A 57,671-nucleotide genomic window follows, 5' to 3' on the forward strand; every position below is an offset into this window, starting at 1 on the left:
CCATTTCGGCCAGCCCGTAGCGGTTGTTCCCGAAGGTGCGCTCCGAGCGGCCTTGCTCGCGCAAATCGACGCTCCACACCTCGATGCCGCGCGAGGCGAGGTACTCCTCGAGCGAAAGCCCCTTCGGGTGAAAGCTGAAGATGAACGAGTTCATCCCGTAGCCGGGGACGATGAGGGCCGGCCGGCCCTTGGTTCCGTTTTGGGCCGCGGGCGCGATGCGCTTGAGGGAGAGGCGCCAGCCGGCGCCGTTGTCCACGCTGTAGAGTTCAGTCATCGAGTCATCCGAGAACGGCAAACTTGAGATAGCGCCCTTCGGGCCATGCCGGTAGGGTTGGATGGTCCGGCGGCGCGCCGTGATGCTCGAGAAGGCGCAGCTCGGTGCGGTTCGTGGCCGCATCGTCGAGGGTCGTGAGGAAGCTCTCCGTGTCCACGTGGCTCGAGCAGGACGCCGCGCAGAAGATGCCGCCGGGGGCGAGCACGTCCGCGCAGGCCCGATGCAGCGAGCGGTAGGCGGCAAGGGCGCGGGGCAGCGATTTCTCGTTGGAGGCGAAGCTCGGAGGATCGCTGATGACGAGATCCCAGACCGTGCCCCGGCGCTTCGCGTCGGCGAGAAAGGCGAACGCGTCGGCGGTGACGAAAGCATGCGCGCCCGGTTCGACACCGGCCAAGCGAAAGCTCGCCTGGGCGGCCGCATGCGCGCCCGCGGCGATGTCCACGCTGGTCACGTGCTTGGCACCTCCCAGCGCGGCAAACAGGGAGAAGCCTCCCGCGTACGAAAAAAGATTGAGCACGCGCCGCCCCGGTGCAAGCAGGCCCGCGCGCCAGCGGTTCTCGCGCTGGTCGAGAAAGGCGCCCGTCTTCTGGCCTTGGAGCACGTCCACCATGAAGCCAACGCCATGCTCGCGCACGGCAACGCGCTCCTTCGGATCGGGCCCGCGCAACGTCGTCGCCTTGGTCGCGGACGGCTTGCCCTCGCGCGCCTTTTTCCCCTCGCGCAAGAGCAGTGTCACGATGCCCAGCTTTTGAAGCTCGGGCCACGCAGCCTGCACGAACTCCTCCACGCGCGCCGCCGCGCCCTCGCCGTCGACGCGCAGCACGGCCACGTTGTCGTAGCGGTCGAGCACGAAGCCCGGAAGGCGATCGCCCTCGCCATGCAAAAGGCGGTACGCGTTGGTCTGCCCATCAGCAAAAAGGCGCGCGCGCACGGCGAACGCCGAGGCGATCCGCCGCGCGAACAGCGCGCGATCGATGGGCATCTTCGCCCCGTCCGCGCCGGTGAAGAGCCTTGCGGCGATGGGCGATGCGGGATCGGCGAGGCCTCGACCGAGCACGCTGCCATCCGGCGCCATCACCAGCACATCTTGGCCAGCTTCGACGCCATCGAGCCCGCGTTGCACGGTTCGTTGCCATACCCACGGGTGCCCGCGGCGGAGTTTTTCAACCGCTGCGGCTCCGACCTCGAGGCGGCGGGCATTCGACGCGCCGGCGTCGTCGGTCTTCGACTCGAGTTTTCTCATCCGTGTGTAACGTCTTACCTCAATCATGAACTTCATGAAATCGGCGCATCCGCTGCATCTCGCGGAGGTCCTCGCCGCGCTCTCGCTCGCCACGGATCTCGCGAACGATCAGCCGTTCGAAACGAGCTTGCGCGCCTGCCTTCTCGCAACGGAGCTGGCCCGTGCGGCGGGCGCGAGCACAGAGACCATCGCCGACGTGTACTACGCGGGGTTGCTCCGTTTCGTCGGGTGCACGGCCTTTTCCTCGGAGTGGGCCGGGGCCCTGGGCGGCGACGACAATGTGCTTCACCGCACCTTCGCGCCCATCGATGCACGGCGCCCGGGCGAGCTTTTGCCCGCGGCCATCGGTCTCGGCAAAGGCCGCGGGCTCAAAGAGCGCGTGCGCGCCGTGGCGAACTTCGTGACCGAAGGGCCGTCCATCCTGACGGCGTTCGCGGCCAGCAATTGCGAGGCGGCCTTGCGCTTTGCCGCGCGCCTCGACATGGGGGCGGGGGTCATCGCCACCCTGGGGCAGATTTACGCACGGTGGGACGGGCGCGGCTTTCCAGCGAACCTCGCCGAGGAAAGCATTGCGCTGCCGGCGCGCATCCTCCAAGTCGCGCGTGTGGCGGAGATTCACGCGCGGGTCAGCGGCCTTGCCCACGCGCAGTCGGTGCTGAAGACGCGCGCCGGCGGGCAGCTCGATCCGCACTTGGTGAAGGTGTTCGCGAGCGAGGCCGAGTTGCTCTTGGCCCCGCTCGAGGGGCCGTCGGTGTGGGACGCGGTGCTGGCGCGGGCACCCTCGACGAATCCGTCGCGTGCGGGTATCGCGGAGGTGGCGCGCGCGTTTGCGGACTTCGCCGATTTGAAGTCGGTGTATTCGGTGGGGCATTCGACGTCGGTGGCCGAGCTGGCGGAGCGCGCGGCGAAGCTTCTCGGTCTGGACGAAAGCGCGCGCGCGAACGTGCGGCATGCGGCGCTGCTCCACGATCTGGGAAGCGTGAGCGTGCCCGCGGGCATCTGGGAGAAAAAGGGCGCGCTCACCACCGCCGAATGGGAGCGCGTCCGCTTGCATCCGTATTACACGGAGCGGGTGCTCGCGCGCTCGCCGCTGCTTTCCGAGGTCGCGATTTTGGCCGGTGCGCACCATGAGCGGTGCGACGGCTCGGGGTACTCGCGCGGCACGCCCGCGGCATTGATTCCGCCGGACGCGATGGTCATCGCCGCCGCGGATTGCTACTGCGCCTTTCTCGAGGCTCGCCCGCACCGCCCTGCGCTGGGCGCTGCGGAGGCCGTGCGTGCCATGCGCGCGGAGGTGTCGCAGCGCAGGTTCGAGGCGGAAATCGTCGAGGCCATCCTCGAGGCAGCAGGGCACGAGCGGCAACGCCGTCGCCAGACATGGCCCCGTGGTTTGAGCGATCGCGAAGTGGACGTGCTTCGCCGCGTGGCACGTGGATGTTCGAACAAGGAGATTGCCGAGCAGCTCTCCATCTCGCCGCGCACGGTGCAGCATCACGTGGCGCACATTTACGAGAAAATCGGTGTGTCCACGCGCGCGGGGGCCACGCTGTTCGCAAGCGAGAACGATCTTCTGGGCTGGGTAAACGACGCACCATAGGCACGATGGCCTATCGGGCGTTTGCGGCGAGCCGACGTGCATCGCGGCGCGTAAGAAACGGTCATAGTGAAGACCCACGCCTCCGACGTGGGGGCGGCGCGCGCGCACCAGGCGTCGTCCCTTGCGAGTTTCGTGTACCTTTCGACGTCGCAGCGCCAACTCGTGCGCGCCAAAGCGAAGCAGTGGATCGCTTGGCGGCGCGCGCACCCGACGCTGCACACCGCGGTGGGAATCGGCCTTCTGGCCTTTCTCTTCGCCTTCGATGCGTATGCCCTGTTGGAGTTGCCGCGGCAGCTCCCGTTCGACTTGGCGACGCGCTCCGGAATCGTGTTCGCGGCGCTCACGACCGGGTTTCTCCACGGTTTTCTCGTGTGCAGCATCGTCACGTACAGCGTGCACGAAGGCGCCGCGCACGATCTCATCGTGGTGGGGAATGGCCCGGTCACGCGCGTGTTGCGCTTTGTCGCCAACAACGCGTGCCGCTTCTTTCTGGCCGACCCGGAATATTACGCAGGCAGCCATTTCCAGCACCATCGCTGGCTCGGCACCGAGCAAGACGGCTCGTTCACCAACCACGTGCGCTTGCGAAGGTTGCTGCTGGCCATCGTGCCCATGGCGCCGGTGTTCAGCCACTCGGACTTCTTCCCGTGGCGCCCGCAGGAGCACACGCGAAGCCGGAAAATCTCGGCCGTGCTCACCAAGCTGCACCTCGCGGTGTTCTTCGCCGCGATGGCGTGGCGCTTCGGCGTGCTCTACGCCCTCGTCTCGCTCCTGCTCGTGGGGACGTGGATCAGTTTCGTCCTCGACCGGGTGCGTGAAAGCACCGAGCACCTGGGCATGCCGCTGGAGCGCGTCCACGGTACGCGTGACTTCGGCCTGGGGCTCTGGGGGCTTCTGCTCGGCGGTGGACCGTGGGGACAGCCTTGCCACTTTTCGCACCACCTCGAGCCGGCACTGCCTTGGTACCACCAGCTCGCGTTGCACTTTTATCTGCACCGCATTTTGACGCCCGAGCAAAAGCGGCAGTTCTTCTTGCGGCCCGTCGTTGGATTTCCGGCGTTGCTCGTCCGGCTCGCACGCGGGGGGATGCGATGACGAATTACGATGCCATCGTGATCGGCTCCGGCATCGGTGGGCTGGGCACGGCCGCCTTGCTGGCGCGGCATGGGAAGAAGGTGCTCGTTCTCGAGCGGCATTACGTGGCGGGCGGGCTCACGCACACGTTCCGCCGGCGCCAATTCGAGTGGGACGTGGGGGTCCACTACCTGGGGCAGGTGCACGATCCGGAGCACCCCCTGCGGCGTGCCTTCGACTACGTGACGGGCGGCAAGCTCGAATGGGCACAGATGGGTGCGGTCTACGACTGCATGATCTTCGACGATGCGCGCTTCGACTTTCGCACCGGTGCGGAAACGCTCAAAAGCGATCTCGCGGAGGCGTTCCCTGGCGAGGCTCGCGCCATTGCTTCGTATTTCGAGGCCGTTCGCCGGGCGGCGCGTTCCGCCGAGCGATTCTTTCTCCAGCGCATCGTGCCGCGGTGGCTCGGGTGGCTCTTGCATCCGGTGCTCGGGCTGCCATTTCAGCGTTACGCCGGCCGGACCACGCTTTCCATGCTGCGCTCGTGGACCCAGAACGAGCGGCTCATTGGCGTCTTGACCGGGCAGTGGGGCAATTACGGCCTTCCGCCTGAGCGAAGCAGCTTCGGCATGCACGCGCTCGTGGCCGACTATTACCTGGAGGGTGCGAGCTACCCGGTGGGAGGTGCCTCGCGGCTCGCGTCGACCATCGTGCCGATCATCGAGGCTTCGCAGGGCGAGGTGCGCACGTCGACGCCCGTCGCGAACATCTTGGTGCGCGACGGAAGGGCCATCGGCGTTCGCACCGAGGATGGGGAGGAGATCCTCGCGCCATGCATCGTCAGCAACGCCGGCGTGGAGACGACGTTGCGGAAGCTCCTTCCCGCCACGCCTCCCACCCATGCCGGCGAGGCGTTCCCCGCGCATTCGACGGGACACATCGCGCTCTACCTCGGGCTCTCCGGCACGGCGTCGGAGCTGGGGCTCGGCGCGAGCAACCTCTGGGTTCACGCCGGCTACGACCACGATGCGACGGCCCGCGCCTTTCAGCGCGATCCGCAGGCGCCCTTTCCGCTGGTGTACATCAATTCGCCATCGGCCAAAGATCCCGATTGGGAGCGCCGGCACCCGGGAATTTCCACGCTGGTGGCCATCGTTCCGGCGAGCTTCGCACCGTTCGCGCGCTGGATCGGAACGCGATGGGCCAAGCGCGGGCGCGAGTACGAAGACTACAAAGCGTGGCTGGCCGAGCGCCTGCTCGCCATCGTCTGCCGCGAGCTGCCCGGGGTGAAGGGGCGCATTCGGCATCAAGAGCTTTCGACCCCGCTCTCGACGATGCACTTCACCGGCCAGGCGGCCATGTACGGTTTCGAGCATTCGCCAGAGCGGTTTCGCGCGCGCTGGCTGCGGCCGGCGTCCCCGACGCCTGGCCTCTTTTTCGTGGGTCAGGACGTGGTGACGGTCGGCGTGGGCGCATCGCTCATGTCCGGGGTCCTCGCGAGCTCCGTGATCCTCCGGCGCAACGTGCTGGGCGACGTTCTTCGAGGAGAGACGACATGAATCTGTATGGGCGTTTGCTGTGGACCCTCGGCCGCGCGGCGACCAAGCCGCGCATCGCACCGCTCGATACGAGCGTGACCACGTGGCGGGTCCTTCCCGGCGATTTGGATCCGTTCGGGCACATGACCAATAGCCGTTACCTCGCCATGATGGATTTGGCGCGCATCGATCATGTCATTCGCGTGGGCCTTCTGCGCCCCGCAATCGAGAATCGCTGGATGGTGCCCGTGGGCTCGGCGTGCGTCGATTTCAAAGCGCCGTTGCGGCCCTTCGAGGCGTACGAAATTCGCACCCGCGTTCTCTCGTGGGATGAGCGCTGGTTCTATTTGCAGCAGGACTTCCACCGCGCATCGGGCGCCCTCGTGGGCTCCGGTTGCGTGAAGGTGACCTTCCGCGGCGCGGATGGCACCGTGCCGCCGGACGATGTGGTGCGCGCGGCGTTGGGATCGGTGCTGCCGCGCCCGCGGCTCGCGCAGGAAGCGGCGGCGCGGTTTGGCATCGAGCGGCGCGAGCCCATCGCCATCGTGGGCATCGGCTGTCGTCTGCCCGGCGGCGCGCACGATCCCGAGGCGCTCTTCCGTTTGCTCATGGATGGGCGCGAGTGCATCGTGGACATTCCCGCAGACCGCTGGGATCCGCGCATCTACCACGATCCGAGCGGCAAGAGCCCGGGCCGCGCGTACGTGCACAAGGCGGGGCTGCTCGAGACCGACTTGCACGCGTTCGACGCGGCGTTTTTCGGCATCACACCGCGCGAGGCGGTGAGCATGGATCCGCAACAGCGCCTGCTGCTCGAGACCTCGTGGGAGGCCTTCGAGGATGCCGGCGTGGTGCCGAGCTCCGTGGCCGGTAGCCGGACGGGCGTGTTCGTAGGTGGCTTTACGACGGACAATTTGCTGGTCTATTCGAACCCCGACAACCGCGAGCTCGTGTCCACGCACTCGGCCACGGCTAGCACCTTGACCATGTTGTCGAACCGGCTCTCGTACTTCTACGACGTGCGCGGTCCCAGCGTGTCAATCGACACCGCGTGCTCGTCGTCGTTGGTGGCCCTGCACTACGCCTGCCAGAGTCTCTGGTCGAAGGAAAGCGATCGGGCGCTGGTCGCCGGCGTGAACGCGATCTCGGTGCCCGAGACGCACCTGACCATGGCCAAAGGGAAGTTCCTCTCGCCGACGGGGCGTTGCCATGCCTTCGACGCGCGGGCCGACGGCTACGTGCGCGGCGAGGGCGCGGCCGTGCTCCTGCTCGAACCGCTCTCGGTGGCCGAGCGGGAGGGGCATCGGATTTATGCCGTCATCCGCGGGACCGCGACGAACCAGGATGGGCGCACGGCAGGCATCTCGCTGCCCAGTGCCGAGGCGCAGATGGCCGTGATGCGCGAGGCTTACGCCAGCGCGGGGGTCGATCCGCGCTCGGTGGTCTACGTGGAGGCCCACGGAACCGGCACACCGGCGGGCGATCCCATCGAGGCACGCGCCATCGGCACCGTCGTGGGGGCTTCGCGCGGCGATTCGGAGGCGTGCCTTTTGGGTTCGGTGAAGACGAACCTGGGGCACCTCGAGGCGGCGGCCGGCGTAACCGGTGTGCTGAAAACCGCGTTGTGCCTGCAGCAAGGCATGGTGCCGCACCATCCGCACCTGGGGGAGGTCAACCCGGAGATCCCGCTTGGAGATCTCGGGCTGCGCATCCCCCGGGCACCGGAGCCGCTGCCTGCGCGCCATGCTCCGCGCGTGGCCGGGGTGAACTCGTTCGGATATGGCGGAAGCAATGCACATGCGGTGCTGGAGGAGGCGCCTGCGCCCGCGCCCATCGCGGGGGCTGCACCTCGTTGTCGACCGCATCTATTGGCGATCAGCGCGAAGTCGAAAGAGTCGCTCGCCGAGCTCGCGGGGCGCTATGCCGAGCGGCTCGAGCGGGCGCAAAACGACGCGGAGGTCACCGCGATTTGCCGGAGCGCCGCCCTTCACCGCGAGCACCATCGGCATCGCTGGGCGCAAAGCGGCAACTCGGGCGCCGAGCTCGTGGCGTCGCTGCGTGCGGCATCGTTCGAAGGGGCTCCGGAGGCCGGCGGGCTTCTCTTCGTGTACACCGGCATGGGCCCGCAATGGTGGGGCATGGGGCGCGAGCTTTTCGCCGCCGAGCCGGCGTTCCGTCGGGCCGTGGAAGAGTGCGACGAGGCCTTTCGCGATGCCTCGGGCTGGTCGATTTGGGAAGAAATGGCGCGCGACGAGCCGACGTCGCGCATGCACCGGACCGAGGTGGCGCAGCCCGCGAATGCCGTGTTGCAGATCGCGCTCACACGGCTTTGGGCGGAGTGGGGCATCGTGCCCGACGCAGTGCTCGGGCATAGCGTGGGCGAGGTGGGGGCGGCCTACGCGTGCGGTGCGCTCGGTGTGCGCGAGGCCATGCGGGTCGCGTACCATCGGAGCCGTCTTCAACAGAGGCTCGCGGGGCGGGGAGGGATGCTCGCGGTGGGCCTGAGCGAGGAAGCGGTGGCTCCGTGGCTGGGGCGCGCGGCCATCGCGGCCGTGAACAGCGAGGAATCGGTCACCCTTGCCGGCGATCACCTGGAGCTCGGGCGCATTGCGCGCGCGCTCGAGGCGGCGGGGCATTTCCAGCGCGCCTTGCGCGTGGACGTGCCGTACCACAGCCCGCTCATGGACGAGATCGAGGCGCCGCTTTCGAGCGCGCTCGAGTCGCTCGCGCCGAAGGCCCCGGCCATACCGCTGTATTCCACGGTCACCGGCGAGCGGCTCGAGGGGGAGCCGCTCGATGGCCGCTACTGGTGGCGCAACGTTCGGCAGGCGGTTCGCTTTGCGGCCGCCTTCGAGCAGGCCGTGCGCGCAGGGCATACGACGTTCGTCGAGGTGGGGCCGCACCCCGTGCTGGCCGCCTCGATGCGCGATGTCCTGAGAAGCCGCCGCGCAGACGGCGAGGTGGTGGCCTCGCTCGTGCGCAAGGCGCCCGAGCTCGAGACGATGGCCCGTGCGCTCGCCCGCGTCCATTTTTCGGGCCACACGCCATCGTTCCGTGCCTATTTCGGCCCGGGTTCGTACGTGCCGGTTCCCACGTATGCATGGAACCGCAAGGTCTTCTGGCACGAGGGCGAGCGCACGCGCGGCAAGCGGCAGGTCGGCGTGCGTCACCCGCTGCTCACGCATCACCGGGAGCCCGCCACCTGGACTGCGGAGCTGAATCTTGGCGCGACGCCGTACCTTCTCGACCATGTGGTCGCGGATTCCGCCGTTTTTCCAGCGGCCGCTTACATCGAGATGATGCTCGCCGCGCGCGGGATGCAGCAGGGCGAGGCGGCTTGCTCGATCGAGCAGCTCGAGTTTCCCACGGCCGCAGCGCTTCGCGAGGACGAGGTGATACGGCTCGCGCTGCGCCTCTCGACCGAGACCGCGAGCTTCGCCATCCACGCCGAGGACGAAGCCCTCCGCTGCCGCGGCAAACTGTTTTCCCCGGGGCGAACTGCCCCTGCGCTCGACGTGCAAGCGCTTTCGGCGCGGCTGCCGGAGGCCGTATCCGCGTCGGATCTGTATGCCTCGCTGGCGCGTCGCGGTCTGCGCTATGGGCCTGCCTTTCGCGGTGTCGAACGCGTGCAGCGTGCCGAGAACGAATTGCTCGCGTGGCTTTCGCTCCCCGAGGGCCTCGACGAACGCGGTTACCACCTGCACCCCGTGCTGCTCGATGCCGCGCTTCACAGCGTCCTTGCCCTCGCCAACGACGATGGAGCCCACGACATCGTGCCCGTGGCCATCGATCGCGTGCACTTCTTCGCGACCCCGGGGCGCCGTTTGCTGGCCCATGGCCGACTTGGCGCCCGGCGACGCGGTCAACTTCGCGCCGACGTCACCTTGGTGCGCGAGGACGGATCGGTGGTCGCCGAGATCTCCGGCCTCACCTGCCGCATCCTGCCCAGGGCCCGGGCGGCGCACCTCGCCTCGCTTCATTATGCGCGAACCTGGGAACGCATGGCGCCGGCCTCGGAGCCGGGGCTGCGCGAGCCCTCGTTGTGGATCGTCCTCGATGATGGCGCCCCGGAGCTGCCTCGCCCCGAGCTCCTCGCAGCATCGTCCGAGATCCGCGTGCTCGATCTCCGCGCATGCGCCAGCCTTTCCCACGACGATCCTGTCACACACGGCGTCGATCGCGCGGCAGCGTTGGTGCAGACGCTTCGCGGCATCCCACGCGATCGAGTGGCGCGCTACTACGTGGCCACCCGGGGCGCCGAGGCGGTCGTGGCGAGCGACGGTCCGCCGGATGTCTCCTTGGCGCCGCTGCTTGGCCTCGCCCGCACCGCGATGACCGAGCGCCCGGATCTGCACCTCACCCTGGTCGATCTCGAATCCGTCCCCAGCGATCCCCTCGCGTTGACCGCGTGGCTGCGCACCTTCGGCGAGGAGCAAGAGATCGCTCTTCGCGAAGGCGAGACCTACGCGGCCCGGGTGCAGCGTTGCCCAGCGCCGGTGGCGCCTCCGCCCGAGCGCCACGCTCCGGCCGAGGGCAGTGGCTATGCGATTGCCCTCGGTGAGCCAGGTCGCATCGATTCCCTCGGCTTCGTCGCCCACGGGCGGCGCGCGCCGGGGCCCGGCGAGGTGGAAATCGAGGTGGAGGTCTCCGCGCTCGGCTTCAAAGACGTCATGAAGGCGCTCGACCTCCTTTCCGATCGCATCAAGGAGAACACCTATTTCGGCGACGCCATGGGCATGGAGGGCTCCGGGCGCATCGTGCGCGTTGGACCGGGCATCGAGGATCTCGCACCCGGCGATCGCGTCTACGGGGTCGCGCCGCACTTCCTCGACTCGCATGTGGTCCTCGCGGAAAACCGCGTCGTGAAGCTCCCCGATACCGTCGGCTTCGAGGAAGGCTCGAGCCTCATGCCGCTCATGACGGTCTACCACGGCCTCGTCGACATCGCGCGCATCCGTCCCGGCGAGCGCGTGCTCGTTCACAGCGCCACGGGCGGAGTCGGTCTTTCGGCCATCGAGGTCGCGCGCTTCTTCGGGGCGGAGGTCATCGCCACGGCGGGCACGCCCGAGAAGCGCCAATACCTGCGCGAGCGCGGCATCGTCCACGTCAGCCCTTCGCGTGACATGGGCTTTGCCGACGACGTGCGTGCCATCACCGGCGGGCGCGGTGTCGATGTCGTGCTCAACTTCACGCCCGGCGAGACCATGGTGAAGAGCCTCGCGTGCCTGGCGCCGTTCGGGCGATTCATCGAGCTCGGCAAAATGAGCTTCGACCAAGACGCCGCCCTGCAGCTGCGCCCCTTCAACGAGAATCTTTTGTACGCCGCCGTCGACTTCGACCGCATCTTCGAGGCGAAGCCCGAGATGGTTCGTGTCCTCGCGCGCACCGTGCTCGATCACATCGCCAAGGGCGATTTTCGCTCGCCCCCGTGCACGTCGTTTCCCGCGAGCCGGGTGCACGACGCGTTTCACACGATGGCGCGGTCCAAGCACATCGGCCGGATCTGCGTCCGCCCGAAGGATCCCGAGCTGCGCGTCGCGCCGGCCCCGCGAAGTAGCCGCTTCTCCGAGGGCGCGAGCTACCTCGTGACCGGTGGGCTCGGCGGCTTCGGTCTCGAGGTGGCACGCTGGCTGATCGCGCAGGGGGCGCGTCATCTTGCGTTGGTCGGGCGGCGCGGCGAGGATACGCCGGGTGCCCAGCAGGCGCTGACCGAGCTTCGTGCGCGCGGGGCCGAGGTTCGCGTGTTCGCGGCCGATGCGGGCTCCCGCTCGCAGGTGCAGGACGTCGTCGATGCCGTGCGCCGATCCATGCCGCCGCTTCGAGGTGTCGTCCACGCGGCGGCGGTGTTGGAGGATCGCCCGCTCGAGGAGCTGAATCGCGATGCGCTCGAGCGCGTGCTCTCCGCAAAGGCGCGCGGTGCGTGGAATCTCCACCTCGCCACCGAGCATGCCGCGCTGGACTTCTTCGCGCTGTTCTCGTCCGTGGCGGCCCTCGTTGGAAATGCGCACCAAGGCAACTACGTGGCCGCGAATACCTTTCTCGACCAGCTCGCGATTTACCGGCGAAAGGTCGGCCTCGCCGCCACGAGCATCCAATGGGGGGCGCTCGCCGAGGCGGGCATGGTGGCGCGCCATGGCGCCACCGCGAAGCACCTGGAGAGCCTGGGCATTCGCGGCCTCACGACCGACGACGCGCTGGAGGCGCTGGGCAACCTTCTCGACGCCTCACCCGAACCGGTGGGCGTGGTCGACGTGGATTGGACCAAGCTCCTCGAGCAGGTGGACCCGCGGGCCGGGGCTCGAAGGTTCACGGCACTGGCCGCGCCCAAGAATGCGAATGGCCATGCGAACGGTCGCGCCGGCGCGCTCTTCGCGTCCATGGGCGGCCTGGACGAGGAGGCGGCGCTTTCGCACATGACGTCGCTCGTGGTGGGCAGCGTCGCCGGCGTGATGCGCCTGCCTCCGGCGGAGCTCGACCCTTGCGTACCGCTTCGCGATCTCGGGATGGACTCCACGCTTGCGTTGGAGATCGTCACCGAGCTCGAAAAGTCGACGGGGATGAAGCTGCCGACGCTGACCGTCGCAGGCGGTCCGCCCGCATCACAGATTGCGTCGGCGCTGCTCGCCCGAGGGCGCGCAGTGATATAGTCGGTTCATGCGAACGACGATCGTCTGGGCGTGGGGGGCGGCGGTTGCAGTCGTGATGTTGTCGAGCGGGTGCAAGAAAAGCGAATCCGAGAGCAAGCCTGCGCCCAGCGCATCGGCCGCGGCTAGCGCAACGGGGGCTGCGCCTTCGGCCGCCCCGGAGCCGGCGGCATCCGCATCCGCGGCGCCGGCGAAATCGGGCAACATGGCCCATTGCCCGAGCAGCGTGGCCGGCGCCAAAACGGATATCCAAGATGGCAAAGACTCCGTCACCATCAAGGTGACCGCCACGGATCCTGCCGCGGTGAGCGACATCCGGGCCCGCGCCAAGGTTCTCACGGAGCAGGCAAGCAAGGCTGCCCAAGAGGTGAAGCACACCGGAGGCGGGGAGGGTGGTGGCGCCTTCGGCCGCTGTCCGGTGGTGATGCGCAACACCGCGGTTACGGCTGCGGACATCGAGAATGGCAGCGCCATCACGGTAAAGCCGAGCGACGCCAAAGAGCTCGACTGGTTGCGCCGCGAATCGCGCGACCGCCTTGCCGAATTGGCCAAACCGGGCGCGGAATCGGCCGGCCAAGGCAAAATGGCCCATTGCCCAAGCGCCATCCAAGGCACGAAGACCACGGTCAAAGACACCAAGGACGGCGTCGATGTCACCGTGGTTGCCGCCAAGCCGAAAGACGCAGATACCGAAAAAGAGATCCGCGAGCGCGCCAAAGCCTTGGTCGAAGCCGCCAAGCAAGATCCCGCCACCGTGCACCACACGGGCTCGGGCACGGGTGGCGGCGGCTTCGGTCGCTGCCCCGTCGTCCTGAAGGACACGACCGTCACCGCCAAAGACGCCCCCGGCGGGAGCATTTTCAGCGTGAAAGCCTCGAGCCCGGCTGGCGTCGCCGAACTCCGCAAAGAAGCCAAGTCCCGCTCCGCCAACTTCACCCACTGATTGAGATTCACAGGGAGGCGGGGAGGCGGGGAGGACTTACGGCACGGACAGCGCGGAACTCTTTTTTGGGGTTTCCAGTGGGCTCATTGAGCCGATTGAAACAAAAAAACTCCCCGCCTCCCCGCCTCCCTGTGAATTCTCTCACTCGTCCGTGGGGCGAGTGCCGTCGTAGTCCCAGCGGATGCCTAGGATGAATTGACGGAAGCCCCCTGCGAAGATGCCCTCGGGGCGGCGGGCGATGATGTGCACGTCGTCGAGCGCGTTTTTTACCAGAAAGCGCACCGATAGGCCCGTGGCGACGTGCTTGTAGCGCACCGCGAAGTCGACGCGATGGGCTCCGGGAATGCGCCCCGTGCGGCCCGTGATGTCCTCCGGCACCGTGTTCGCGGGATCGGTGTACATGCCATCGACGTAGTTGTATGCCGCCTCGGCCATCACCCCGGCGTAACCCACGTCCAGGTTCGCCGAGAACGTATGCAATGGCGCATAGGGAAGGTAATTCCCGTCGTACGCCCCGCCCACGAAGGTCGCACGCGCAAGCGTGTACCTTGCACCCAAGTCCAGCTCGATGGGAAGCTTCATCGTCTTCCCCATCGCCAGCGAACCGACCGCCTCGACCCCGAGGTGACGCGTGGTTCCTCCGTTGATCAACTCGGTGACGCCGCCCTCGCTCGACGAAATCAACTGATTCTGAAAATTCGACAAGAACCCCGTTACCTCGAATCTATTTCGAGATTTATCGGCAAAGCGCGCGCCCGCTTCGTAATTGATGCTGCGCTCCGAATCGAGTTGCAAGTCTTCCCCCTTGGGGCTGATCGAACTCGTGACCCGCGGTGGCGCGAAGCCCACGTGCAGGCCCCCAAAGGCGTGCGCCTGCCGGGAGCCGTAAATCATCCCAATCCCGGGCACCACCGCCGTCGTGCGGCTGTCGCCCTGCACGTCGCGATCGGTGCTCTGACGCGTGGTCCTTCGCGTGAACGCGGCATGTTCGACCCGAATCCCCGGCGTGACCAAAAGATCGTCGCGAAAGGCCAGCCGATCTTGCAGGTACGCGGCCAGCGCCCCCGTCGAGTGAAACTCCTCCAGCATCAGCGCCCCGGCCTCCGAGGTGGGAAACTCGCCCGCGCGCTGCTGGTAATGCGCCCGCTCGAACAGCAGGCGCGCGCCCACATCGAACGTGTGCGCCACGGGCCCGGTGCGAACGCGGTGCTCGAGCCTCGGCTCGACGCCGGCCACATCGTAGCTCCGATCCAAAATCGTATTCGTCCGTTTGAAATAAATGGCGCCGCCCGGCACCGTCACATCGCCCACGATATGGTCGTAGGCCACCCCGGCCTGCGGCGAGCGCGCATAATCCTGCCGCCGCCAAAGGCGCGACGTGGTGTACGCGTACACCAATGTTTTCAACTTCGTATCTTTGGAGAACCGCTGCTCGTGGGTCAAAGATACATCGTAACGACGTAAACCGAGATGGTCATACGGCGCCAATGTCGTGCGCCGCGGATCCATCTGGAACATCGCCCGGGTGAGCCCCACATCGTCCGAGTCGGCGCGATCGTCGTGCAAACCGATTTTCAAAGTGGCCTGTCCATTCGGCGATGTTTGAAATATCACCTTGCCGAAGACGTCTACCGACTTGAAGGCTTGGGCGCGCAACCCATCTCCCTCTTTATAGAAGCCCTGGACGATGTACCGGGTCGGGCCCATGGAGTCGCCCCAGCTCAGCATGCCGCGGCGATAACCGAAGCTGCCGCCCTCGGCGTCCACCACCGCGTGCGGCTTGTCGGGCGGCATCGCCGTGAGAAAGTTGATGACCCCGCCCACGGTCTGCGGCCCGAAGAGGATGCTGCCACTGCCTTTGACCACCTCCATCCCGCGCATGCGCTCGATGGGTGGCGAATAATAGAGATCGGGCTCTGCATACGGATTGATGGCGACGGGAATCCCATCTTCGAGAATCAATACGCGCCGGCTCCGCCCGGGATCCAGACCGCGCAACCCGATGTCGAGGCGCAGTCCGCCGCCGTAGTCCTGCCGTGCGGTCAGACCAGGAACACGCTGCAGCATCTCCGCCACGTCGTACGGCTGCGCGCGATCGAGGTCGGTCTGCGTCACCAAATGACCGGAGCCAGGGATCTTTTGCAGCGAATCGGCTTTGTCGCCAATGACCCGCACCTCCGGCACATCGTCCTTCTTCGGTTGGGCGCTTTGTGCCAGGGCGGCTGTCGGTACGAGCAGCGCGCACCCAAAATAAAACGCGCGTCTCACGGTACCTTGCAGACATGCATGTTGTTGCACCCAGGTGAGGGGACGGGGCAGTCCCCATCGCTTTTGCACGACTTGCTGCAATGAGGCCCTTTGGCGTTGAAAGGAAAGCAGAGGCCCGTTTCGCATTGTTCGTTCACGTCGCACGGTTGCAGAAATGGCAACTTGGCGCCTGCTTCGTGTCCGGCGTCGGTTTCTAGGCCCCCATCTCCCACGCCGCCGTCGAGCTCGAGTCCGGGAATGGCGCCACTGCAATCGCAGGCGCCATAATCATTCTCGGTATCGAGGCACGCCGCCAAACCGCTTCGGTCCTTGCCGCAGGCGCATGCGCGGTATTCGCCTCGGTAGCAGGTGCGCTCATCGTGGCTCGTGCACGAGGCGCACGCGAACCACGAGAACCACGAGACAAGCGCTCCCGCCGCCCACGCCATCGCATCGATCCGTCGCATATCTCGTATTGTTACTTCAAAAAGCGCGCCTCATCATCTGGACGCCTTCTTGCTTCGAGCGCGGCCATGAAAAAACGAATTCTCTCTGCGCTGATCATGGCCGTTTGTCTCCTGGCCTGCAGCAGCACCGACGATGGAGCCTCCACCTCCGCGCCCGTCAACGCGGGTGGCGACGCGTTTGGACAATCGTGCACGCAAGCAGGGGATCCGGGCGATTGCCCCGCCACCTATGTTTGCCATGACTTCCCAAGGAAGGGCGGTTTGCGCTGCACGCGCAACTGCACCACGGCCACCCAAGAAACCGATTGTCCGCAAACCAAGAAATGCGGCGGCAACAATCTGTGCTCGGTGCCCTGAGCCATCGCCGACTCACTGGATCTCCCAGGCTCCATCCGTGTGAATTACGGATGCGTTCACCTGGGGGCTCGAGGAACCAGGATCTGGATCTTGTTACATCGATGTTCCACGGATTCGCGCGACGGCTGGCTCCTGGGGAGGTCGCGCAAGATTACACACAGCGACGAATGCCTACGAATTTGCGTGACACACGCCGTGTAACAACCGTGGTACATCCCGTGCAAACGCCACGAATCATGGATCGGAATACCGTGATCTGGGCTTGTGCAGCGAGTGCTTTGGCACTCGCAGGCTGCGGCAAGCGATCGAGCTTCACGGTGACCAAACCGAAGCCGATCGCCGTCGCAGCGGGCGCCGATGCGCCAACGGCCGAAACGCCGCCGGCCACGCAGCATGGCTCGCGCAAAATGCAAAACGTCGATATTCCCGTTTGGGTCGACGGAAAGCAAATGGCCGTCCTTCGTTACGGCGAATTGCCCTCTACGGTGAAACCTCACACATCGCCCGAGCACCCCAAAGGTGGGGCGCGGTTTTACCGATTGGACGAATACCTCAAAGAGATTGGCATTCCCGTCGAGCGCATTCGATCCGTTCACGTATTGGGCAATCAGAACCGCGTGGCCAGCATCGAGGGCGACGAACTGCGAGCGGACAAGGGCCGCTTCATTTTCGACTTTCTCGGCGAAACCACGGGCAATGCCAAAACGCGTTGGGCGACCACCGGGCTCAAAAACCTGAGCGTCGTTCATGAAATTCGCTCCGTCTCCGTTTACGTCGACAAGCCGAGCCCCGCGATCGACCCGCGGTACAGTTGCCATTTGAGCGCGGGGGTGAAACTCGATGGCGCCGACCGCAGGCCGGCCGACGAAGTGTGCGCCGCAGATGATCCGTATTCGACCGGCGAGCGCGCCAAGGGAACGCGCGTATACATCGATGGCCGCCTCGCGGGGTACGTCAAACGACGGCAGATCCCCGAGTCGATGGTCGTCGGCAACAACGAGGCGGGCGAACATACATTTTCCCTGACGAAATTCATGACGTCGCTCGGTGCGGACGTCGCTTCGGCACGGGCCATCGAGCTCGTGTCGGGCGACGACGTCATCGCCCGCACCGGCGGCGCCGCTTGGATGAAACACGAGAAAGAGCTCGTCTTTACCTTGCCGAAACACCAACACGGGCGCGTGAGCGTTCACGTTCCCGCCGAGGTGCAGGCCAAAGCCGTCGAGGGAGATGACCCCGTTACGGCGCACGATACGACGGTAACTGCGGTGCATATTCACAAGAACACGCCTGCAAGTGCGCACGAGTTATTGCCCATTGTCGATGAATCCCCGGAGCCACAAGACGGCACCGTGGCGGCGCGCGAATCGCGTCGAGACGATCGCGAAAACTGACGCGGCCCGCCCGGACGGCGGGTCGCGAATACAAAATACCGGAATCCCGCATTGGGGTGCAGATCGATCTGCGAGGAGGCTGAAATGTCGTTCAAGAGCTCACGGGTTGGTGCAGGCGTCGTATTCGCATTGGCGGCAGGTGCCGCAGGAACCGCAGCAGCCGATCAACCGGCTCCCGCCGTTCTTTTGCGACCGGCCACGATGCTCATCAAAGAATCGCCGAATGGCCCGGCGAACAAGCCGGTCGGAAAGCAGACCGGCGCCGGCGTCATGGACACGAGCGCCGCGGCCGACGCCAATGGCAACATTTTCATGACCTGGACCAACTCCGTGAACAGCGACGGCCGGCCCGGCGTGCAAGGCTCGTTCGCCCTGGCCCAGCTCACCGAAAGCGGCCTTCAGGTGACCAAGCAGCCGACCGACCTGCCCGCACTGAATGGCGAGCGCACGTACATGCGGCCGGTCGCCGCCCTGGGCGAGAACTTCATGATCAGCATTTTCGCCTCCGAGGACAACGGCGTGGTGCCGACGAACCCGCAGGCGGTGGCCTGGGTGTTCGACCGCAAAGGCAACATGCTGAACATCACCAACAAAGGCCGCGTCATCCCCGGCGACAAAGGCGGCGAAAAGCCGGCCAACCTCATTCAGCTCTCCGGCAAGAACGACGCGCAGCAGTATGGCCCGCACAGCGTTTGCCCGCTCGGCAAGAACGCCGACGGTGGCGAGTCCTTCCTGGTGGGCGTGCAGCGCCAGAACCAGAATGCGTATGCGATGCGCGTCGACGTCAAGATGCAGGAGGACGGCGCCGCCAAGGTCACGGTGCCCGTCTTCAAGCGCATCGTGGAGGACGCGCAGCATTGCCGCCCGCAAGTGGAATGCGAGCCGCCCGGCGCCACGGTGGGCCGCCGCACGCGCGTCATCACCTCGGTCGAGGCCAATAGCCAACCCGCGGACATCGGAGTGCGTGCCGTGCTCTTCGATCCGGACAAGGGAGAGGCCGTGGCCAGCACGCTCATTGCCAAGTCGGATCGGCGGGCCAACCGCTACGCCGTGCAACCGTCGGTGGCGTTCATCAGCGATGACGTGGTGGCCATCCAGTGGCAGCAAAGCGCCAATGCACGAAAGAACCGGGTGAAGGGCAACGGCCACACCGGCGGCGAGAACCTGTCGATGCTGACGACCTTGAAGGTGCCGGCGGCCGGCGGCGAGTTCCAGAAGCTCGATGAAAAGGAGCGCGTTGCACCGTACCAGCGTCACGCACACGCCTTCGGATCGCTCTACGGTGGCGGGGCGGGGCAGCCCGCGGTGGCGGTGATGGCCGGCTCGTCGACCGGCACGGGCAAGGGCCTGATGCAGACGATTCCCATCGACCCGGCGACCGGGAAAATCGGGGCCATCGACCCCGCGAAGTTGTCCGAGGTCTCCATCATGTCCGACGTGGCGAACCTTCCTGCCCGCGGCAAGCGCAACCCGCAGGATCAGGGCGCGGGCTTCATCAACGGCATTGGCGGATTGAAAAATCCGGGCTTCGGAAAGCCCAATGGCTTCATGCCGGAGGTTGCCACCTTCACCGTGGCCGCCGTTCCCGGTTTGAAGGACATGACCGCGTCCAATCGCGATAGCTTGTTCCTTTCGCTGGTGCCGACGACCTGGTCGCCCACGTTGAAGGTGGTCTCCGGGCCCGTCACCCTGACCAAGGACATTCAGAATGGGCCTTCGCCCACGGTGGCGGTTCCGCCCTCGAGCGTGGACAACCCCGGTACGCCCGAGCCGGATCCCTTCGGCAATGGCACCGACGAAAACGGCGGCGACTTGAACGCCGGTGCGGGCGGTTGCTCGGTGGGTGCCACCACGACGATGCCCGCGGGATTCGGAGCGCTCGCCCTCGGCATGGTGGGTGCGCTGTTGGTCATCCGCCGCCGGAAGGAGTCGTGAGATGACCACGAAACACTTGGTTTGGATTTCGGCGTTGGCGGCCGCCGTACTCGCCGCCGCATGCTCGCAAGGTCCGCAGGGCAGCCTCGAGATCCCCAGCGGCGATGGCGACGGAAACGGCAATGGAAACGGCAACGGCGGCGGAAATGGCGCCGGCGCCGGGGGTGGTAATGGCGGCGGCGGTGGAGGAGGTGGAGGCGGCATCCCGAACCAGCCGCCCCCGCCCCCGAGCGGACCGGGAAGCATCGAGTCGCTCGGCCACAAGGCCTTCAACGCCAACGTGTACCCGAAGATTGGCCGTTGCGTGGAGTGCCACGCGAACGGCACCGCGGGTGCGCCGAAGTTCCTGACCACGGACGCGAACACCTCGTACCAGGGGCTCGATGCGCGCGGACTCATCGTGCCCAATAGCCTCTTTCTCACCAAGGGGTCGCACGCCTCCGGAGCGGCCCCCGCGCTCGATGCGACCCAGGCCCAGGCCATCCAAGAGTGGCTCACCCAAGAGGCCACGGATCGCGGCGGTCAGCAGGCGCCGGAGAACATCCTCGAGAAAATGGGCGGCTGCCTGGACGAGTCGAAGTTCAACGCCATCGGCTTTCAAAACCTGGTCACCACCCGGCGGCGGGGCGAGAACGCGAACAACTGCACCGGTTGCGATCAGGCCAAATGCCGCACCTGCCACACGGGCGGGGACGGCGGCTTCTACATGGCGGCGGGCAGCAACCTGGACAAATCGACGTTCCAGGAGACCAAGTCGGTGAAGTACATCGTCAAGTACCTCGGCTTGAACGGGACCGAGCCCGTGGCGTCGAACGCGATCCAAGCCAAGGCGGATGCCACGGCCAAGGACAAGCCGTACTCGCACCCGCTGTTCACGCTCAAGCCGGAGATGAAGACGGCGCTCGATGCGTTCGTGAACGACGCCATCGCGAAGTACAAGGCGGGCAGCTGCGGGCAGGCAACCCCAGGCCCCGCGGACGCAGGCGCGGACGCGCGGTGAAGCCATGAGCAACACACCGGCGATCGTACTGCTGGCATGCGCATGCCTGGGGCTGTCGGCCCTGGGCTGCGGAAAGAAAGACGACGGTTCGGGCGCGCCCGTGCGCCCGGACATCTCGGCGAAGGATCCGCTGGCCAAGGTGCCCGAGGATGGGACACCGGGCGCGACGCTGATCAACCAATTGGGCTGCGGCAATTGCCACAATGAAGGCGATAGCCCGCTGGCCGGGCGGATGGCCGTGTTGGGCAACCTGGGCTATCCGCCCGACATCGAGCTTTTCGCGCCGAACCTCACGCCCGATCCCGACACGGGGCTGGGCAATTGGACCGATGGTCAACTTCGATTGGCCATCCGCAATGGCATCCGTTGGGACAGCTCGAATCTGTGCCCGCAGATGGATCACTACGACTATTTGACCGACGAGCAGCTCGACGCCATCATCGCGTACCTGAGAAAGCTTCCGCCCGTCAAAAAGACGGTACCGGGTAGCGTATGTCCGCCGCTCAAGCGCAAGACGGGGTGAATAGCTCGGCCCGACGATTGCGCAGGCAGCGGAACGAAAACTGCTCCATCATGATGTCGTCCGTATGGAACCGGCCGACTCGAGCAAGGCGTCGCGCGTGATTGATCCAAGGCTGCGCGTTCTGTACCTCGTCGCGATCGCCGTGGGGGCCTTCGCGGTGAAGGGCCTCGCGTGGCTGGTGGCTCTTGCAGGGTCACAGGCCGCGCTGTGGCTCGTCGTCGGCCTGCCGCCTCAAAGGCTCGTGCGGCAGGTGACGAAGCTCTGGGGTTTTGCGTTGTTCATTCTCGTGTCGTACGCGCTCACGTCGGACGATCCCGCGACCGACGCGTGGAAGCATGTGCCGGTGCTGGGGCATTCGCTTGCGGTCAACGTGGGCGGTGTTCTCGTCGGCGCCGCGATGCTTCTGCGCGTCGTGAGCGTGATCCTCGCCTCGCAGGTGGCGCGCGCCGGGGATGGGCGTGCGATTGCCGCGGGGTTGGGCAAGCTCGGGGTGAAAAAGACGATTGCCGCGTCCATCGATGCGGTGCTTGCGCTGCTGGGGCAGGGCGGGGGCGGCGGCGGAGGTGGTGGGGGAGGCGGAGGACGGGGTAGGGGCACGGGCACGGGCACGGGCACGGGCACGGGGTGGCGCGGCTTCTTGGACACCGTGCGGAGTATTGGGCGCGGCGAGGTAGGGCCGATTGCCCATCGCATCGAGCGGCAGATCCGGCGCGTCGAGGAGCACGCACCCGGGCAGCGCGATGTCGCCGTGATCGCGGGCATGGCGCTCACCATGTTGGGGGTGAAGGCGCTGAAAATTCTGCCCAGCATTCCCTTTGCGCCCGGCCATAAGTTGGTCATCCTCACGCCGCTCTACATCGCAGCCACCGTGCTCTCGACATCGCGCTTCGGTGCGACGATGACGGGCCTCACCATGGGAACCGTCGCCTTCCTCTTGGGCGACGGACGCTATGGCATCTTCGAGATCGTCAAGCACGTCACCCCGGGCATCCTTTGCGATCTGCTCGTGCCCTGGGTGATGCGCATGGCGTCTCCCGGTCGCTTCGTATGGTCCGCCTTGGGCGGGGTCATTGGTGCGGGTCGATTTGCGACCATCTTTTGCGTCACCCTCGCCGTGCAGGCACCGGCGGTGGCTTATGCGATGCTTGTACCCGGATTCGCCATCCACACCGGATTCGGCATTCTCTCGGGTTACGTGAGCTACCACCTCGTGAACGCCCTGGAGGGCTTCTCATGAAAGCGTTGAAAAACCTGGTGACCGGCGACGGCCGCACCCATATCGCGTCCAAATTGATGCGCGAATCGCTCGTCGATCGCCGCACCGTCGCCACCACGGCCTCCGAGCAAGAATTCCGAATCTTGCCCGACGTCACCTTGGTCGGACTGGGCGGTCACTCCATCTTCGATCGCGGCAAGGAGGCCCTCGTCCCGCTCGCGAACGAGCTCGCCGCCATCCGCCAGCATCACAAACTCGTCCTCGGTGTGGGCGGTGGCACCCGCGTGCGGCATACGGTGGCCATCGCGCTCGACCTCGGCCTGCCCACCGGAGGTATCGCGCAGTTGGTGGGCGCCATGGAGGAGGCCAACGCCGTCTTCCTGAATGCGCTTCTCGCCAAACATGGCTCCATCGTCATGCAGCGCGAACACTTTTGGGAGCTACCCCTCTACCTCGAGGGCGGCATGCTCCCCATCGTCATCTCCATCCCGCCGTACCACTTTTGGGAGCCCCCGCCGGAGAACGGCCCGCTCCCGGCGCATGGCTCGGACTTCGGCCTCTTCATCCACGCCGAGGTGCTGGGCATGGAGCGCATCATCTTCGTCAAAGACGAAGATGGCCTCTACGACGCCGACCCCAAGTCGCACGAGAACGCCCGCTTCATCCGCCACATCAAATTGGACGAGCTCCTGGCGAACATGCCCCAGGAGCTCATTTTGGATCGCCAGCTCTTCGAAGCGTGGCGCACCGCACGACACGTGCGCAAAGTGCAAATCGTCAATGGCCTCCGGCGCGGGGAGCTCACGCGCGCACTCGCCGGCGAACCTTGTGGAACGGTGATCGAAAAATGAGCCTCGAACGACGCACCATCGACTCGCCGCTCGCGAACTCCCCCCTCACGCAAACCGAGGCGCCGTCGCTCTCGTACGATCCGGTGGCGCTCATGCCGGACGTCAAGGTCCTCAAGGTCGGTGGTCAATCCATCATGGACCGGGGACGAACGGCGCTCTTTCCCATCCTGGATGAACTCGCCGCGGCCAAAGATCGCCACAAGCTTCTCCTCTGCTGCGGCGGCGGCACGCGGGCGCGCCACATCTACGCCGTGGCCTCCGATCTCGAGCTGCCCACGGGCCTTCTTGCCGCGCTCGGTGGCTACGTTCCGCGCCAGAATGCGCGCATGTTGCAAATGCTCCTCGCGCGGCATGGTGGCATCTTCATCCTGCACGATGACTTCGAGAAGCTGCCCCTCTACTTTCGACTCGGTTGCATCCCCATCATGACGGGCATGCCCCCCTTCGGCTATTGGGAAAAGCCCACCGAGAACGGCCGCATTCCCCAACACCGCACCGACGCCGGCGTCTTCCTTTCCGCCGAAGTACTCGGCGTCAAGCGCGCCATCTTCATCAAAGACGAAGACGGCCTCTTCACGGATGACCCCAAAAAGAACCCCAACGCCGCCCGTATCCCAAGTATCGGCGCCCGCGAGCTGATCAAGCGCGATCTCGCGGATCTGGTCCTCGAGCGCGTGGTCATCGAATATTTGACCCGCGCCCGGTTTTGCCACGAACTCCAAATCATCAACGGCCTCGAACCGGGTATGGTGACCCGCGCCCTCGAGGGAGAAAATGTCGGCACGATCATTTACAAAGATTGATGCGCCACTCTTGTTGGCCGTGATGGGCGGCGCACTCGTTGGCGTCGGTTGCCAAGGCAAACAAGATGCGTCCAAGCAGCAATCGACGGCCTCCGCGTCTGCATCTGCATCGTCTGCCGCCCAGGCAAGCGAGGAGGAGCACCATGGAAACGAACGCCCGCTGAAGGTCGCCGCCGCATCGGACCTGGCCAAGGCCTTCGAGGAGGTCGGCAGGGCCTATGAGGCGAAGAGCGGCAAGAAGGTCGTGTTCTCGTTTGGATCGTCGGGCCTTTTGGCCAAGCAAATTGCCGAAGGGGCGCCCTTCGACGTGTTCGCGGCGGCCAACCAGGCCTTCGCCGACGAAGCGGTGAGGAGCGGCGCGTGCTTCCAGGAAGGGCAGGCGATCTACGCGCGCGGTCGCATCGTGGTCTGGACGAAGAAGGGGACGGTGGCCCCGCCGAAGACCCTGGCGGAGCTCAAGGAGCGCCGCTTCACCAAGATTGCCATCGCGAACCCCGAGCATGCCCCCTACGGCCGCGCCGCCAAAGAGGCACTTGCGTCGATTGGCGCTTGGGAGGCCGTCTCCAAAAAGGTGGTCTACGGCGAGAACATCCAGCAGACCTTCCAGTTTGCCCAAAGCGGCAATGCCGATGTCGCCATCGTCGCGCTCTCCCTCGCGATGGGCGCCGAGGGAGGCGCGTACGTGCCCATCGATCCCGGGCTGCATGCACCACTCGATCAAAAGCTGGTCGTCTGCAAAGGCGGCTCGCGCGAGGAGGGGCGGCCGCGCAAGCACGCCAGCGGCTTCGCCGACTACGTTGGCTCGGAGGAGGGGCGCGCCATCATGAAGCGCTACGGTTTCCTCCTCCCCGGAGAATCGCCCGCACCATGATAGCGCATGGTAGATAGCCGGTAAGTGAGCCCGCTCGCACTGTCGCTGCTCGTAGCCACCGCGTCGACGCTTCTGGCGGCGGTGGTGGGCCTCGCGATGGCGACGCTCCTCGCGACGAAGCGCTTCCCAGGCCGCGCCCTGCTCGACGTGCTCGTCACCGTCCCCATGGTCATGCCGCCCACGGTGCTCGGGTATTACCTGCTCGTGCTCCTCGGTCGCCGCGGTCCCATCGGACAAGCCTTCGAGGCCCTCACCGGTTCGACCATCGTCTTCACCCGGACCGGTGCCGTCGTCGCCGCCGCCGTGGGCGCGCTCCCCATCGTCATCAAGTCCGGGCGCGCCGCCCTCGAAGACGTCGACCCGCGCCTCGTCTTCGCCGCCCGCACCCTCGGTGCTTCCTCGTGGCGCGCCTTCCTGACGGTGCGCCTGCCGCTGGCGGCGCGGGGCATCGTCGCCGCGCTCATGCTCGCCTTCGCGCGCGCCCTGGGCGATTTCGGCGTCACCTTGATGGTCGCGGGCAACATCCCCGGCGAAACGCAAACCGCCTCCCTCGCGATCTTCGACGCCATCTTGGCCCAGCGCGACGAGGACGCGCTTTCCTTGGTCATCGTCCTCACCTTGGTGGCCACTGCGGTCCTCTACAGCGTCAACAAGCTCACAGAACGGCGGCGCACATGAGCGGCACCCTTTCCGTCGCCCTCGAGGTTCGGCATGGCGCGTTTCGCCTCGACGTGGCCTTCGAGGCCCCGCCGGGGATCACCATCCTGTTCGGCCCCTCGGGCTCCGGCAAAAGCACCACGCTGGCCGCCATCGCCGGGCTGCTCCGCCCCGAGCGCGGCCGCGTGGCCCTGGGGGACGACGTCTGGTTCGACGCGGGCGCACGAATCAATCGACCGGTACATCTGCGTCGGGTCGCCTTCGTCTTCCAGTCGCTGGCCTTGTTCCCCCACATGAGCGCGGTGGGAAACGTCGCCTACGGCATGGACCAGGCCCTGTCGCGCGACACAAGGCGCCGCAAGGCCTTGCAGCTCCTCGACCGCTTTCGGGTGGCGCATCTCGCCGACCGGCGGCCGGCCACGTATTCGGGCGGGGAGGCCCAGCGCGTGGCCCTGGCAAGGGCATTTGCCATGGAACCGCGCACTGTGCTCCTCGACGAGCCCTTCTCCGCGATGGATCGCGAACTCAGGCAGTCCCTCTGTGCCGATCTCCGTGTTTCGGCCACCGAGCTCGGGGTACCATTCCTGCACGTGACCCATCATGGTCAAGAAGCACGGCTCCTGGGCGATCGGGTGCTTTGCATTCAGGGCGGAAGCCTGGTGGCCCACGGCCGCCCGGACGAACTCTTGCGGGGTCGAGATGAGCCTTCCGTTGACACAGGCGGACCTGGAAGCTAGACCACGCGCTTCTCGCGGGATTAACCCTAGGCGAAACCAAAGCAGCTAGCGGGGCTCGGTCATGTTCAAGAAGGTCTGTCTCTTCTCTGGGGGTGCGAATCCGGAGCTCGCTACGTCCATCGCGAGCTACTTGGAGACGCCACTGTCGAAGGTTCGCATTACGCGGTTCAGCGACAACGAGTCGTTCGTCGAGCTGAACGAGAACGTTCGCGGGGTCGACGCCTTCGTCATCCAGCCAACGTCGAGCCCCGTCAACGACAACGTGATGGAGCTCCTGATCATGTGCGACGCCCTCCGTCGCGCCTCGGCCGGGTCCATCACCGCGGTCATCCCGTATTACGGCTACGGGCGGCAGGACCGCAAAGTCGCACCGCGCACGCCCATCACGTCCAAGCTCGTTGCGGACTTGATTCAGGTCTCGGGCGTCACCCGCGTCGTCTCGGTCGACCTGCACGCCGGGCAAATTCAAGGCTTCTTCAACATTCCCTTCGACCACCTGTACGCGATGCCGGTGATGCTCGAGGATTACTTGAAGAAGACGTTCGACTCCTCCGCCGTCTTCGTCTCGCCCGATTCGGGCGGCGTCGAGCGCGCGCGCGCTTACTCCAAGCGCCTCAACGCCAGCCTCGCCATCGTCGACAAGCGCCGCGAGCGCGCCAACGTCAGCGAGGTGATGAACCTCATCGGCGACGTAAAGGGCAAGGAGTGCATCATCATCGACGACATGATCGACACGGCGGGCACCCTTTGCGGCGCCGCCCGCGCCTTGGTCGATCACGGCGCCACGCGCGTGGTGGCCTGCGCCACGCACGGCGTCTTCTCCGGCCCGGCCATCAAGCGCATCAGCGAATCGCCCCTCGGCGAGGTCATCGTGACCGACTCCATCCCATTGTCGGACGAGGCCAAGGCCTGCAACAAGATTCGCCAGGTCAGCATTGCCCGGCTTCTGGGCGAGGCCATCAAACGAATCCACAGCTCCGATTCGGTCAGCTCGCTGTTTGCGTGACTGTCTGAACCGAACTACCTGAACAAATTGTCGGGGGCTTCACGTTTTAACTGTAAGCCCTCCGCACCTTCTGCTAAAGGCACCGCCTCTTAGCTGCATCCACACGAGTCATTCCGGGAGATACGTACGATCATGAGCGCGGCCACCACCTCCGATTCTTCCACCTCGGCGATCGCCCAGCTTTCCGTTTCGGCACGCCTCGTAGCGGGCAAGGGAGAGGCGAAGCGCCTGCGCCGCAGCGGCCAAGTTCCGGCCGTGGCCTACGGCAAGACGCTGGCCGCGACGCCGATTGCGGTCGCCCCGAAAGAGGTCATCAACATCCTCAAGAGCGAGCACGGGAAGAACACCGTCATTCGCGTTCAGGTTGCGGGCAGCGAGCGCCTCGTGATGATCCGTGACTACTCGTACCATCCGGTGCGCCGTGATCTGGAGCACGTGGACTTCGTCGAGGTGAAGCTCGACGAGGAGATCGACGTGGACATCCCGCTCTTCACCACCGGCAAAGCCGAAGGCGTCGTCAAGGGCGGCATCCTTCGCCAGGTTTACCGCACGCTTCCCGTGCGCTGCCGGCCGGACCGCATCCCCCTCAAGATCGAGGTCGACGTCACCTCGCTCGAGCTCAACGGCCACATCTCGACGCAGCAGTTGCAGCTCGCCGAGGGCGTGAGCGTTCGTCTCCCGGCCGAGCAGACCCTCGTGTCGGTCGTCGCGCCGGAGAAGGATCGCTCCGCCGAAGAAGCTGCCGCGGCCGCCCCGGGCGCCGCTGGTGCAGCCCCGGCCGCCGCCGCGGGTGGCAAGGCCGCTCCGGCCGCCAAGGACGCGAAGGCCGCTGCTCCCGCCAAAGACGCGAAGAAGAAGTAAGCCCTTTTTACCAGCAGATTCGATGTGATCCTCGTCGTCGGCCTCGGGAATCCGGGGAAAAAATACGCGGAAACGCGTCACAACATCGGCTTCATGGTGGCCGACGAGATCCATCGGCAGGGCAGCTTCCCCGAATGGCGGGAGAAGTTCTCCGGCGTTTTCACCAAGGGCACGCACAACGCGTTGCTCAAGCCGCAGACCTTCATGAACCTGTCGGGCGACAGCGTTCAGCCCTGCGCGGCCTTCCTCAAGGCGGAGCCCGCCGAAATCATCGTCATCCACGACGAGCTGGATCTGCCCTGGGGCGATGTTCGCCTCAAATTCGGTGGCGGCCACGCCGGCCACAACGGCTTGCGCAGCATCATCGGCCGCCTGGGCACCCCAGACTTCGTCCGCGTGCGCGTCGGCATCGGCCGCCCCCCACCTGACTTCCGCGGCGACGTGGCCGACTACGTATTGACCGGCTTCGACCCCGTCGAACGCGCCGAGCTCCCCAACGTCGTCGAAACCGCGCTAAAAGCCGCGCACTCGGTCGTCATGAACGGCATGACCGCCGCCATGAACACCGTAAATACCCGCGGCAAGCGCGCCTAACCTGCCTGAGGATTGAACATGAAGGCGGGAAGGCGGGAAGGTTTTTTGTTTTTCAATCGGCCCATTGAGCCGACTGGAAACCAAAGAAAGCCTTCTGTGCTGCTGCGCGCCGGCAGTCCTTCCCGCCTTCCCGCCTTCATGTGAATTCTCTCTTCTTCTAGAGCTTACCGAGCTTCCATTGGCGCCCTCTGTATGCTACAGAGCCGCCTCCCACGGATTTTCCGTGGTTTCCCTTGCTCCCCTCGGGGGGCCTAACGTCCACAAGGAGAGGTCGATGGCACTTGCCACCACCACCCAAGCGCTGAAAACGAAGGAGTACGAGACCATCTACATCCTTCGCGGCGACGTCGATCCCGACACCGCCGAAAAAGTCCAAAACCGCGTCGCCGAAGTCGTCTCGCGCGAAGCCGGCAAGCTCACCAAGGTCGAGGCCTGGGGCCGCCGCCGTCTCGCCTATCCCGTCGCCAAGTTCAAGAAGGGCGTCTACGTTTACGTCAAGTACGTGGGCCGCGGCGGACTCGTGAACGAGCTCGAGCGCAATTTGAAGCTGCAGGACGCGGTTCTCAAGTTCCAGACGGTGCTCTTGAAGGACGACGTCGACGAAGGCACGCTGACGATCGATCCGGAAGAAGTGAAGCTGGCTCGCCTCGAGCTGCCCGTCGAAGAAGAAGAGAAGGAATCGCGCGAGCGCGCCCTCGGCCTCGTCGACCTTCCCGATGCTCGCCACAGCCGCGACGATCGCGATGGCGATCGTGAGGACGATTTCGCCGATGAGGAAGCCGCTCCCGAGAGCTCGGCGACCCCGAAGGCGGAAGGCAACAGCGGCGGAGAGGAGGCCTGAGCCATGGCTATGCTGGATGACGACAAAGACTTTGGACGCACACCGGATCTGAACCAGGATGCCCCCGGCCGCCGCCGCACGGGCAAGAAGCGCGTTTGCAAGTTCTGCGCGGAGAAGGTCACGGTCATCGACTACAAAGACCCGCAGGCGCTCCGTTACTTCATCTCCGACCGCGGCAAGGTCGTTCCCCGCCGCATCAGCGGAAACTGCGCTCTCCACCAGCGCAAGGTCACCCAGGCGATCAAACGCGCGCGCAACATCGCGCTCTTGCCCTTCACCGTCACGGCCTGACGGGAAGGATGCAAGAACCAGGGAGAGAGCTACCATGCCCGCCACGATTCAAGTCATTCTTCAGCAGGACGTCCCGAACGTCGGAGCCTCCGGTGAACTCGTCAAGGTTCGCCCCGGCTTCGCACGCAACTACCTTCTTCCGCGCCAGCTCGCCGTCCCCGCGACGGTGGCCCAGGTCCATCGCGTCGAGCACGAAAAGGCCGTCGCCCTGGCCAAGGCCGAAAAGCTGAAGAAGGAGAGCCGCGAGCTCGCAGAGAAGCTCAACGCGCTCGACATCAAGATCGCCCGCGCCGTCGGCGAGGACGACAAGCTCTTTGGCTCCGTCACGGCGAAGGAAATCCACGCCGCCGTCGAGGCCCAGGGCATCAAGTTCGATCGCAAGAAGCTCGTTCTCGGTGAGCCCCTCAAGGCCCTCGGCCAGGTGCAGATCCCGGTCAAGCTTCTCACCGACGTCGTTGCCACCCTCAAGGTGGAAGTCGTCAAGAAGTGACCATGGCGTGATGTCGTTGCGGCGCAGTCAAGGCCGCGCCCGGACATCACTTGTGGTAAGCATTCGAGACCTCGGTTGCGCAGACGGCGCAGCCGGGGTTTCGTGCTTTTTCGGGAGGAAAATCTGTGGAAAAAGCGTGGAAAACGCGGGGAAAGCCGGAGATCCAGGAGCCGCCGCAGATCGACGGGCGCGTTCCTCCGCACGATCTCGACGCCGAGGCGGCCGTTCTATCGGCGATCATGATCGACAGCATGGCGCTCGACCGCGTCCTCGAGTTCCTCAAGCCCGAGCATTACTACTCCGAGGCGCACCGCCGCATTTACGAAGCGTGCATCGAGTTGCGCCAGGCGGGCCAGCCCGTCGACATCGTGCAAGTGGGCACTTACCTGAAGAACCGTGAGCGCATCCAGCAGATCGGCGGGATGGCCTACCTCACGGAGATCCTCAACTGCGCACCGGCCGTGGCCAACATTGCCGCCTACGGCAAGACGATCCACGAGAAGTGGCGCGTGCGCCAGCTGATTGCCACCTGCCAGCGCGTGGCGGCGCAGGGCTACATCGACTACGGCGAGGCGCAGCAGTTCATCGATGGCGCCGAGCAAGCGGTGTACGAGCTGAGTCGTACCTCCGAGTCGAGCAGCGTCGAAAAGCTGATCAGCGTCATGAAGAAGTCGTTCAAGCAATTGACCGACGCCATGCAACGCGGCGACCGCATCACCGGTGTCGCCACCGGCTTCGACCGCTACGACCGCCTCACCGCCGGCCTCCACCCGGGCGACCTCTCCATCGTCGCCGCGCGTCCCGGCATGGGAAAAACGAGCTTCGTCCTCAACGTGGCCGTCAACGTGGCGAGCCCCAAGGGCAGGGAACTCGAGAACGATCCGAACCAGCGCTGGGAGCAAGAAGGGGCAGGGGTGGTCGTCTTCTCCTTGGAAATGCCCCGCGAGCAGCTGGCCAATCGTATGGTGTGCTCCGAGGGCAAGGTCGACGTCAGCAAGGTTCGCTCGGGCTTCCTCGGCCAACAGGACTGGAACCGCCTGACGCAGGCCGCTGCCTTCCTCGGCAGCTTGCCCATCTGGATCGACGACTCGTCGACGTTGAGCATCCTCGAGCTTCGCGCCAAGGTGCGCCGCCTCCAAGCCGAATACGATCGCGAGCCCGAGGACGGCCGCGGGGGCCGCAAGATCGGCCTCGTCATCATCGACTACTTGCAGCTGATGAAGGGCCGCGACGGCGTCAGCTCGCGCGAGCAAGAGATCAGCGAAATCTCCCGCGGACTCAAAGGCCTCGCCAAAGAGCTCAAGGTCCCGGTCATCGCGCTCTCGCAGCTCAATCGTGCCGTCGAAACGCGAAGTGAGAAATCGAAGCGCCCGCAGATCAGCGACCTTCGCGAATCGGGTGCGATTGAACAGGACGCCGACAACATCATCTTCATTTACCGCGACGACTACTACAACAAGGAAGGCTCGACCGAGCCCAACATCGCGGAGTTGATCCTCGCCAAACAGCGTAACGGCCCGACCGGGACCGCGAAGGTGCGGTTCGACAAGGAATACACGCGCTTCGACAACCTGCCCGACGGCGAATACGAGGACGAGCCGGGCTGATACTGCCCGCTACCTTCGGAGATTCGACTTTTGCGTAACTTTCCTGGTAAAAACGACGCCTCCTCATGAAGTCGCCTCTCGAGTCCATCGTCGATACGCGCCGTGTGATCATCTCGGTGGGGGCGGGCGGGGTCGGTAAGACCACGACCTCCGCGGCGCTGGGGGTCGCGGCAGCCCAGCGTGGAAAGCGCGTGCTGTGCCTCACCATCGACCCGGCGCATCGCCTGGCCGAGAGCCTTGGCATCGCGCGCATGAACACCGAGGCCATGGACATCGACCCGACGCGCTTCGCCGACGCCGGCGCACCGCTCAAGGGCTCGCTCACCGTGATGATGCTCGACACGAAGCGCACCTTCGACGAGCTGGTGATCAAGTATTCCTCGAGCCCCGAGCGGGCGCAGCGCCTTCTGGACAACAAGATTTACAAGTACGTCTCCACCTCCCTCGCCGGTACGCAGGAGTACATGGCGATGGAGAAGCTCATCGACGTGAAGGGTGATCCCCGTTACGACGTCATCTTTCTCGACACGCCCCCCACGGCCAACGCGCTCGACTTCCTCGATGCTCCGGAGCGGCTGGTCGACGCCCTCGACTCGGCGGCCATGCGCTGGTTCGTCGAGGCGTTCCAGTCGACGGGCAAGCTGTCGCTCAACATCCTCGCGCGTTCGGCGTCGGTGGTGCTTCGCACGATCGGCAAGATCACCGGCGGCGGCTTCCTGGAAGACGTTGCGGGCTTCATCACGGAGCTCAACGATCTCTTTGGCGGCTTCAAGGAGCGTGCGGCGCGGGTGCAGTCGGCCTTGCGAAGCCGCGACGTTGCGTTCGTGTTGGTGACGTCGCCCTCGCCGGTGAGCATCAAAGAGGTGCTCTATTTCTCGGGCCGCCTCGCCCAGCACGACATGCCGCGCGGCGCGCTGGTGGTGAACCGTTACCGCGTTCCGCCGCCGTATGCCGGGGATGCCCCGATTCATACCTCGGTGGCGCAGGCGGCCGTGATGACCCGCGGGATCCAGCTGGAGGACGACGCGGCGGAGCGCCTCTCACGCGCGCATCTGGATGCCGTTCACCTCGCGGCGCTGGACCATCGCAACGTCGGCGTTCTCGAGGCCGAGCTTCCCGAGGGCGTGCCCATCGTGAAGGTACCGGAGCTTGCGTCGGACGTGCACGACGTGCGCCTGCTTTCGGATCTCGCGGCGACGTTGATGTCCGGCGGCGTCTAGCCAGATCCGCCGCCGCGAAAACGCCGCAACGAGCACGGCCACGGGGCCCGGCAACGCGGCAGCGAGCAACGGCATCGCGATGTTCGTTGGAGTCGCGAGTGCGGCGAGCCCCATGACGACACTCAGGGCGAGCGACCAGACGACCCACGACGGATTCGTCGAGCGCGGAACGAGCTTGGGCGGCGAAAGCGTCCGACGGCACACCGCCGTCCTTTCGCGATTGCGATGGAAGGGCATGGGGAAAATCCCGCGAGGTAACGTTCGAGCGAACGGACCGGTTTCGAATCGTCGCGATGCGTGGACGGCGGCAGCGGGACAAAACCGGCGGGACCGGCGCGATGTCCGGTGCAGAAGGAGAGGGGTCGGCACCTCCTTGCGATCCTCTCGCGAGACGCGAACAAGGCGCGGCCCCGCCGGGCTTGTTCCGCTGCCGCTGCTCTACAGAAACGAACGATCGAACCGGAGACGCCCTATCGAATGCTCCGTTTAGGAATCAGGTTGTCCTCCCCCCGATGTTTCAGATCTACAGATGGCCATAACGGATCATTTCCGTGTGACTACGGTATGTCGGCGCGGGCTCATGGCTCGGATACACTGCGGACATGCAACGAGCCCACGTCCTCGCGGCCGCGTTCGTCGCCGTCGCCTCGATGGCATGCAGTGCCGACCGAAATGAAGACGCGCACGCATCGTCCGCGGAGATCGTCTCGGGCACCGACTCGAGTGCGGCGCAGGACGAGACCGTTCTCCTCATGCGCTACCAGCCCTCCGGCGTGGTCGTCACGATCGAGCGGTGCACTGGCACCCTCGTTGCGCCCAACCTCGTGCTCACCGCGCGCCACTGCGTCTCGGAGACCGATGACAACGCCGCGTCGTGCAAGGCGAACGGCGTGCACGAGGACTTCGCGGTCAGCGGGTTGTACGTCTTCGTGGGGTCGGCCAGCCCTGGGGACCTGAGCAAGGCCGCGACGTACGAGAAGGCGGCCGCCAAAGGAAAGAAGATCTACACCGACGGCGGGACCAATCTCTGCGGGCACGATGTCGCGTTGCTCGCCCTCGATCGCTCCATCCCGAATGCGAAGATCGCCCCCATCCGCATCGATCGAGGGCCGGCCATCGGCGAAGCCTTCACCGCCGTGGGCTGGGGCATGACGGAGAACTCCAACTCCGGCAACAGCGGCACCGAGCCCGCCGTGCGCAAGCAACGCACGGGCCTCACCATCACGGGTGTGGGGCCCGCGGCGGCCTCCAGCTCGAACCCCGAGCTTACCGCCGCGGACTTCATGACCGGCGAATCCATTTGCGGCGGCGACAGCGGCGGCCCGGCGCTCAGCGATAGCACCCACGCGGTCATCGGCGTCGTCTCGCGCGGAGGCAACGGCACCTCGGCCCAGCCGCGCGGCTGCATCGGCGCCAACACGACCAACGTCTACACCCAGACGGCACCGTTCAGGAACCTCATCCTCCAGGCCTTCGCCGACGTCGGCGAGACCCCATGGACCGAGAACGGCGCCGATCCGCGAAAGGCCGCTTTCGGTCAGGCCTGCCAAGTCCCGACCGACTGCCAATCGGGCCTGTGTTACCAGGGCGCGTGCAACCTCGATTGCTTCTCCGTGGCATGTCCCGCGGGCTACGCATGCACCCTCGAGGGCAGTCAGAAATTCTGCAAGGTGCCCGTCACCAGTGTTGCCGACGCCGGCACCAACTCGGGCGCCGCGCCCCAGGACCTGGAGATCGCAGGCGGAAGCTGCGCGGCCTCACCGCGGCCTGCGCCCTTTGCATCCGGCGCCTCCGCGTTATTCGCCTTCGCGCTTTTGGCGCGCCGCCGTCGCCGCGCCCCATTCACCTCATTCACCCCATTCACAAATCGAGCTGAATCCCAATCTCGATGACCTGATCGGCCGGGATCTGAAAATGCCGGTCGGCCGACACGGCATTTCGCTGCAGATAGCCGAAAATGCGCTCCGCGAACTGCCCCATGGCGCCAGTGTCCAGGCCCAGCACGCGCTCGCGCCCGAGGAAGTACGTCACCTTGTCCAGATCGATCGAGAGCCCTGCCTTCTCACCGGCCTCGCGCACCACCATGGGCACGTTGGGCGTCTGCATGAACCCGTAGCGGGCCACCACGCGGCAAAAACCATCGTGCAGCGGCGCGACTTCCACGCGGCGTTCGGGCGGGACGGAGGGAATGTCCTCCGTGATCACGGTGAGCAGCAGCACCGAGCGGTGGATGGTGTGCGTGCGCTCGACCAGGTGAATCAAAATGGGCGGCACCAGTGAGGCGGCCGAGGACATGAACACCGCCGTCCCCGAGGTGCGGGCCTCGAGGGACTCCACCAGGCGCGGAAGCGCTTCCTCCATTTTGCCGCTGCGTTGCTGGTACTGCTCGAAAATGAGCGTGCGCCCCTTCGTCCAGATGAGCATGGCCGCGACGAAGAAGACGCCGATCATCACGGGCACCCACCCGCCGTCGAGCACCTTGACCGTGTTGGCCACGAAGAAGGGGACATCGAACGACAGAAAAAGCACGAGCACCGCCGCCACGATCACGGCATTCCATTTCCACGTGTGCCGCATCACCGTGGCGAAAACGATGGACGTGAGCATCATCGTTCCGGTCACAGCGATCCCGTACGCCGACGCCAGCCGTTCCGATTTCTGAAACCCGAGCACCAAGAGCAGGCACGCCGTGGCAAGTACCCAGTTGATCTGCGGAATGTAGATCTGCCCCTCGGTATGCGCCGCCGTGTGCAGGATGTTCACGCGCGGGAAGTATCCGAGTTGCTGCGCCTGCCGCGTCAGCGAGAACGCGCCCGAGATGAGTGCTTGCGAGGCGATGATGGTCGCCGCGCTGGACAAGCCCACCAGGAGAAACGTGGCCGGCCCGGTGGGCACCATCGCAAAGAAGGGGTTGTCCAGCGCCTCCGGGTGCGTGAGCACCAGCGCGCCCTGCCCAAAATAACAGAGGACGAGCGCCGGCATCACCAGGGCGAGCCACGCGATGCGAATGGGCCGCACGCCGAAGTGCCCCATGTCGGCGTAGAGCGCCTCGCCGCCCGTCACCGCCAGCACGACGGAGCCGAGCACGAGAAAGCCGGGCATGCCATTGTCGACGAAGTACGCGATCGCATGATGCGGCGAGATGGCCGCGAGCACGCCGGGCATCTGCGCAATGTGGTAGGCCCCGAGCGCGCCGATGGTGATGAACCACGCTGCCATGACGGGCCCGAAGAACGCGCCCACGGCGCCCGTCCCGCGGTGCTGCACCGAGAAGAGCCCGAGGAGGATCACGCAGGTTGCCGGCACGACGGCCCAGGCGAGGGAAGGGCGCACCACCGTGAGCCCCTCGATGGCGCTGAGCACGGAAATGGCCGGCGTGATTGCCCCGTCGCCATAGAGCAGCGCCGCGCCCACCACGACGATGAAGGCCACCAAGGAGATGCGCATCATGCCCCGCGAGGCGCGCAATCTCTCCGGGACGATGGCCAGCAGCGCGAAGATGCCTCCCTCGCCGCGGTTGTCCGCCCGCATGATGAAGGTGAGGTACTTCACCGTCACCACCATGGTGAGCGACCAAAAGATGAGCGAGAGCAGGCCGAGGACGTCCTCCGGCACCGGATGGCCTCCGCCGGTGGCGCGGAGGCACTCTCTCAGGGTGTAGAGCGGACTCGTGCCGATGTCGCCGAACACGACGCCGAGCGCGCCCATCGTGAGCGTGGCCAGCGAAGCTTTGTGGGATTGCGCGACGGTTTCGGTCTCGACGGCTTGCATGCGTGCTCCCCCGTCGCGGTCAACCTGCCCCGCGTTTTCCTTTCCACGCCATGTTCACTCCGGCCTTCGGCCTCCGTGGACTTCCGTGGACTCGTCCGCTGGCGCGGACTCGTCCACTCCAGTTCATGTTCATGTATTTGTTGCCCGCATCGAGCTCGTCGAGCATCTGCGTCACGCGCTTCTGCCGCGTGGCATCGAGCTTCGCCCGCATGATCCAGCCGATGTAGTCGTTCTGCTGGTACGCCGGCCGGCTTCGGTAGGCGTCCATCAGCCCGCGCCCGACGAGCAGGGCCTTCACGAACGCGGGCATCGGATGAATCGCGCGCGTCAGGCGGCTCGTGTCGGGCTTCCTCGGCGGCATGGGACCGACCCCAGTGTGCGTCGATCCCAGGCAAATGTCGACGGTATCGGTCGAGCGAACGCGTCAGGTTTGCAATGACCTCGTGCTGGAACCGCGGCAGCGAGAATGGACCGGCGGGACCGGCGCGATCGTTGCTTTGGGAAAGTCAGGATCGGAACGAGGTTTGGCGATCTTGGTGTTGGGACAAAACAAGGCGCCGGCCTCGCCGGAGTTGTCCCGCTGCCGCTGCTCGACTGCGGAAGACTCGCGAGTCTGTCGCCATTGATCGACTGTTGCGTTACTCCGTCGCTTCTTCGCCCGGCCGCGTGCGGCGGCGCTTGGCCTTGTAGAATACACGGATCGGAACACCCTCGAATCCGAAGTGTTTCCGCAGTTGGTTGATCACGAAGCGCCGATACGAAAAGTGCACGGCATCCGGCGCATTCGTGATGCAGACGAACGTGGGCGGCGACGTTTCGGCTTGCGTAATGTAATAGAGCCGCGGCGCCTTGCCGCCGCTGGTCGGCGGCGGCCGCGTCTCGAGCACCTGGGCGAAGAAGCGATTCAGCTCGCCCGTGGAGACGCGCTTGGTGAAGCCTTCCTTCACGCGGTCGATCGTCGCAAACAGCTCGTTCAGCCCGCGCCCCTTCATCGCGCTGATGCGCACCGCGGGGGCGTAGGGCGCGAAGGACAGCTTCTCGCGCGCCCGCGTCTCGATGGCATCCATGTCCTTCTTCGAGGACACCAGGTCGCTCTTGTTCAGCGCGATGATGATGGCGCGCGAACGCTCTTCCGCGAGGCCCAGGATCTTCGCATCCTGCTCGGCCACGCCCTCGGAGGAGTCGCACAAAAGAACCGCGACCTGCGCGCGCTCGATGCTCCGGATGGCGTGAAGCACGCTCACCGCCTCGACCGTGCTCTCGGCCTTCGCGACCTTGCCCTTGCGACGGATGCCCGCGGTGTCGATGAGCACGTAGCGCTTGTCGCCGCGCTCGACGAGCGCATCGATGGCATCGCGCGTCGTACCTGGCTCGTCGCTCACCAGCATGCGCTCTTCGCCCAGCACACGGTTCACCAGGCTCGATTTCCCGGCGTTGGGTCGCCCCACGATGGCCACGCGCGTGATGCCGTCGTCCTCGGGGGCCTCGGTCTCTTCTTCGGGCGGAAAGGCGTCCACCACGGCGGCTTCCAGGTCGCCGATGCCGCGCCCGTGCAACGAGCTCACCGGGTACACGGTCTCGACGCCCTCGCGGTACAGCTCGAAGGCTTCCGCGTCGACCTTGGCCGAGTCGGCCTTGTTGGCCGCGAAGAACACCGGCTTCTTCGCCACGCGGAGCAGCCGAATCGCCGCGCGATCCGCGCTGGTGAGCGACGTGGTCGCATCCGTGAGGAAGATGATGACGTCCGCCTCGTCGATGGCGAGCTTCACGTGGTGCGCGATGCCGGCCTTCATCGGATCCTCGTCCTCGGGATCGAATCCGCCGGTGTCGATCAAGGTGTAGGGGCGCCCGTACGCCGACGTATCCGCGTAGTGCCGATCGCGCGTGACGCCCGGCTCGTCGTGCACGATGGCGATGCGCCGCCGTGCGAGCCGATTGAACAAGGTCGATTTGCCCACGTTGGGCCGGCCGACGATGGCCACGATGGGCAGGCCGGAAAGGCCCGCCGGGAGTTTACTCTTGCCGCCGCCCGCGGTGGCCTTCGGCCCCTCGGTCGATTTGCGATGCTTCGTCATCGGGAATCCTTCGAGCCGTCGGTTTCACCGATGTAGCCCATTTCCATCAGTCCGCGATCGGACTCGTACCAATGCGGTGTCACCCGAACCCAGAGGGCGAGGTGCACCTGTCTGCCCATCAAGCTCTCGACCCGTGCCCGGGCCTTGGAGCCGATTTCCTTGAGCACGGCGCCTTGTTTTCCCACGAGGATCTTTTTGTGCCCCTCGCGGTCGACGTGCACCGACAGCTCGATTTTGGGAATCTTGCCCGACTCGTCGAAGCGGTCCACGACCACCGCGACCCCGTGCGGGACCTCTTCGCGCGTCGCGCGCAGGATCTGCTCGCGCACGAACTCCGCCACCAAAAAGCGCATCGGCCTATCGGTGAGCGTGTCCGCTTCGTAGAGCAGCTCGTCCTCGGGGAGGTGCTTCTTCACCTCGGCGAGCACCCGATCGAGCCCGTCGCGTTTTTTGGCGCTGATGGGCACCAAGGCCGCGAAGTCGAAGGCCTTCGCATACGCTTCCAGCACCGCAAACAGCGCGCCCTTGTCCGCCGCGCGATCCACCTTGTTGATCGCGAGCACGACCGGCACGTTCGCGGCCTTCAATTGCTCGAGCAGCGACGCATCGAACCGCCCCACCGACGGTGCCGGCTCCACGCCGACGGAGGTCACGAAGACCACCACGTTGGCTTCGCGCGCCGCCTGGCGCGCTTCGTGGTTCATGCGGGCGCCAAGTTTCGTCTTGGCGGCGTGCATGCCGGGCGTATCGATGAAGACGTACTGCGCGTCCTTCTGCGTGAGGACACCGAGAATACGATCGCGGGTCGTCTGCGGGTGGTGGCTGACGATCGCAATGCGCTCGCCGAGGAGCGCATTGAGCAGGGTGCTCTTTCCAACATTGGGCCGGCCCACCAGGGCTACGGTCCCGACATGAATCTTCGACATGGCTGAGGGGCGGCGCACCGTATCACGGCTTTACCGTCTTCCCCATCCCGACTACCCTCCGGGCCGGTTTTTGCGATGAGCGAAGAATCCGACGACAAGCTTGCTTTGGAATCGAAAACGGCCGAAAAAACCGAGGAGAAACGGGAGCCTGCGCCCGAAAAGGCGCCATTCCGATTCCCGCCCTGGACCGCGACGGCCCTGGCGGTGGCCATTCCCGTCCTCGTCTTGCTCCTCCTCCCGCCGCTTTCCAAGAGCGGGCTCTGGGACCCGTACGAGCTCAACATCGCGGACTTGGGCCGCCGGCTGGCGCTCAATCTGTTCCACGCGGACGCCCTGGCGCTCTCCGGCGCGGACAATTCGCTGCCGCACTTGAACGACCTGGGGCGGCCCGAGCTGCCGTTCACGTCGATTGCGCTCGGGTTCAAGCTTTTCAAGCTGCACGAGTGGTCGGGCCGCCTGCCCCTGGCGCTTTGGGGCGTTGGCGGGGCCCTCGCCCTGTACGCCGCCGTCGCGCGCCTGGTGGACCGGCGCGCGGGCCTTTATTCGGTGCTCGCCCTGGTGACGATGCCGCTCTACTTCGTGCAGGCCCGCTCGATGCTGGGCGACATCGTCACGATGAGCGGCATCTCCATGGCCTTTTCGGGGCTGTCCGTCGCTATTTTCGATCGCCGCCGGGAATCGGGCGCCGGCGTCCGCTACGCGTTTCTCGCGCTCGGTCTGCTGGGGCTCGTGGTCGGCTACTACAGCCGCGGTGCGCTTTTTGGGCTCGCCGTGCCGCTCGCCGCCGTGGGCATTGCATGGTTCGTCGTCGTCGCGGCCGGCCGCCGCGATACCTTGGACTCGCTCTCCGACACGATTGCCGTTCTCGGGCTGGCCCTGGCTGCCTACGCCATCGTGGCGGCCGTTCGGGCCATCGACAAGGGCGACACGAAGAATCTGAGCCCCGCCATCGGCGCGATGCTCCGCACGCCGAGCCGTTACCCCACGTTCGACTTGATGATCGGCCACCTCGGGCACGCGCTCGCACCGTGGAGCGCCTTCATTCCGTTTGCGATCGGCCGTCTCTTCATCGCGCCGCCGCGTGCAAGCGAGACAGGCGACACAGCTGAAAAAAGCGACAAGGAAGCGCTCGATCGCGAGAGCATTTTTCGCGTCGCCATCCTCGTCGGCGCCGCCGTGGCCTTCACCGTGCACGGCTTCATCGTCGCCAAGACGGACCTCGTGGCCTTCTGCGCGCCCGCCATTTTGGCGGCGGCTTGCGGCATCGCCATCCGCGACTTCGAGCGCGGCGCACACGCGTCGGTCGCCTTGGGCGTGGGCACGGCCGTGTTTCTCGGCGTCTTCCACCACGACTTCCACGAGCTCCCGGACAAGGCCTACCAAGCCTTCGCCGTCGTTGGAGCGAGCTTCCCCGAGACCTTCAAAGACCACGCGCTCGCGCTGTGGACCGTCGCCCTCGTGGGCTTTGCCGGCATCGCCTTTCTATCGTGGTGCGAGCGCACCGATCGCGACGTGAAACGCCGCCCGTTCGACGTCGACAATTACCTCCACATCGCCAATTCGCTGCGCGATGCATGGGATGGCCTCCTCGCCCTCGTCTACTTCGCCCTCGTGGCCGGTGCCTCGCTCGCGGGGCTCCTCATCTGGGTGGCCACGCGCTTTCACTTGAAGATGCTCACCTCCATCTCGATGCAGATGCGCGAGGGGGCACTCAATGCGTGGTGGGTTACCGCCCTCGTTCCGCTCGTGGCCATCTTCGGCGTCTTCTTCGCGACGGACGTGTGGCTCTGGATGTTCGGCTCCGGCAAACCCCTCACCGTGGGTTCACTGACCCGCGGCTTCGAGCCCTTCGAGGAGTTGTTCGGCGCCCTCAAGCGGGAAGAGGATCGCACGCGCAGGGTCGGCTACCTGGTCATCCTTCTTCCGCTGATGGTGCTCGCCGTGCCGCTCGGGGTGTTCGGCGTTCTGATGTCGCGCCACGCGAACCCGCTGGTGGCCTTGGCCTTCGCCGTGCCGTCGGGCATCGCGATGTTCCTCGCCCTCGGTTTCCTCGGCGAGCTTCTTCAGGGACGCCGCGCGGCGGGCTTCGTTGCGCTGGGCACCGCCCTCGGCGTGGTTCTCTCGGGCGCGTACTACCCGGCGCTCGCAAACCAGCTGTCGCCGAAGGAAGTGTTCGAAAGCTACGAGCGCACGCACAAGAACGGAGAGCCGCTGGCCCTCTTCGGCGTGGGCGGTCGCACGGCCGCGTACTACGCGGGAGGGGAGCCTCCTTCGTTCTCGGATGCCCATGGCGCTTACCAATGGCTGATGGGCGGGGGCGAAGGTCGCCGCTTCGTGGCCATGAAGGCCGACGAGCTGGCGCGCCTCAATCAAATGTACCGCGAGCGCGTGAGCCCGCGACAGAACCTCCCCGTGCTCGATGCTCGCTCGAGTCAGATTCTCCTCGTGGCGTCGCGCCTTCAAGGTTCGGAGAAGAATCAGAATCCGCTCGACAAGATTCTGCTCGGCGCACCGCCATCCCCGCAGCATCCACTCGACGTGAACATGGATGACAAACTCCAGGTTCTCGGATTCGACCTCACCGACAAGAATGGCGACGCCGTCAAATCCGTCGCTCCGGGTCGCAAATATCGGATGAGGACGTATTACAAAGTGCTGGCGCCCGTCACCACCGAATGGGAAGCCTTCATTCATATCGACGGATATCGCCGCCGCCACAACGGCGATCACAAGCCGGTGGAGGGCAAGTATCCATTCTCCCTCTGGCTGCGCGACGATCTCGTCGTGGACGATTACGAGTTCTCGCTCGAACCGAATTTCTCGCCGGGCACGTATACAATCTATTTCGGCCTATTCGTCGGCGATACCAGACTCAAGATCAAGAGCGGTCCGAGCGACGGAGACAATCGCATCAACGGTGGACCGCTGCTCGTCCAATAGTCGGTTCGCCAGGAACGAACGAGTCGGCTGCCAGGAACGTCGGGTTACCACCCAACGAGCCAACGAAATAGATTCCTTTAGGGTTGCGTCCGGCGCGATTGAGTGCCAAGGCGGTCAGATGGCAATGCGCGACGACGCGTCCCGGCCCCACAGCTCTGCCCCACCTTCGGACGAGCGCCGGCGCAACGACCGTTTCGAGGTGATCTGGGCGGTGGACTGCGTGACGGACGAAACTTTTCTCTACGCGTCGATCACGAACATCAGTGAGATGGGCATTTTCGTGAAGACGTTGGAGCCGCTCCCCATTGGCACGCGTCTTCTACTTTCCTTCTCACCCCCGGGCTACGAGCCGTTCAAACTCGCCGGGGTGGTGGCGTGGCAAAATCGCATCAAGCTTCAAGCCGACAATCCGAACCCCGGAATGGGCGTGCGCTTCACGGAGCTGGGAATCCAAGAACGCGAACGGTTGGTCGAGGTCATTCGCACCATCGCCTATCTCCGCGGCGCAAACTAACCGCCAAGACGCCAAGGTCGCCAAGACCTTGGATCTGCACACGCATCACACGATGCCGAATCGAATCAAGGCATCGGCACGCGACTCATCCTCGTTAGCTTGGCGTTCTTGGCGCCTTGGCGGTTCATTCTACTCGCCAACTGGGAAACGGCGGCCGTAGATGCCGGCGCGGGGATCGTTCGTCGTGTCTTCCCAGCCGATGGCCACGTAGGCGCCCGCACCGCCGACGGCCACCGTGGGATTGGCCCGGCCTCGCCCCGAGACGATGCTGGCCTGGAATTCCGATTCTTGCCCATCGACATGGTTGAACAAAGCGCCGGCATCGCCGCCTAGGAAGCGTGCGCGCACGTGGCCGCTGGGGAAGTCGACCCATGCGGCCACGTAGGAGCCACCCACTGCGGAGGAGCTGGCGATGACCGGCGCGTTTTGCTCGCCGTCGCTCACCACGTCGTTGATGGCATCGCGCTGATCGCCCGCGACGGCTTGCGCCCCCGTGGCGGTTACCTTGTAGCGCTGGATGAAGATGTCGCCGTTTTTGCGTCCCTGATCGGCCCACACGATGGCAAAGCGCCCATCCGGCAGCGCGGCCACCGAGGGATGCGACTGCACCCCCGAGTGCGAGGCATCGTTCACCGTCTGCTCGGGCCCCACGAGCGCACCATCGGACCTGATGAGCCGCATTTTGATATCGGTTCCGCTTTCCCACGTGGCCACGTACATCGCGCCGGCGGCGGCGCCTCCCGTTCCGAGCGTCGCCACCTTGATGCCATGGCTGCTCGAACCGCTGCCGATGTCATCGTGCTGCGGGCCCAAGGCCTTGGTGGTGAGGTTGAACGTGCGCCCGTGCACCCGGCCGCCCTCCACGTCTTCCCACGCGATGAAGAGCAGACCATCGGTGCCCAGCGCCACGGACGGACGAATCTGCCGCCCGCCTTCGCCGTTCGCCCCATTGATGACGACGGGATCCTGCCGACCTTGTTGCGCACCAAACGACGACGTCATGGATCGCAGGCTGATGTCCGGCGAGCCGCCGATGTCATCGTCGTACACGACGTAGTAGTTGCCCGCCGCGTAGACCGCCGTCGGACGAAACTGATTTCCACCCTCGGCCGTGGGCGGAAAGGCCGCGCCGGCCGAATTGTCGTTGGGCAGGTAGAAGGAGAAGTTCTGAATCTCCTGCCCCTGGCCCGTGTACGGCGCGAACGCATCGGAAAGGACGCGCATGGTCACTTCCGTTTGGCCCGGTGTCTGATCCCCGAAGAAGGCCACGAAGCGCCCGGCATTGCTCGCACTTGACGAGGCCGTGGGCCACAAGAAGAACGGATCCCGCTTGTCGCCCGGCTTGCCATTGGCGGTGCTGGGCGCGCCGTGGCCGCCCGACAGGTACACCTCGGACGTGTGGCACGAATCGTCGCAGGTCGGATCGGGCTTCTCGCACTGCTCCGTGGGCTCGATGGCACCGCTGCCGCAGAACGCCGGCTTGATGAAGCGCCGCATCTTGATCTCGACGGGCACGGCGTCCTGGTTGGCGATGGCCTTGCTGCATCCGACGGCCACGCGCTCGCCCGTGCCTCCCAGGCCTTCCGCGAAGAAGACGCGCACGTTGTTCGACTGCTCGATGGACACCTCGCCGCAGAACTTCACGCCGTCGGCGCAGCCCTTCGACGATAGTTCCTTCGTGGCCAGACGCCGGCCCGTCGGACCGGTGACATTTCCATCCGCCGCGCAGTCCACACCGTCCGAGGTGTCGTAGACGATGAGCGTGAGCTTGCGCACGTTGTCGAACACGCCGCGCGGAAACAACAGGGAAGGCCCGACCGACACCCGCGTCGGGTCGTCATCCGACGAACACGCCGCCACGCCCACAACACCCGCGAGAAGCCCAAAGAGGAAACGTACACCGCGCATGATCTGCGGGGTTTTATACATGATTTCTATTTGACTGATCGTTTCCAGAATCCCAGAAACCGCCGCTCGGCGCCTTTTGCGGAAGGCTCGGGGATGCGGCACACGCCCACGAACGAAAGCGCATCTTCCAGCGCACGACAGACCTCCACGCGCCCGCTCAAGAAGGCGCGACGATACCCGGCGCGCGCCACGGATTGCGCGACGCGCCCTGCCCATAGCTCGATGGCCGCAGTGTCATCGTCCGGGTAACCGCCGGCCAATGCCACCGATTCCTCATCGATCCGAACGGCGCAAAATGGGTAATCCCACGCCGCCGCGGCCTGCGCGTGCGCCAGATCGGCCCGGGCGGCCGCGAAGCCTTCCGCGGCTGCCGCGCGCATCGAGACCCACGGGTCGGCCGCCGAGTCGGTGCCCGTGGCCGTCACCGCGTAGGCGCCATCCAAGGTGGATCCGAGCAGGGTGGGGGAGCCTCCCCGTGTCGCGATCAGGTGCCCCAGGCGCCAGCAGGCGTGGAGCACGTCGCGCTGGGCAAGCTGGCCGACGACGCCTTCCACGATGAGCGCGCGCAGGGCGCGGGTCGCCTCCACCACGTCATGGTCTTCGGGAAGGAGTGCGCGCGCGTGGTCCCGGGTGCACCAGGCTTCCACCAGCGCATCGACCGGCGCGGTCACTACTTCTTTTCCGATGCCGGTGGGGGAGCCGTCTTCCGCATCGGCATGTTGCGAACACCGCCCTTCGCGCTCATCGCATCGAGCTCGCTCTGGGCGCGCGCCGCGTGCGTCGGCACCGTGAGCAGCCGCCCGAACAGGGCCCGCGCTTTGTCCGTCTGCCCCATGGTTTTGTAACAGAGGGCCCCCTCGAAGGTGGCGTCGTAGCCCACCGAGGTACCGTAGGCGCGCGCGGCCACTTGCTCGAAGCGCGGCACCGCAGCCGCGCACCCTTGCGATTCGCGCACGCTGCGTGCGGCCCAGAGCGATGCGCTGGAGTTGCCAGTCGCGGCCAGCCCATCGAAGGAGCGCGTTGCCTCGTCGTAGTTGTGCGCGCGGTACGAGGCCATCGCCACATCGAGGCTCGCGCCCTGATCGCCCTGCGCTTGGGACGCGCCTCCCGCCTGGGAGTCGACGCCGGTCTTCGCGCCACCCACCGCCACCTTGGCGGGGCTTTGCGCCTGCACCGCCGGCGGCGCGGCTTGCACGGGCGCACCGCCCGCGGCATTGCTCTCGCTGCCCTCGAACGAACCCGCAGCGCCGAGCGCCGCCGGTGCGGTCGCCGCAGCCAACGGCATCTCCTTCGCTTCCTTCTCTTTGTCGTCCGCCGTGCGCTCACGGCGCGCTTCGTCCTTCGCCACCCAGCCTTCGGCACTTGCAAACGCGGGCGGTGCGGCAGGGGGCGCGGGCTTGCGCGCCTCGACTGCACCATGTGCGCCGGTGGCGCGATCCGTATCGAGCGGGTTGTCTTGCTCGTCGGGCGCTGCGGAGGCGGCAGGTGCCCCTTGCTCGGTCACCACCATGGGCGCGCTGCCCATCTGTTGAACGCTGCTGCGCGCGCGCAGAAGCAGCACGCTGGTCGAGCCGATCATCAAGAGGAAGACCGCGGCCATCGCGGTTTGCGGGCGCATGGCCCAGCTGCCGGCCCAGGACACCACGCGCGAGATGCGCCCGCGCAGGGGCACGACCTTCTGCGCTTCCTTCGTGGCCGCGAGGATGCGCTCCTCCAAGCCCGCCGGCGGTTCCACCGTTTCGAGGATGGCGATGCGGCGGGTGGCCGAGAGCCCATGGAGCAAGCTGGCGCAACGCGCGCAGCCTGCGACATGTCGCTTGCTGGCGGCGCTCGTCAGCTCATCGAGCTCGTCGTAGAGCTCATCCATGAGCGCGCTCTCGAACTTCTCGCAGTCCATACCTTTCCTCTTATCGACTCCCTTATTTATCCACGCTGTTCATCGAAGTGCCCGTGCATACTCCTCGTACTCGCTGAGTGCGTCTTGCAGCCGTTCCAGCGCGTAGCGCATCCGGCTCTTCACCGTATTTTCGGGAACCCCCGTGATCTCGGCAATCTCCTTGAAGGGGAGATTCGCCAGCTCGCGCATCAGAAACACCTCGCGCTGGTCGTCGGGGAGGCCTTCGACCGCCTTGGCGATTCGTTGCTTGATTTCCGTCCCGCCGGCGTCCCGCTCCACATTGGCTCGGGCATCCGCGGTCTGCTCTCCCAATGTGGGACCCTCGCCATCGCCTTGCGCGTCACCGCTTCGTGCCTCATCCAGAGAGGGGTGCCTTCGCAACGCCCGCTTTCGCATCTGGTCGATGCAGAGGTTGCGCGCGATCGTGTAGAGCCAGGTGGTGAACCGAGCCTCGTGTTTGAAGTCGGCCGCGTTTTGCACCACCCGGACGAAGGCGTCTTGCACCACGTCCTCGGCGGCCTGCGTCGCGCCCCCTAGTTGCCGAAAGGCAAAGTTGTAGAGCGCCGTTTGGTGCCGCCGCACGAGTTGGGCGAAGGCCGTCCCATCCCCGCGCTGGTAGCGGATCATCAGAGCCTCGTCGGTCACCTCGGCGCGGGTAGGGCCAGAGCCGGTCACGGTCCCTCCTCACACGCAAGATGGCGGCTAACACGCGGGCAAACATTTCCTTTGAGGATCCGACGTGTAGGCCCTCCAAAAGATCTTTTGGCTCTCGCGTGGACTGCGCCCATGAGTTCGGCGTGCTCTCCCCGGTGCTCGTTTCCCCGAGGTTCGACTTCGACAATGTATCGAGGATCCGGCCAGAATATCGCCAGAAAACGGCAGGAGCGAGGAGCGAACCTTTCGGCCGGCTACTCTAATTCAGGCTACGCCCCACGGGCTACAGGCTACAGTGGCCAGCTTTGAATGTCCGGGCGGACGGGGGAACCCCAAGAGGCCTCAAGCGGACTTCTCGTTGCAAGCCAGCGCCGGGCACAACTAGACTGCCCATCGCAGTACGCAGTAGCTGGCTTGGTTTTGTGTCTTGGATTTGGTGAGAGGAAGGGTTTCCGAATGCGACGTCATGCGGCAATGGGTCTCACTTTTCTTCTGTCGGTCGCGGTTTCGTTCTCGGTCATCGCGCAGCAACCGACGGCCACGAAGGGGGATGGAAAGGCTGGCACGGCGAAAGATGGCGGAGCAACATCCACCGCGAGTCCGCAACCAGGACCTGCATCGGCAGCAACAACGGCAGCCAAGGACGGCGGCGCGCCCGTAGGCGCGGCGGCGGCAGGAACGGCGACGGCGTCTGGCCAGATGGATGGCCAAACGTACGCGGTGCGCCTGCGTGATCTCGAAGCGCGGGTCGACGAGCTGAAAGACCAGATTGGTCGCAGCCATCGGCGTCTCGCCCTGCTGTCGGACACGATCATGACGCAGGGCGCGGGAGGCTCGCGTTCGGAGATTACATTCCACAACGAAATGTCGAGCGCCTTCAAACTGACGCGCGCCCTCGTCACGCTCGACGGGGCCGTTCAGTACAACCGGCAAGACGACACCGGTGCGTTGGCCGACCAAAAGGACATCCCGATCTTCAGCGGCTCGGTGCCCGCGGGTGACCACACCATCTCGGTGGTGCTGAATTTCCAGGGTAACGGCTACGGCGTCTTCACTTACCTCCGGGGCTACAAGTTCGAGGTCAAGTCGAGCCACTCCTTCACAGCCGTGGAGGGCAAGACCATGACGGTGGACGCCACCGCGCTGGAAAAGGGTGGAGTCACCACGCCGCTCGAGCAGCGCCCCACCATCGAGTGGCACGAGAAGGTGCAATCGCTCGGCGCGCAGCCGGTTCCGGCAGCCGCTCCGCCAGGTGGGGCCGCAGCGCCTCCCGCACCCGGCGGCGCCGCACCCGCGGGCAGCGCGTCAGGGAGTGTGGGCGTCTCGGTCGGCGGGGGCAAAAAGTGAGAGGTCGGGCACGCCTACGGGGCGCCAGTATCTATCGCGTGTTTCTCGCGATAGGCGTCCCGCTGGTCTTACTTCCCTCGGCGGCCCTGGCCGACAGCTCCGATGACAAAGCACGAAGCGCGCAGGCCGACATTCAGCAGGCCGATCGCGACGTTCCGTCGGTCAATGCTTCCGTCGCCAACGCGCGCACGCAGCTTCTCTCGCCCGAGCAGCGCCTGGCCAACGGCGAAATCCTGTACCGCATGAAGGATTATGACCGCGCGTCGGTCGTCCTTGGCGAAATCATCGAGGGGTACCCCAATACCCCGAGCTACCCGGACGCCATGTTCTTGCGCGGCGAGACCTACTACGCCTCGCAGCAGTACCTCTCCGCCCGGCGCGATTACCGGCAGCTCGTCGATCGCGGGGGCGAGGCGCGCTTCCAGCCTTACTTCGGCAAGGCCCTGGCGCGCCTCGTGGACGTGTCGGTACGCCTTGGTGACACCGCGTCCCTGGACGAGGTTTACCAGCGCCTCCAGCAAGTGCCCCCGGCGCAAGTCAACGCGGGCATTCAGTACGCGCGCGGAAAAGCTTCGTATTTCCGCAAGGACTACTCCACCGCAGGGCAGCACTTCGCCCAGGTGCAGAACGGCACGCCGTACACGCACCAGTCGCGGTACTTCTCGGGCCTCGTCGCCATCAAGCAGGCGCGCCCCAACCCGAACCCGGTGGGCAAGCCTCTGCCGGTGGAGGGCAACGTCGGCAACGAGCCGCGCCCCACGCCGCTCAATTACAAGCCGGCCATCGAGGCCTTCCGCCAAGTGACGGTGCTGCCGGCCGATACGCCGGAACACCAGCACGTCATCGACCTCGCGTGGATGGCCATCGGTCGCTTGTTCTACGAGATGGACCAGTTCAACCAAGCCAGCGAGGCGTACGCGCGCGTCGGCCGGGAGTCCCCCGAGTTCGACACGATGCTCTACGAGCTGGCCTGGGTCTACGTGCGCCTGGGCGACGTGCAGCGCGCCGAGCGTGCGCTGGAGGTGCTCTCCATCGCGGATCCCGATTCGAGCTACGCCGGCGACGGCACCTTGCTTCGGGCGGACTTGCTCTTGCGCGCGGGCGCCTTCGACAAGGCGCTGCAGCTCTACCTCGGTGTGCGCGAGCAGTACGATCCGATGCGGGTCAAGGTGGAGAACTTCCTCGAGTCCACGAAGGACCCGGCGGTCTACTACGAGAAGCTCTCGCAGCAGCAGCTCGACGCGCTCGATTCGAACGAGCAGCTCCCGCCGCTGGCCGTGCGCTGGGCGCGCGAGGCCGAAGACGGTCCCGCAGCGTTCCGCGTCATCGACGACATCAACCAGTGCAAAAAGCTCATCGCCGATTCCGAGCGGCTCATCGACAGGCTGATCACGGTCAGCCAATCGGCGAACCGCGTCCGGGCCTTCCCGGAGCTTCTCGCCGGCGAGCAGCGTGCGCTGGGCCTCATCAACAAGGTCGCTCGGGCGCGTGTGCGCCTGGCGCGCGGCCTGGATGACGAGGAGCCGTCGGATCTTCAGGGCGAAATCGCCAGCGTCCGTGCGCAGCGCCGCGCGTTGATGAGCGTCGTCGAGCAAACGCCGGTCACGCAGGAGGACTTCGACGAGCGCGATTACGTCGGCACCCTGCAGTGGAACAAGGTGTCGCAGGAGCTTTCGCGCCGGGTCAAAGAGGTCGACTACCTCCACGCCGTGGTCAACGGCCTGCGGCGCATGCTGCGGGAAGATGCCCAGCGCGGCGTCGCCCGCGATCCGGCGAGCGTGCAGCGCATCCAGGGAGAGCTCGACGACAACGAGCGCCAGCTCAAGCTCTACCAGGACCAAGCCACCGAATTGCGCCGGCAGATCGAGATCGGTCGCGCCCAGGTCGGTCTGGGCGACGCACGTTTCCAGAACGACGCGCTGGCGCGGCAGCAGTTCCGCGACTTGGTCGAGCGCGAGACGCAGTTGGCCTCGGGCGGACAGGCGGGGTCGAATGCGCAGGCGTACGCCCAGCGCATCTCGCCGATCTTGTCGCAGGCGCGCCAGACCGAGGAGCGCGTCACCGCCGCGTTCAACCAGCTCGAGGTGCAGGTCACCCAGCGGGTCGCAGAACTGCGCGGCAAGATCGACGTCGAGGCGAAGAAGATCGAGGGCTACAAGGTGCAGCTCACCGCCCTGGACGGGGAGGCGCACGACCTGGTCGGTCACGTCGCCGAGCGGAACTTCACCTTGGTTCGTGACAAAATTCGGGGGATCGTTCTCCGGGCGGACGTCGGCATCACCGAGCAAGCCTGGGAGGTGCGCGAGGAAGAACTCGAACGGGTTCGCAACCTCCAACACGAGCGCGCGCGCGAGGAGCAACTCCTCGACGAAGAGCTGCGCGAAGTGCTCGACGACGCCGGCGAGGCACCTTCAGGTTCGCCGACGACGCCGGCCCCCGCGAAGTAGAGACCCAAGTGAGACAGCTTATGACCAACCAGAGCTTTTCGAGAAAGCGGTTCCGGCGTAGCCACGTGTTCGCAGCAGGAACCGCGGGCCTCTTGATGGCGGTCCTGTCGGTCTCCAGCTTCGCGCAGACGGCACCGCCCGGGCAGCAGCCGGCAAAAGACGGTGGAACGCCGCCCCCCAATGCTCAACAAGGCGCGGGCTTCCAGGTCGGGGCATCGGCGACGGCAGGTGATGCGGGCGTGAGCGCGACGGCCACCGGCGATGCCGGTGCACTTCGCGGTTTGCTGGCCAACCCCGATGGCGGCGTATCCCAAGTGCCCACCTTGGCCCCGCCCGTCACGCGCAAGACCGTGCCCCCGCCGCCGCCGCCTTCGCCCGCGCAGGTGCAGGCCCTCGGCGAGTTGAAGACCGAGGCGGACATCTACGAGCAGGGCGCGAAGGAGTACCGCGACACCGTCACCACGATCATCAAGCTTCATTACGAGACGAAGAAGCGCACCATCCTCGCCGGCCTCGATCGCGAGATTGCGACCGAGAAGGAAGAGCTCCGCAAGGCGCGCGACACCGCCATTTTGCGCCTCGAGGAGTTCATCGCGAAGTACTCCGGCCCGCGCGCCCATCCCGAGGCCACGCCCGACGCGATGTACCGCCTCGCGGCCTTGTACGAAGAGCGCGCGCGCTCGGACGAGGCGAAGGAAGACCTCTCGGTGGGCCTCAAGCCCGCGATCGGCCTGTACAAGCGCGTCATCGTCGAGTTCCCGAAGTACCGCGAGCTCGCGGGCATCTATTACTTCCTCGGCCACGCCTACAACGACTCGGGTCGCACCGAAGAAGCGCAGCAGGTGTGGCGTTCGCTCGTCTGCCACAACAAATTCGCGTACCCCACGCCGCCGGATCCGAAGAATCCCGAGGCCGACAGCATCGTCCAGCTGCCCCAGGACAACACGGAGGAGTACTGGCGCGCCTGGCGCTCGCGGCATCAGGATTACAAGAGCGCGAAGGTCAACAAGCCGGAAAACCGCTACGTCGACCCGTACCCGAACACCTGCGAGCCCATTCCCCAGCCGGGCCTGCGCCCGGGTGAGGATCCCAAGTACGTGGCCGAGGTCTGGTGGCAGATCGGAAACTGGGAATTCGACAACCTCGATATTCGCGGCGGTGTGGTGCGCGAAGAGATCGCGGCCGTGTGGGACTACAACCGCGCGGCGAGTGCCTACCAGCACTCCATGCAGTTCAAGAAGCCGCCGCTCTACGGCGTCGCGCTCTACAAATACGCCTGGACGCTGTTCAAGCAGCAGCGCTACGAGGCGGCGACGAAAGAGTTCGTCCACCTGCTCCTCTACACCGACGAGCAGCAGAAACTCACGGGCGACCCCGGCGCGGACTTCCGCAGCGAGGCGTACACGTACATCGCCGGCTCGCTGACGAACCTCGACTTCAAAGGCCCCGAGCCCGAGGAGCCGTTCATCCAGCGCCCGGACATCGTCGACACGGAGCCGAAGCCCGAGGTGGCCGAGGCCAAGCTGCACATCGCGGTCGATCGCGTGCGGGATCCACAGCTCATTCCGCAGGACAAGCCGTGGACCATCGAGATCTACAAGGCGCTGGCGCAGGAGTTCCGCAGCCTCAACCAGTTCAACAACGCCATCGAGGTGTACGAGTCCATCCTGAAGAAGTGGCCGATGGACCCCACGGCGCCGGACGTGCAGAACGCCATCGCCGAGACGTACGACCAGATGAACATGACGAAGCGCCCCAACACGCCGGAGCACGACGCGATTGCGGCGAAGGCGCTCGAGGCGCGCACCAAGTTGGCGAACTACATCGGCAACACGCCGTGGGTCGACGCCAACAAGGAGAACCCGGCGGCAATTCAGAACGCCGAGCGGCTCGTCAAAGGCGGTCTGCGCCAAGCGGCCGCGCAGCACACGAACAACGGCAAGCAGCTCCTCGTCGCGGCCAGCGAAACGGGCGATCCGAAGCAGCAGCTCGAGCTCCTCGGGCGCGCGCAGGCGGAGTACAAGCTCGCGGCGCTGGGGTGGTACGGCTTCGTCAAGCAGGACGAAAACGCACCGGACGCGTACGAGAGCCGCTACTGGCTGGCCGATGCGCGGCACAAGGAGCTTCGCATCGCGGTGCTCTTGCACAAGCTGCAGCCGCAAAAGTCGCCGGAGCCGACGCAGGACCAAATCGAGGGCGCGAAGATCGCGGCCATCGACGTCCGCGATTCGAACGAGGACGACAAGTACCTCTCCAATGCGGCGTTCTTCGTCGTCGAGGAGAGCGACGTGTACCGCGATCTCGAGTACCAGCGCTTCGACGACTCCAAGGGCACCGTCGGCATCGCCAAGCGCACCGAGGTTCGGTTCGACAACGACGGCCCGGACAAGAAGGTGCAGCGCGATCCGGTTCCGCCGAGCGTGCTCGCGAGCATCCAAGCGCGCGACGAGTACGTCCAGCGCGTGCCGCCGTCCCTCGACGCCGAGAAGCGCTCGCTCGACTACCAGTTCTACTCGGCCGACATGTACTTCGTGTACGGCCAGTTCGACCAAGCCCGCCCGCGCTACGAGCAGATGTACAAGGCGGAGTGCGGCAAGACGGAATACGGCTACAAGGCTTGGGAGAAGCTCATCACGATGAGCAACCTCGAGCGCGACGTCGACCGCTCCCGTCAATTGGCCGAGGCGGAGAAGGCGCACTCGTGCGCGGTGACCGAGGAGAACAAGGCTTCAGCCGGCATCCTCGTCAACCCGACGTTGCAAGAGGCCGCGTACATCGACGCCCGTAAGAAGTTCAAGCAGGCGAAGGACGCACCGCCCGGCCCGGAGAAGCAGAAACTCTGGCGCGAGGCCGCCGGCATGTACGAAGCCGCACTCTCGGCCGCCCCCGGCCGCGACGAGGCGCCGGAGGCCGCGATGAACGCCGCCTATGCGTACAAGCAGGTCGGTGAGTTCAACAAAGCCATCGAGCTTTACAACAAGTTCATCGCCGAATACGGCAGCGAAGCGCGCTTGGATGCCCTGCAAAAGGGCGATCCGAAGGCGAAGGTCGCGCCGAATCCGAAGCAGTACCAGGAGCGCCTGCAGTACCTGGGCACGGCGTACGACGAACTCGGGACCACGTACTACGGCTTCTTCAACTACCAGAAGGCCGCCGAGACGTACGAGAAGGTCGCCGGCAATCCGCGCTTCGACGAGAAGAAGCGCAAGGAAGCCGCCAAGAACGCGATGATCCTGTACGCGAACATGGGTCAGCGCGACAAGATGCGTGCAGAGTACACGACCTTCACCAAGCTGAATCCCACCGCCGAAGAGAAGGCGAATGCGGACTTCCTGGTGGCGGACTACGACCACAAGCAGTGGAATCCGTCGGGCCCCGACACGGGCGCAAACCGGCAGACCCGCCTTGCGGCGCAGAACTCCTTGGCGGCGTTCTACAACGCCAACAAGGGCAAGCGCGACGCCTCGCGCTACGTGCTCCAGGCCGCGTACTTCCACGCGAAGATGCAGAAGACCGCGGACGACAAGGGCTACCGCACCTGGTTCAAGAACACGATCTCGTCGTGGGAGACCTTCCGCAACGCGGGATTCGCCACCAAGGATGGCAAACCCGAGGCGCTCACCCCGCCGTTCGCCGACTACCCTGCGGAGGCGGAGTACACGTTGGCGGAAGACGAGATCAAGGCCAAGTACGACACCGATCGCCACAAGTACACGGGTGCGACGGAGGACGTCATCGGCGCGGTGGATCCGAAGACGGGCCGGGTCATCAAGACCGGCAAGTACCAGGGCAATGCGAAGGCGGCCGAGACCTACGATCAGCAGCTGCAGCACGTCGTGAGCACGTACCCCTCGCTCGAGTGGGTGCCCGCGGCGCAAGCTCGTCAGGGCGCCATCTACGATACGCTGCGTTCGGGCCTCTACAATGCGACCTCGCCGCCGCTCAAGCTGTTCACGCCGCAGCAGGAAGCGATGTTGAAGAAGCTCGAGGCGAGCGGTCGCGACAACCTGATCGAACAGGCGGACGAGATTCGCTCCACCGTCAAAGAAGGCTGGCGCACCAAGCGTGACAAGGAGCTCGCGGCCGCGGACGAAGTCATGGTCCGTCGTTACGCTTCCGCGGTGGCGCTTGCCCGGCAGTACAACGTACGCAATCCGGCGGTGACGCACGCCATCGAGCGGCTCGCGTACTTCACGGACATCCTCGGCGATGCGAAAATGCGCGAATACGTGACCAAGACCAAAGATCCGAACGACCCGTCGAAGACGCGCAATCTCGATTACAAGGACGGCCAGTACGTGCAATCGCGACCCGGCATCACGTCCGTGCCGCCTCCGTCGGGCGCAGCCTCGCCCCTTCCGGTGGCGCCATGAACGCGTTGCGATTCGGGCAAATCGGGACAGCGGTTCTTCTAATCGTCGCCGGTTGCGGCGGTTCGGAGCCCAAGGTCGAGTACCCGCAGAGCGATGCCGGCGGCGTCGTGCAAACCGGTGGTGGCGCCCAGGTGGGCGTCGCCGAACCCGGGGCGCCGGGCGAGTCGAGCGGCCTCACGGGCGCGGCCAAGGACGCGTACGATCGCGGCTGGAAAGCGTGGCTCGCGGGCGATCTGCCCGGGGCCAAGGCGGCCTTCAAGGAGGCGCTCGACAAGGCGCCGAACTCGCCGGCCGCGCACTACTCGCTCGGCACGGTGCTCGATCGGCTGGGTGACAACTCGGGCGCGCAGCAGGAGTTCCGCGCGGGCTTCAGCGCGAAGCCCGACTACGAGCCGGCGATTTGCGCGTACGCGCTCTCGCTGGCGCGAAGCGGCCACGCGGGCGAGGCGAACACCTTCATCTCCGACAAGCAAGTGAAGATGGGGAAGTCGCCGCGCATCCTCACGTGCGCCGCCGACGTGAAGTCGCTGGCGAACGACAGCGCGGGCGCGCAGCAGGCGGCGCAAGACGCGTTGCGCATCGACCCCGACTACAAGGACGCGATGGTGGCCATCGCGCGCGATCACTACAAGGCCCACCGCACCGAGCTGGCGAAGTACGCGCTGCAGGCCATCCTCGATGGCTTCGGCGACTCCAGCCCGCCTCGCGACAAGGACAATGCCGAGGCGCACCTGCTTCGCGGGCTGATCTTGCGCGAGCAGGGGTCGCGGCAGCAAGCCATGGCGGATTTCCAAGCCGCCGTGAACAAGCGTCCCGACATGGTGGAGGCGCTCATCCAGCTCGGGGCGATGAAGCTCGAGGCGGGCAACGTCGGAGAAGCACTGCCGCTTCTCGAGGGCGCGGTCCGCTTCGGACCGAACAACCCGCTGGCCCACTTGAACTTGGGCGATGCGTATCGCCTTTCGGGCCGGCCGCAGGATGCGAAGAAGGAGTTCGACACGGCGCTCTCGCAAGACTCGAGCTTGGCCGTGGCGCACTACGATCTCGGTCTGCTCTACCTGTTCACGCCCAACGTCCCCGGCACCACGGCGGACTCGCAGGTGGCCACGGCCATCAAGGAATTCGAAACGTACCGCTCGATGCGCGGCGCCAAGGCCCCCCCGGGCCAGAGCGACGACGTGGACGAGCTTCTGAGCCGCGCCAAGGCCAAGCAGGCCGAAATGAAGAACGCCGCGGCAGCCGGAACGGGTGGCGGAGGGGCGCCCGCAGGATCGGGCAGCGCTCCCAAAGCGGGATCTCAGCCCCCGCCCAAGAAGTGAGGTATGTGATGACCAAGCGAATCGTCTCGGCACTTTGCTTCTCGGTGGCGCTCTTCACCGCGGGGTTGGCTTCCGCGCAACAGGCCGGCGGCGCCAAAGGAGGAGCTGCGGGCGGCGGCAAGGTGATCACCATCGGTGAGGTCACCATCGTCGGACGCGTTCAAAAGCCCATCGCCTCCGTCGACGTGAGCAAAATCCAAGCGAAGCTGACCTTGG

At 65.8% G+C, this 57,671-nt stretch carries 44 protein-coding genes (2 of these 44 only partly in view); 32 read left to right on the top strand and 12 right to left on the bottom strand.

Features of this window, described 5'->3' with window-relative positions:
- Positions 1-274, bottom strand: partial view of a lysophospholipase gene (locus LZC95_17715; GenBank protein WXA98656.1) — the 5' end (the start) only. 683 nt of this gene lie to the left of the window's left edge; only the first 274 of its 957 coding nucleotides appear in the window; it begins with the start codon at positions 272-274; its stop codon lies off the left edge, out of view.
- 4 nt (positions 275-278) lie between these two features.
- Entirely contained in the window at positions 279-1,517 is a 1,239-nt protein-coding gene (locus LZC95_17720; GenBank protein ID WXA98657.1) for a class I SAM-dependent rRNA methyltransferase, read from the bottom strand.
- 25 nt (positions 1,518-1,542) lie between these two features.
- Between LZC95_17720 and LZC95_17725 the strand changes: the two genes are divergently transcribed.
- The 5 genes from LZC95_17725 (at position 1,543) to LZC95_17745 (ending at position 13,316) form a co-directional block, all read left to right on the top strand.
- Entirely contained in the window at positions 1,543-3,114 is a 1,572-nt protein-coding gene (locus LZC95_17725; protein WXA98658.1) for a LuxR C-terminal-related transcriptional regulator, read from the top strand.
- A 66-nt stretch (positions 3,115-3,180) separates the two neighbouring features.
- Entirely contained in the window at positions 3,181-4,209 is a 1,029-nt protein-coding gene (locus tag LZC95_17730; GenBank protein WXA98659.1) for a fatty acid desaturase, read from the top strand.
- Complete coding sequence (locus tag LZC95_17735) at positions 4,206-5,750, top strand: NAD(P)/FAD-dependent oxidoreductase (GenBank protein ID WXA98660.1); 1,545 nt, start codon at positions 4,206-4,208, stop codon at positions 5,748-5,750. The genes LZC95_17730 and LZC95_17735 overlap by 4 nt, the downstream gene beginning before the upstream one ends.
- A complete protein-coding gene (locus LZC95_17740) occupies positions 5,747-12,376 on the top strand; it encodes an SDR family NAD(P)-dependent oxidoreductase (protein WXA98661.1) in 6,630 nt (2,209 codons plus the stop codon). Before LZC95_17735 ends, LZC95_17740 begins: the two co-directional genes overlap by 4 nt.
- Before the next feature lie 7 nt (positions 12,377-12,383).
- A complete protein-coding gene (locus LZC95_17745) occupies positions 12,384-13,316 on the top strand; it encodes a hypothetical protein (protein ID WXA98662.1) in 933 nt (310 codons plus the stop codon).
- A 141-nt stretch (positions 13,317-13,457) separates the two neighbouring features.
- Here the strand turns inward: LZC95_17745 and LZC95_17750 are convergent, their stop codons facing one another.
- Positions 13,458-15,584, bottom strand: coding sequence for a TonB-dependent receptor (locus LZC95_17750; protein ID WXA98663.1), 2,127 nt, complete (start codon positions 15,582-15,584; stop codon positions 13,458-13,460).
- On the bottom strand, positions 15,581-16,030 hold the full coding sequence (locus tag LZC95_17755) for a hypothetical protein (protein ID WXA98664.1): 450 nt from the start codon (positions 16,028-16,030) through the stop codon (positions 15,581-15,583). The genes LZC95_17750 and LZC95_17755 overlap by 4 nt, the downstream gene beginning before the upstream one ends.
- 66 nt (positions 16,031-16,096) lie before the next feature.
- On the opposite strand from LZC95_17755, the gene LZC95_17760 reads away from it, so the two are divergent.
- The 20 genes from LZC95_17760 (at position 16,097) to LZC95_17855 (ending at position 35,176) form a co-directional block, all read left to right on the top strand.
- Positions 16,097-16,387 (top strand): hypothetical protein, encoded by a 291-nt coding sequence (locus LZC95_17760; GenBank protein ID WXA98665.1) that lies wholly within the window; start codon positions 16,097-16,099, stop codon positions 16,385-16,387.
- A gap of 236 nt (positions 16,388-16,623) precedes the next feature.
- Positions 16,624-17,781 carry a hypothetical protein gene (locus LZC95_17765; protein WXA98666.1) on the top strand — a complete coding sequence of 386 codons (1,158 nt, stop codon included), beginning with the start codon at positions 16,624-16,626 and terminating at the stop codon, positions 17,779-17,781.
- An 84-nt stretch (positions 17,782-17,865) separates the two neighbouring features.
- Complete coding sequence (locus tag LZC95_17770; protein WXA98667.1) at positions 17,866-19,716, top strand: hypothetical protein; 1,851 nt, start codon at positions 17,866-17,868, stop codon at positions 19,714-19,716.
- A 1-nt stretch (position 19,717) separates the two neighbouring features.
- Positions 19,718-20,716, top strand: coding sequence for a hypothetical protein (locus LZC95_17775; protein ID WXA98668.1), 999 nt, complete (start codon positions 19,718-19,720; stop codon positions 20,714-20,716).
- A 4-nt stretch (positions 20,717-20,720) separates the two neighbouring features.
- The gene (locus tag LZC95_17780; GenBank protein ID WXA98669.1) at positions 20,721-21,239 is read left to right on the top strand and encodes a cytochrome c; all 519 of its coding nucleotides are present in this window, start codon (positions 20,721-20,723) and stop codon (positions 21,237-21,239) included.
- A gap of 97 nt (positions 21,240-21,336) precedes the next feature.
- The gene (locus LZC95_17785) at positions 21,337-22,476 is read left to right on the top strand and encodes an energy-coupling factor transporter transmembrane protein EcfT (protein ID WXA98670.1); all 1,140 of its coding nucleotides are present in this window, start codon (positions 21,337-21,339) and stop codon (positions 22,474-22,476) included.
- Entirely contained in the window at positions 22,473-23,306 is an 834-nt protein-coding gene (locus tag LZC95_17790; GenBank protein WXA98671.1) for a hypothetical protein, read from the top strand. The genes LZC95_17785 and LZC95_17790 overlap by 4 nt, the downstream gene beginning before the upstream one ends.
- A complete protein-coding gene (locus LZC95_17795; protein ID WXA98672.1) occupies positions 23,303-24,109 on the top strand; it encodes a hypothetical protein in 807 nt (268 codons plus the stop codon). The genes LZC95_17790 and LZC95_17795 overlap by 4 nt, the downstream gene beginning before the upstream one ends.
- A complete protein-coding gene (gene modA / locus LZC95_17800) occupies positions 24,081-24,980 on the top strand; it encodes a molybdate ABC transporter substrate-binding protein (protein WXA98673.1) in 900 nt (299 codons plus the stop codon). Before LZC95_17795 ends, modA begins: the two co-directional genes overlap by 29 nt.
- Positions 24,981-25,004: 24 nt before the next feature.
- A complete protein-coding gene (gene modB / locus LZC95_17805; GenBank protein WXA98674.1) occupies positions 25,005-25,658 on the top strand; it encodes a molybdate ABC transporter permease subunit in 654 nt (217 codons plus the stop codon).
- Positions 25,655-26,374 (top strand): ATP-binding cassette domain-containing protein, encoded by a 720-nt coding sequence (locus LZC95_17810; protein WXA98675.1) that lies wholly within the window; start codon positions 25,655-25,657, stop codon positions 26,372-26,374. Before modB ends, LZC95_17810 begins: the two co-directional genes overlap by 4 nt.
- 61 nt (positions 26,375-26,435) lie before the next feature.
- Entirely contained in the window at positions 26,436-27,380 is a 945-nt protein-coding gene (locus LZC95_17815) for a ribose-phosphate pyrophosphokinase (GenBank protein WXA98676.1), read from the top strand.
- 132 nt (positions 27,381-27,512) lie between these two features.
- Positions 27,513-28,241, top strand: a complete 729-nt coding sequence (locus tag LZC95_17820; protein ID WXA98677.1) for a 50S ribosomal protein L25 — start codon at positions 27,513-27,515, stop codon at positions 28,239-28,241.
- Between the two features lie 24 nt (positions 28,242-28,265).
- Entirely contained in the window at positions 28,266-28,835 is a 570-nt protein-coding gene (pth, locus tag LZC95_17825) for an aminoacyl-tRNA hydrolase (GenBank protein ID WXA98678.1), read from the top strand.
- A 274-nt stretch (positions 28,836-29,109) separates the two neighbouring features.
- A complete protein-coding gene (gene rpsF / locus LZC95_17830) occupies positions 29,110-29,676 on the top strand; it encodes a 30S ribosomal protein S6 (protein ID WXA98679.1) in 567 nt (188 codons plus the stop codon).
- Positions 29,677-29,679: 3 nt separating this feature from the next.
- Positions 29,680-29,967, top strand: coding sequence for a 30S ribosomal protein S18 (gene rpsR / locus LZC95_17835; protein WXA98680.1), 288 nt, complete (start codon positions 29,680-29,682; stop codon positions 29,965-29,967).
- A gap of 34 nt (positions 29,968-30,001) precedes the next feature.
- Positions 30,002-30,457, top strand: a complete 456-nt coding sequence (gene rplI / locus LZC95_17840) for a 50S ribosomal protein L9 (GenBank protein WXA98681.1) — start codon at positions 30,002-30,004, stop codon at positions 30,455-30,457.
- A 125-nt stretch (positions 30,458-30,582) separates the two neighbouring features.
- Complete coding sequence (dnaB, locus tag LZC95_17845) at positions 30,583-32,064, top strand: replicative DNA helicase (GenBank protein ID WXA98682.1); 1,482 nt, start codon at positions 30,583-30,585, stop codon at positions 32,062-32,064.
- A 65-nt stretch (positions 32,065-32,129) separates the two neighbouring features.
- Entirely contained in the window at positions 32,130-33,284 is a 1,155-nt protein-coding gene (locus LZC95_17850; protein ID WXA98683.1) for an ArsA family ATPase, read from the top strand.
- A gap of 602 nt (positions 33,285-33,886) precedes the next feature.
- Entirely contained in the window at positions 33,887-35,176 is a 1,290-nt protein-coding gene (locus LZC95_17855) for a trypsin-like serine protease (protein WXA98684.1), read from the top strand.
- On the opposite strand, the gene LZC95_17860 is transcribed toward LZC95_17855, so the two are convergent.
- From LZC95_17860 to era, 4 genes are all read right to left on the bottom strand, one after another.
- A complete protein-coding gene (locus LZC95_17860; GenBank protein ID WXA98685.1) occupies positions 35,145-37,055 on the bottom strand; it encodes a KUP/HAK/KT family potassium transporter in 1,911 nt (636 codons plus the stop codon). The genes LZC95_17855 and LZC95_17860 overlap by 32 nt on opposite strands.
- A 19-nt stretch (positions 37,056-37,074) precedes the next feature.
- A complete protein-coding gene (locus LZC95_17865) occupies positions 37,075-37,416 on the bottom strand; it encodes a YdeI/OmpD-associated family protein (GenBank protein WXA98686.1) in 342 nt (113 codons plus the stop codon).
- Between the two features lie 277 nt (positions 37,417-37,693).
- The gene (der, locus tag LZC95_17870; protein WXA98687.1) at positions 37,694-39,130 is read right to left on the bottom strand and encodes a ribosome biogenesis GTPase Der; all 1,437 of its coding nucleotides are present in this window, start codon (positions 39,128-39,130) and stop codon (positions 37,694-37,696) included.
- Positions 39,127-40,056, bottom strand: a complete 930-nt coding sequence (gene era, locus LZC95_17875) for a GTPase Era (protein WXA98688.1) — start codon at positions 40,054-40,056, stop codon at positions 39,127-39,129. Before era ends, der begins: the two co-directional genes overlap by 4 nt.
- Positions 40,057-40,131: 75 nt before the next feature.
- On the opposite strand from era, the gene LZC95_17880 reads away from it, so the two are divergent.
- Positions 40,132-42,996, top strand: coding sequence for a glycosyltransferase family 39 protein (locus LZC95_17880; GenBank protein ID WXA98689.1), 2,865 nt, complete (start codon positions 40,132-40,134; stop codon positions 42,994-42,996).
- Between the two features lie 118 nt (positions 42,997-43,114).
- Positions 43,115-43,510 (top strand): TIGR02266 family protein, encoded by a 396-nt coding sequence (locus tag LZC95_17885; GenBank protein WXA98690.1) that lies wholly within the window; start codon positions 43,115-43,117, stop codon positions 43,508-43,510.
- A gap of 129 nt (positions 43,511-43,639) precedes the next feature.
- On the opposite strand, the gene LZC95_17890 is transcribed toward LZC95_17885, so the two are convergent.
- The 4 genes from LZC95_17890 to LZC95_17905 are packed head-to-tail and all read right to left on the bottom strand — an operon-like array spanning position 43,640 to position 47,990.
- Entirely contained in the window at positions 43,640-45,418 is a 1,779-nt protein-coding gene (locus LZC95_17890) for a hypothetical protein (protein ID WXA98691.1), read from the bottom strand.
- A gap of 26 nt (positions 45,419-45,444) precedes the next feature.
- Positions 45,445-46,089 carry a hypothetical protein gene (locus tag LZC95_17895; protein ID WXA98692.1) on the bottom strand — a complete coding sequence of 215 codons (645 nt, stop codon included), beginning with the start codon at positions 46,087-46,089 and terminating at the stop codon, positions 45,445-45,447.
- Positions 46,089-47,315, bottom strand: coding sequence for a zf-HC2 domain-containing protein (locus tag LZC95_17900; GenBank protein WXA98693.1), 1,227 nt, complete (start codon positions 47,313-47,315; stop codon positions 46,089-46,091). Before LZC95_17900 ends, LZC95_17895 begins: the two co-directional genes overlap by 1 nt.
- 39 nt (positions 47,316-47,354) lie before the next feature.
- Positions 47,355-47,990: an RNA polymerase sigma factor gene (locus LZC95_17905; GenBank protein WXA98694.1), complete on the bottom strand. Its 636-nt coding sequence runs from the start codon at positions 47,988-47,990 to the stop codon at positions 47,355-47,357.
- A gap of 453 nt (positions 47,991-48,443) precedes the next feature.
- Between LZC95_17905 and LZC95_17910 the strand changes: the two genes are divergently transcribed.
- The 5 genes in view from LZC95_17910 to LZC95_17930 are tightly spaced (at most 38 nt apart) and all read left to right on the top strand, a layout consistent with a single transcriptional unit that may run on beyond the window.
- A complete protein-coding gene (locus LZC95_17910; GenBank protein ID WXA98695.1) occupies positions 48,444-49,316 on the top strand; it encodes a hypothetical protein in 873 nt (290 codons plus the stop codon).
- Positions 49,317-49,354: 38 nt separating this feature from the next.
- Positions 49,355-51,763: a tetratricopeptide repeat protein gene (locus tag LZC95_17915; protein WXA98696.1), complete on the top strand. Its 2,409-nt coding sequence runs from the start codon at positions 49,355-49,357 to the stop codon at positions 51,761-51,763.
- A gap of 8 nt (positions 51,764-51,771) precedes the next feature.
- Complete coding sequence (locus LZC95_17920) at positions 51,772-56,136, top strand: tetratricopeptide repeat protein (GenBank protein ID WXA98697.1); 4,365 nt, start codon at positions 51,772-51,774, stop codon at positions 56,134-56,136.
- A complete protein-coding gene (locus tag LZC95_17925) occupies positions 56,133-57,455 on the top strand; it encodes a tetratricopeptide repeat protein (protein ID WXA98698.1) in 1,323 nt (440 codons plus the stop codon). Before LZC95_17920 ends, LZC95_17925 begins: the two co-directional genes overlap by 4 nt.
- Positions 57,456-57,463: 8 nt before the next feature.
- Positions 57,464-57,671, top strand: the 5' portion of a protein-coding gene (locus tag LZC95_17930; GenBank protein ID WXA98699.1) for a hypothetical protein. The gene runs 62 nt beyond the window's last position; the window shows 208 of its 270 coding nt (coding positions 1-208); its start codon is at positions 57,464-57,466; its stop codon lies off the right edge, out of view.

The sequence above is a fragment of the Sorangiineae bacterium MSr12523 genome (genome assembly GCA_037157775.1).
Taxonomy (GTDB): domain Bacteria; phylum Myxococcota_A; class Polyangia; order Polyangiales; family Polyangiaceae; genus Pendulispora; species Pendulispora brunnea.

Coding starts and splice junctions, on each gene's coding strand:
- LZC95_17720 (WXA98657.1), bottom strand. CDS start 1,517: ATGAGAAAACTCGAGTCGAAGACCGACGACGCCGGCGCGTCGAATGCC.
- LZC95_17725 (WXA98658.1), top strand. CDS start 1,543: ATGAACTTCATGAAATCGGCGCATCCGCTGCATCTCGCGGAGGTCCTC.
- LZC95_17735 (WXA98660.1), top strand. CDS start 4,206: ATGACGAATTACGATGCCATCGTGATCGGCTCCGGCATCGGTGGGCTG.
- LZC95_17740 (WXA98661.1), top strand. CDS start 5,747: ATGAATCTGTATGGGCGTTTGCTGTGGACCCTCGGCCGCGCGGCGACC.
- LZC95_17745 (WXA98662.1), top strand. CDS start 12,384: ATGCGAACGACGATCGTCTGGGCGTGGGGGGCGGCGGTTGCAGTCGTG.
- LZC95_17755 (WXA98664.1), bottom strand. CDS start 16,030: ATGCGACGGATCGATGCGATGGCGTGGGCGGCGGGAGCGCTTGTCTCG.
- LZC95_17760 (WXA98665.1), top strand. CDS start 16,097: ATGAAAAAACGAATTCTCTCTGCGCTGATCATGGCCGTTTGTCTCCTG.
- LZC95_17765 (WXA98666.1), top strand. CDS start 16,624: ATGGATCGGAATACCGTGATCTGGGCTTGTGCAGCGAGTGCTTTGGCA.
- LZC95_17770 (WXA98667.1), top strand. CDS start 17,866: ATGTCGTTCAAGAGCTCACGGGTTGGTGCAGGCGTCGTATTCGCATTG.
- LZC95_17775 (WXA98668.1), top strand. CDS start 19,718: ATGACCACGAAACACTTGGTTTGGATTTCGGCGTTGGCGGCCGCCGTA.
- LZC95_17780 (WXA98669.1), top strand. CDS start 20,721: ATGAGCAACACACCGGCGATCGTACTGCTGGCATGCGCATGCCTGGGG.
- LZC95_17790 (WXA98671.1), top strand. CDS start 22,473: ATGAAAGCGTTGAAAAACCTGGTGACCGGCGACGGCCGCACCCATATC.
- LZC95_17795 (WXA98672.1), top strand. CDS start 23,303: ATGAGCCTCGAACGACGCACCATCGACTCGCCGCTCGCGAACTCCCCC.
- modA (WXA98673.1), top strand. CDS start 24,081: ATGTCGGCACGATCATTTACAAAGATTGATGCGCCACTCTTGTTGGCC.
- LZC95_17810 (WXA98675.1), top strand. CDS start 25,655: ATGAGCGGCACCCTTTCCGTCGCCCTCGAGGTTCGGCATGGCGCGTTT.
- LZC95_17815 (WXA98676.1), top strand. CDS start 26,436: ATGTTCAAGAAGGTCTGTCTCTTCTCTGGGGGTGCGAATCCGGAGCTC.
- LZC95_17820 (WXA98677.1), top strand. CDS start 27,513: ATGAGCGCGGCCACCACCTCCGATTCTTCCACCTCGGCGATCGCCCAG.
- rpsF (WXA98679.1), top strand. CDS start 29,110: ATGGCACTTGCCACCACCACCCAAGCGCTGAAAACGAAGGAGTACGAG.
- rpsR (WXA98680.1), top strand. CDS start 29,680: ATGGCTATGCTGGATGACGACAAAGACTTTGGACGCACACCGGATCTG.
- rplI (WXA98681.1), top strand. CDS start 30,002: ATGCCCGCCACGATTCAAGTCATTCTTCAGCAGGACGTCCCGAACGTC.
- LZC95_17850 (WXA98683.1), top strand. CDS start 32,130: ATGAAGTCGCCTCTCGAGTCCATCGTCGATACGCGCCGTGTGATCATC.
- LZC95_17855 (WXA98684.1), top strand. CDS start 33,887: ATGCAACGAGCCCACGTCCTCGCGGCCGCGTTCGTCGCCGTCGCCTCG.
- LZC95_17860 (WXA98685.1), bottom strand. CDS start 37,055: ATGCAAGCCGTCGAGACCGAAACCGTCGCGCAATCCCACAAAGCTTCG.
- LZC95_17865 (WXA98686.1), bottom strand. CDS start 37,416: ATGCCGCCGAGGAAGCCCGACACGAGCCGCCTGACGCGCGCGATTCAT.
- der (WXA98687.1), bottom strand. CDS start 39,130: ATGACGAAGCATCGCAAATCGACCGAGGGGCCGAAGGCCACCGCGGGC.
- era (WXA98688.1), bottom strand. CDS start 40,056: ATGTCGAAGATTCATGTCGGGACCGTAGCCCTGGTGGGCCGGCCCAAT.
- LZC95_17880 (WXA98689.1), top strand. CDS start 40,132: ATGAGCGAAGAATCCGACGACAAGCTTGCTTTGGAATCGAAAACGGCC.
- LZC95_17885 (WXA98690.1), top strand. CDS start 43,115: ATGGCAATGCGCGACGACGCGTCCCGGCCCCACAGCTCTGCCCCACCT.
- LZC95_17890 (WXA98691.1), bottom strand. CDS start 45,418: ATGCGCGGTGTACGTTTCCTCTTTGGGCTTCTCGCGGGTGTTGTGGGC.
- LZC95_17900 (WXA98693.1), bottom strand. CDS start 47,315: ATGGACTGCGAGAAGTTCGAGAGCGCGCTCATGGATGAGCTCTACGAC.
- LZC95_17910 (WXA98695.1), top strand. CDS start 48,444: ATGGGTCTCACTTTTCTTCTGTCGGTCGCGGTTTCGTTCTCGGTCATC.
- LZC95_17925 (WXA98698.1), top strand. CDS start 56,133: ATGAACGCGTTGCGATTCGGGCAAATCGGGACAGCGGTTCTTCTAATC.